Annotated in this window: 51 protein-coding genes, 1 tRNA gene and 1 pseudogene (2 of these 53 only partly in view); 16 read left to right on the forward strand and 37 right to left on the reverse strand. The window is 67.8% G+C overall.

The features are described from left to right. On the reverse strand, positions 1-299 hold the 5' portion of the coding sequence (locus E3T61_RS03275) for an alpha/beta hydrolase family protein (RefSeq protein WP_134639461.1). The gene continues 943 nt to the left of window position 1, outside the view; 299 of the gene's 1,242 nt are visible here — the first part of the coding sequence; the start codon lies at positions 297-299; its stop codon lies beyond the left edge, outside the window. 64 nt (positions 300-363) lie between these two features. Here E3T61_RS03275 and E3T61_RS22230 point away from each other — a divergent pair. From E3T61_RS22230 to E3T61_RS03295, 4 genes and pseudogenes are all read left to right on the forward strand, one after another. Next, a pseudogene (locus tag E3T61_RS22230) lies at positions 364-918 on the forward strand (DUF3000 domain-containing protein); the annotation flags it as partial. 490 nt (positions 919-1,408) lie between these two features. Further along, complete coding sequence (locus E3T61_RS03285) at positions 1,409-2,620, forward strand: HRDC domain-containing protein (protein ID WP_420898462.1); 1,212 nt, start codon at positions 1,409-1,411, stop codon at positions 2,618-2,620. 77 nt (positions 2,621-2,697) lie between these two features. Then, positions 2,698-3,903: a thiolase family protein gene (locus E3T61_RS03290; protein ID WP_134639463.1), complete on the forward strand. Its 1,206-nt coding sequence runs from the start codon at positions 2,698-2,700 to the stop codon at positions 3,901-3,903. Continuing rightward, positions 3,900-6,089, forward strand: a complete 2,190-nt coding sequence (locus tag E3T61_RS03295; protein ID WP_134639464.1) for a 3-hydroxyacyl-CoA dehydrogenase NAD-binding domain-containing protein — start codon at positions 3,900-3,902, stop codon at positions 6,087-6,089. Before E3T61_RS03290 ends, E3T61_RS03295 begins: the two co-directional genes overlap by 4 nt. A 142-nt stretch (positions 6,090-6,231) precedes the next feature. Here E3T61_RS03295 and dxs read toward each other — a convergent pair whose 3' ends face one another. From dxs to dut, 5 genes are all read right to left on the reverse strand, one after another. Beyond that, positions 6,232-8,202 (reverse strand): 1-deoxy-D-xylulose-5-phosphate synthase, encoded by a 1,971-nt coding sequence (dxs, locus tag E3T61_RS03300; protein ID WP_134639465.1) that lies wholly within the window; start codon positions 8,200-8,202, stop codon positions 6,232-6,234. Positions 8,203-8,322: 120 nt separating this feature from the next. After that, on the reverse strand, positions 8,323-11,142 hold the full coding sequence (gene acnA / locus E3T61_RS03305; RefSeq protein WP_134639466.1) for an aconitate hydratase AcnA: 2,820 nt from the start codon (positions 11,140-11,142) through the stop codon (positions 8,323-8,325). A gap of 241 nt (positions 11,143-11,383) precedes the next feature. Next, positions 11,384-12,202: a DUF3159 domain-containing protein gene (locus E3T61_RS03310; protein WP_134639467.1), complete on the reverse strand. Its 819-nt coding sequence runs from the start codon at positions 12,200-12,202 to the stop codon at positions 11,384-11,386. A gap of 68 nt (positions 12,203-12,270) precedes the next feature. Further along, positions 12,271-12,864 carry a DUF3710 domain-containing protein gene (locus E3T61_RS03315; protein ID WP_134639585.1) on the reverse strand — a complete coding sequence of 198 codons (594 nt, stop codon included), beginning with the start codon at positions 12,862-12,864 and terminating at the stop codon, positions 12,271-12,273. A gap of 137 nt (positions 12,865-13,001) precedes the next feature. After that, entirely contained in the window at positions 13,002-13,514 is a 513-nt protein-coding gene (gene dut / locus E3T61_RS03320; protein ID WP_134639468.1) for a dUTP diphosphatase, read from the reverse strand. Positions 13,515-13,552: 38 nt separating this feature from the next. Between dut and E3T61_RS03325 the strand changes: the two genes are divergently transcribed. Next, positions 13,553-14,008 carry a DUF3093 domain-containing protein gene (locus E3T61_RS03325; RefSeq protein ID WP_134639469.1) on the forward strand — a complete coding sequence of 152 codons (456 nt, stop codon included), beginning with the start codon at positions 13,553-13,555 and terminating at the stop codon, positions 14,006-14,008. Between the two features lie 6 nt (positions 14,009-14,014). Here E3T61_RS03325 and E3T61_RS03330 read toward each other — a convergent pair whose 3' ends face one another. After that, positions 14,015-14,308: a DUF4193 domain-containing protein gene (locus tag E3T61_RS03330; RefSeq protein WP_066599570.1), complete on the reverse strand. Its 294-nt coding sequence runs from the start codon at positions 14,306-14,308 to the stop codon at positions 14,015-14,017. Between the two features lie 196 nt (positions 14,309-14,504). Here E3T61_RS03330 and sepH point away from each other — a divergent pair, with 196 nt between their 5' ends. From sepH to E3T61_RS03350, 4 genes are all read left to right on the forward strand, one after another. Further along, positions 14,505-15,620 (forward strand): septation protein SepH, encoded by a 1,116-nt coding sequence (gene sepH, locus E3T61_RS03335; RefSeq protein WP_134639470.1) that lies wholly within the window; start codon positions 14,505-14,507, stop codon positions 15,618-15,620. 121 nt (positions 15,621-15,741) lie between these two features. Then, positions 15,742-16,875, forward strand: coding sequence for a winged helix DNA-binding domain-containing protein (locus E3T61_RS03340; protein WP_134639471.1), 1,134 nt, complete (start codon positions 15,742-15,744; stop codon positions 16,873-16,875). Positions 16,876-16,926: 51 nt separating this feature from the next. Beyond that, positions 16,927-17,970 (forward strand): FUSC family protein, encoded by a 1,044-nt coding sequence (locus E3T61_RS03345; RefSeq protein WP_338145497.1) that lies wholly within the window; start codon positions 16,927-16,929, stop codon positions 17,968-17,970. 9 nt (positions 17,971-17,979) lie between these two features. Beyond that, positions 17,980-18,684 (forward strand): TMEM175 family protein, encoded by a 705-nt coding sequence (locus tag E3T61_RS03350; RefSeq protein WP_134639473.1) that lies wholly within the window; start codon positions 17,980-17,982, stop codon positions 18,682-18,684. 68 nt (positions 18,685-18,752) lie between these two features. Here the strand turns inward: E3T61_RS03350 and E3T61_RS03355 are convergent, their stop codons facing one another. Next, the gene (locus E3T61_RS03355) at positions 18,753-19,313 is read right to left on the reverse strand and encodes a YceI family protein (protein WP_134639474.1); all 561 of its coding nucleotides are present in this window, start codon (positions 19,311-19,313) and stop codon (positions 18,753-18,755) included. A 173-nt stretch (positions 19,314-19,486) separates the two neighbouring features. Here E3T61_RS03355 and E3T61_RS03360 point away from each other — a divergent pair, with 173 nt between their 5' ends. Further along, positions 19,487-20,416: an oxygenase MpaB family protein gene (locus tag E3T61_RS03360; RefSeq protein WP_134639475.1), complete on the forward strand. Its 930-nt coding sequence runs from the start codon at positions 19,487-19,489 to the stop codon at positions 20,414-20,416. A 14-nt stretch (positions 20,417-20,430) separates the two neighbouring features. Here E3T61_RS03360 and E3T61_RS03365 read toward each other — a convergent pair whose 3' ends face one another. The 7 genes from E3T61_RS03365 to abc-f all read right to left on the reverse strand — a co-directional run bounded on the left by E3T61_RS03365 (position 20,431) and on the right by abc-f (position 30,950). Then, on the reverse strand, positions 20,431-21,003 hold the full coding sequence (locus E3T61_RS03365) for a hypothetical protein (protein WP_134639476.1): 573 nt from the start codon (positions 21,001-21,003) through the stop codon (positions 20,431-20,433). A 39-nt stretch (positions 21,004-21,042) separates the two neighbouring features. Beyond that, complete coding sequence (locus E3T61_RS03370) at positions 21,043-21,582, reverse strand: hypothetical protein (protein ID WP_134639477.1); 540 nt, start codon at positions 21,580-21,582, stop codon at positions 21,043-21,045. Positions 21,583-21,670: 88 nt separating this feature from the next. Beyond that, positions 21,671-23,437 carry a malto-oligosyltrehalose trehalohydrolase gene (treZ, locus tag E3T61_RS03375; protein WP_420898464.1) on the reverse strand — a complete coding sequence of 589 codons (1,767 nt, stop codon included), beginning with the start codon at positions 23,435-23,437 and terminating at the stop codon, positions 21,671-21,673. A gap of 20 nt (positions 23,438-23,457) precedes the next feature. Then, positions 23,458-25,791, reverse strand: a complete 2,334-nt coding sequence (gene treY / locus E3T61_RS03380) for a malto-oligosyltrehalose synthase (protein ID WP_134639478.1) — start codon at positions 25,789-25,791, stop codon at positions 23,458-23,460. A gap of 5 nt (positions 25,792-25,796) precedes the next feature. Next, positions 25,797-28,025 carry a glycogen debranching protein GlgX gene (gene glgX / locus E3T61_RS03385; RefSeq protein ID WP_134639479.1) on the reverse strand — a complete coding sequence of 743 codons (2,229 nt, stop codon included), beginning with the start codon at positions 28,023-28,025 and terminating at the stop codon, positions 25,797-25,799. A 107-nt stretch (positions 28,026-28,132) separates the two neighbouring features. Further along, positions 28,133-29,167 (reverse strand): LLM class flavin-dependent oxidoreductase, encoded by a 1,035-nt coding sequence (locus E3T61_RS03390; protein WP_134639480.1) that lies wholly within the window; start codon positions 29,165-29,167, stop codon positions 28,133-28,135. Between the two features lie 97 nt (positions 29,168-29,264). Further along, positions 29,265-30,950: a ribosomal protection-like ABC-F family protein gene (gene abc-f, locus E3T61_RS03395; RefSeq protein WP_134639481.1), complete on the reverse strand. Its 1,686-nt coding sequence runs from the start codon at positions 30,948-30,950 to the stop codon at positions 29,265-29,267. Between the two features lie 114 nt (positions 30,951-31,064). On the opposite strand from abc-f, the gene E3T61_RS03400 reads away from it, so the two are divergent. Continuing rightward, positions 31,065-32,267 (forward strand): trans-sulfuration enzyme family protein, encoded by a 1,203-nt coding sequence (locus tag E3T61_RS03400; RefSeq protein WP_134639482.1) that lies wholly within the window; start codon positions 31,065-31,067, stop codon positions 32,265-32,267. 115 nt (positions 32,268-32,382) lie between these two features. Further along, positions 32,383-32,757 carry a hypothetical protein gene (locus E3T61_RS03405; protein WP_134639483.1) on the forward strand — a complete coding sequence of 125 codons (375 nt, stop codon included), beginning with the start codon at positions 32,383-32,385 and terminating at the stop codon, positions 32,755-32,757. Positions 32,758-32,812: 55 nt separating this feature from the next. On the opposite strand, the gene E3T61_RS03410 is transcribed toward E3T61_RS03405, so the two are convergent. From E3T61_RS03410 to E3T61_RS03420, 3 genes are all read right to left on the reverse strand, one after another. Then, complete coding sequence (locus E3T61_RS03410; RefSeq protein ID WP_134639484.1) at positions 32,813-33,241, reverse strand: YchJ family protein; 429 nt, start codon at positions 33,239-33,241, stop codon at positions 32,813-32,815. 25 nt (positions 33,242-33,266) lie between these two features. Then, positions 33,267-33,782, reverse strand: a complete 516-nt coding sequence (locus E3T61_RS03415) for an SOUL family heme-binding protein (RefSeq protein ID WP_134639485.1) — start codon at positions 33,780-33,782, stop codon at positions 33,267-33,269. Positions 33,783-33,850: 68 nt separating this feature from the next. Continuing rightward, the gene (locus tag E3T61_RS03420) at positions 33,851-34,201 is read right to left on the reverse strand and encodes a zinc ribbon domain-containing protein YjdM (RefSeq protein ID WP_134639486.1); all 351 of its coding nucleotides are present in this window, start codon (positions 34,199-34,201) and stop codon (positions 33,851-33,853) included. 215 nt (positions 34,202-34,416) lie between these two features. Here E3T61_RS03420 and E3T61_RS03425 point away from each other — a divergent pair, with 215 nt between their 5' ends. Together E3T61_RS03425 and E3T61_RS03430 are read left to right on the forward strand one after the other, a co-directional pair. Then, positions 34,417-34,995, forward strand: a complete 579-nt coding sequence (locus E3T61_RS03425; RefSeq protein ID WP_134639487.1) for a hypothetical protein — start codon at positions 34,417-34,419, stop codon at positions 34,993-34,995. Then, positions 34,992-35,765, forward strand: coding sequence for a PspA/IM30 family protein (locus E3T61_RS03430; RefSeq protein WP_134639488.1), 774 nt, complete (start codon positions 34,992-34,994; stop codon positions 35,763-35,765). The genes E3T61_RS03425 and E3T61_RS03430 overlap by 4 nt, the downstream gene beginning before the upstream one ends. Positions 35,766-35,888: 123 nt before the next feature. On the opposite strand, the gene E3T61_RS03435 is transcribed toward E3T61_RS03430, so the two are convergent. The 11 genes from E3T61_RS03435 to rplU form a co-directional block, all read right to left on the reverse strand. Further along, a tRNA-Ala gene (locus E3T61_RS03435) sits at positions 35,889-35,964 on the reverse strand. Positions 35,965-36,037: 73 nt separating this feature from the next. After that, positions 36,038-36,481: a ribosome silencing factor gene (gene rsfS / locus E3T61_RS03440; RefSeq protein WP_134639489.1), complete on the reverse strand. Its 444-nt coding sequence runs from the start codon at positions 36,479-36,481 to the stop codon at positions 36,038-36,040. 58 nt (positions 36,482-36,539) lie between these two features. Further along, positions 36,540-37,571, reverse strand: a complete 1,032-nt coding sequence (locus tag E3T61_RS03445) for a hypothetical protein (protein ID WP_134639490.1) — start codon at positions 37,569-37,571, stop codon at positions 36,540-36,542. Then, positions 37,568-38,161, reverse strand: a complete 594-nt coding sequence (gene nadD / locus E3T61_RS03450; RefSeq protein ID WP_130178848.1) for a nicotinate-nucleotide adenylyltransferase — start codon at positions 38,159-38,161, stop codon at positions 37,568-37,570. The genes E3T61_RS03445 and nadD overlap by 4 nt, the downstream gene beginning before the upstream one ends. A 13-nt stretch (positions 38,162-38,174) precedes the next feature. Then, positions 38,175-38,381 (reverse strand): hypothetical protein, encoded by a 207-nt coding sequence (locus E3T61_RS03455; protein WP_134639492.1) that lies wholly within the window; start codon positions 38,379-38,381, stop codon positions 38,175-38,177. Positions 38,382-38,500: 119 nt separating this feature from the next. Next, positions 38,501-39,808: a glutamate-5-semialdehyde dehydrogenase gene (locus E3T61_RS03460; protein ID WP_134639493.1), complete on the reverse strand. Its 1,308-nt coding sequence runs from the start codon at positions 39,806-39,808 to the stop codon at positions 38,501-38,503. Positions 39,809-39,812: 4 nt separating this feature from the next. Then, positions 39,813-40,622 carry a glutamate 5-kinase gene (gene proB / locus E3T61_RS03465; RefSeq protein WP_134639494.1) on the reverse strand — a complete coding sequence of 270 codons (810 nt, stop codon included), beginning with the start codon at positions 40,620-40,622 and terminating at the stop codon, positions 39,813-39,815. A gap of 52 nt (positions 40,623-40,674) precedes the next feature. After that, the gene (gene proB / locus E3T61_RS03470; RefSeq protein WP_134639495.1) at positions 40,675-41,481 is read right to left on the reverse strand and encodes a glutamate 5-kinase; all 807 of its coding nucleotides are present in this window, start codon (positions 41,479-41,481) and stop codon (positions 40,675-40,677) included. Then, entirely contained in the window at positions 41,478-43,061 is a 1,584-nt protein-coding gene (gene obgE / locus E3T61_RS03475) for a GTPase ObgE (protein WP_130178843.1), read from the reverse strand. The genes proB (E3T61_RS03470) and obgE overlap by 4 nt, the downstream gene beginning before the upstream one ends. 84 nt (positions 43,062-43,145) lie before the next feature. Next, positions 43,146-43,403: a 50S ribosomal protein L27 gene (gene rpmA / locus E3T61_RS03480; protein ID WP_066595878.1), complete on the reverse strand. Its 258-nt coding sequence runs from the start codon at positions 43,401-43,403 to the stop codon at positions 43,146-43,148. A gap of 18 nt (positions 43,404-43,421) precedes the next feature. Beyond that, positions 43,422-43,730, reverse strand: coding sequence for a 50S ribosomal protein L21 (rplU, locus tag E3T61_RS03485; RefSeq protein ID WP_110127466.1), 309 nt, complete (start codon positions 43,728-43,730; stop codon positions 43,422-43,424). Between the two features lie 259 nt (positions 43,731-43,989). Here rplU and E3T61_RS03490 point away from each other — a divergent pair, with 259 nt between their 5' ends. Then, positions 43,990-44,277, forward strand: coding sequence for a DUF4031 domain-containing protein (locus E3T61_RS03490; protein ID WP_134639496.1), 288 nt, complete (start codon positions 43,990-43,992; stop codon positions 44,275-44,277). 10 nt (positions 44,278-44,287) lie between these two features. Here the strand turns inward: E3T61_RS03490 and E3T61_RS03495 are convergent, their stop codons facing one another. The 4 genes from E3T61_RS03495 to E3T61_RS03510 form a co-directional block, all read right to left on the reverse strand. Further along, entirely contained in the window at positions 44,288-45,763 is a 1,476-nt protein-coding gene (locus tag E3T61_RS03495; protein WP_134639497.1) for a YncE family protein, read from the reverse strand. Beyond that, positions 45,753-46,589 carry a TIGR03943 family putative permease subunit gene (locus E3T61_RS03500; protein WP_134639498.1) on the reverse strand — a complete coding sequence of 279 codons (837 nt, stop codon included), beginning with the start codon at positions 46,587-46,589 and terminating at the stop codon, positions 45,753-45,755. Before E3T61_RS03500 ends, E3T61_RS03495 begins: the two co-directional genes overlap by 11 nt. Next, positions 46,579-47,628, reverse strand: coding sequence for a permease (locus tag E3T61_RS03505; RefSeq protein WP_134639499.1), 1,050 nt, complete (start codon positions 47,626-47,628; stop codon positions 46,579-46,581). The genes E3T61_RS03500 and E3T61_RS03505 overlap by 11 nt, the downstream gene beginning before the upstream one ends. A 152-nt stretch (positions 47,629-47,780) precedes the next feature. Further along, entirely contained in the window at positions 47,781-50,408 is a 2,628-nt protein-coding gene (locus tag E3T61_RS03510; protein ID WP_134639587.1) for an Rne/Rng family ribonuclease, read from the reverse strand. 280 nt (positions 50,409-50,688) lie between these two features. Between E3T61_RS03510 and E3T61_RS03515 the strand changes: the two genes are divergently transcribed. After that, positions 50,689-51,288 (forward strand): vitamin K epoxide reductase family protein, encoded by a 600-nt coding sequence (locus E3T61_RS03515; RefSeq protein ID WP_134639500.1) that lies wholly within the window; start codon positions 50,689-50,691, stop codon positions 51,286-51,288. Between the two features lie 83 nt (positions 51,289-51,371). Here E3T61_RS03515 and ndk read toward each other — a convergent pair whose 3' ends face one another. The 4 genes in view from ndk to ileS are tightly spaced (at most 22 nt apart) and all read right to left on the reverse strand, a layout consistent with a single transcriptional unit that may run on beyond the window. Further along, positions 51,372-51,791, reverse strand: coding sequence for a nucleoside-diphosphate kinase (gene ndk / locus E3T61_RS03520; RefSeq protein WP_130178838.1), 420 nt, complete (start codon positions 51,789-51,791; stop codon positions 51,372-51,374). Positions 51,792-51,813: 22 nt separating this feature from the next. Beyond that, complete coding sequence (locus E3T61_RS03525; protein ID WP_166793128.1) at positions 51,814-52,155, reverse strand: DUF4233 domain-containing protein; 342 nt, start codon at positions 52,153-52,155, stop codon at positions 51,814-51,816. Beyond that, a complete protein-coding gene (locus E3T61_RS03530; protein WP_134639502.1) occupies positions 52,152-53,522 on the reverse strand; it encodes a bifunctional folylpolyglutamate synthase/dihydrofolate synthase in 1,371 nt (456 codons plus the stop codon). Before E3T61_RS03530 ends, E3T61_RS03525 begins: the two co-directional genes overlap by 4 nt. After that, positions 53,515-56,806 carry the 3' portion of an isoleucine--tRNA ligase gene (gene ileS, locus E3T61_RS03535; RefSeq protein WP_134639503.1) on the reverse strand. Its footprint extends 119 nt past the window's final position, so only the last 3,292 of its 3,411 coding nucleotides appear in the window; its start codon lies beyond the right edge, outside the window; it ends in the stop codon at positions 53,515-53,517. The genes E3T61_RS03530 and ileS overlap by 8 nt, the downstream gene beginning before the upstream one ends.

Genomic DNA, 56,806 nt, shown 5'->3' on the forward strand with positions numbered 1-56,806 from the left:
ATGGCGCCGAGACGGGCGTGCCCGGAGTCCGCTGAAAACCAGAAACTGTAGTCACCGGGCAGTACCGCGTCCATGGTGGCTTCGAGGGTGATTGTCCCGGCAGCGAGGTCGACGCCGTACACCCGGGTGTCGTCGGTGCGCTTGGTGGGCGGGGTCACGATGCGGCGCGCCATCACGCCGGCCAGCACCCCCACCGCGACTGTCGCGGCCGCCGCGACCGCGACCAGGCTGCCGGCAACGACCAGTCCGGCGGACGCCAGGCCGCGGCCCTTACCCGCTCGTGCATCGATCCCCGTCATGCCTACCTCCGCGCTGCTCGGCGTGCCTCGCACCAGCGCACGGAAAAAACTCTAGTCTGCAGACGTGCCCGATTCAGAGGATCAGCCCCAGCGCCCCGCGCAGTTTGCCGCGGCGCTCGACGCTATCCGTTCTTCCAGTCCGCGTCCCGAGCTGGTGGTCACCGAGATTTCGGCCCCTGGGAACCTCGCGCCGTACGCCGTGGCGCTGTCTGCGGACGTCACGCCCGTGCGGCACGGCAGTGATTCCGAATTCGGGACCGGGCGCTTCATTCTGCTCTATGACCCCGAGGAACCCGACAGCTGGGGCGGTCCGTTCCGCGTCGTCTGCTTCGCCCAGGCTCCGCTTGAAACCGACATCGGCATCGATCCGTTCCTCGCCGACGTGGCGTGGGCCTGGCTTGTCGATGCCCTGGATGCCCGCGGTGCGAACTACACGGCCGCCTCCGGGACCGCCACCAAGATCCTGTCCTCGGGTTTCGGAGAGCTCGCCCATCAGGGCGATGGAGCGCAGATCGAATTGCGCGCGTCGTGGAGCCCACTGGACAACGACCTCGCGGCGCACGTCGAAGGCTGGGCCGAGCTGTTGTGCATGTTGGCCGGTCTGCCACCCGCCGGCGAGCTGCCGGTCCCGCCGCGGCACGGCCACCCGTCTCAGGCCTCCCCCTCCCGACACGGGCAGGCACACGACACCGCTGACCACGAGACTCACGGAAACTCGAGTCCTGAACGCCGCGGACCTGGACACGACAGTTCAGAACCGGGGGCTTCGGCACACAGCGCGTCAGGAATCATGCTCGGAGCAGTCGAGCCGATCGGCCCGGCGGCAGCTTCCATGCGGCGAACCGGCCCCGGATTGCATACCCTGGGAGTGGCCGTCGGCATCGGGGAGCCCGGTGGCCGGGATACGGTCGGTGTCGATATCGCCGGCCTCGATTCGTCCGGCGCTGAACGCGCCGGTAGGGAGACCGCGGGAATGAGTGCCATGGCAGTGAATTCAGTCGGAGCCGATCTCGGCCACAGCGGGCCCCTCGGCATTCACCCCAACGTTCTGAGCACCCCGGCTCCCACCTCGCTGGGCGTCACAGATCTCTCGGCACACCGTGCAGCCCGTGGTTGATCCGCCCGTGCTCACCCACCAGGTCATCGATTCCCGCGCGGCCTACCTCGCCGCAGTGAACACTTTGGCCGCCGGAACCGGTCCGATCGGCATCGATGCCGAACGAGCGTCGGGTTTCACGTACTCCCAGCGCGCCTACCTGATCCAGATCTTCCGCAGGGATGCCGGCACTTTCCTCTTTGATCCACCGGCGCTCGGCGACTTCAGCGAGCTCAACGCAGCCCTGGACGGCGAGGAGTGGATCCTCCACGCTGCCAGCCAGGACCTGGCCTGTCTCCGGGAGGTGGGTCTGGACCCCGCCCGCATCTTCGACACCGAGCTTGCGGCACGCCTGCTCGGCCTGCCCAGGGTGGGACTCGGCACCGTGGTCGAGGAACTCCTCGGCATCCACCTCGCCAAGGAGCACTCCGCCGCCAATTGGTCGACCCGGCCGCTGCCTGAGAGCTGGCTGGTGTACGCGGCGCTGGACGTCGAACTGCTTCCGGACCTTCGCGACAGCATGGTCGAGCTCCTTGTCGAATCCGACAAGACCGGGATAGCGGAGCAGGAATTTGCCGCGGTCCTCGCCAAGGAAGCCAAACCCGCGCGCGCAGAGCCGTGGCGCCGCTTGTCCGGGCTGCACGTGGTGCGCGGCCAGCGAAACCTCGCGGTCGCCCGCGAGTTGTGGGTCGCCAGGGACGCCCTGGCCCAGGAGCTGGATGTCTCACCAGGCCGGCTGGTCCCCGACGCCTCCCTGGTGGCCGCGGCCCGTGTGATGCCCGCGAGCCGGAACGCCCTCGCCGAGCTGCGCGAATTCAATGGCCGCGCCAGCCGCACCGAACTCGACCGGTGGTGGAAAGCCATCCTCCGCGGCCAGGCCAGTGTTGACCTGCCCTCGGTGAAGGCGAACGGCGACGCGTTGCCACCACCACGGGCCTGGGCCGACCGCAACCCCGACGCCGACCTGCGCTACAAGGCCGCCAGGGCCGCTCTGACGGCCGCGTCGGAAGAACGCGCCGTGCCCCTGGAGAATCTGCTCACACCCGATCACCTGCGCCGGGTGGCGTGGCAACCCCCGGAACCTGCCGGTGCCGACGCCGTCGGTGACGCTCTCGCCGTGCTCGGCGCGCGCGCCTGGCAGATTGAGGCGACCGCACAACTAATAGCGGATGCCTTTGTGGAAGTCCACCAAAGCGCCTCCGTGCCCCCGGACGCGGATTCGTAGGAACAATCAAAGGATTCCCCCCGGTTAATTCGTCACCCTAGGATCGTGCGATACCTGTTTTGAGTGATGGAGGCAAAGTGGCCGAGAGAACTGAAGTCGTCTTCGTGGACGGGGTTCGCACCCCGTTCGGTCGTGCCGGCGAGAAGGGTATGTATTGGAATACCCGCGCCGACGACCTGGTCGTCAAGGCGATCACCGGACTCATGGAACGCAACCCGTCTGTGCCGGGTGAACGCATCGACGATGTCGCCATCGCGGCGACCACGCAGGCCGGTGACCAGGGGCTCACCCTGGGGCGCACCGCGGCGCTGCTGGCCGGACTGCCCGTCTCGGTGCCGGGGTTCGCGATCGACCGGATGTGCGCCGGTGCGATGACGTCGGTCACCACCATGGGCGCTGCGATCGGCTTCGGTGCCTACGACCTCGCCATCGCCGGCGGTGTCGAACACATGGGTCGCCATCCGATGGGCGCCGGGGTCGACCCGAACCCGCGGTTCCTCAGCGAGCGGCTGGTCAGCGAGGATGCCCTGAACATGGGTGCCACCGCCGAACGCATCCACGACCGGTTCCCGGAGTACACCAAGGACCGCTCTGATCGGTACGCCCTGCGTAGCCAGCAGAAGGTCGCGGCGGCGTACGAAGCCGGCAAGATCCAGCCGGACCTGGTGTCTGTCGCCACCCGGAGCGCCGCTGGTTGGGGCCTCGCCACCCGCGACGAGGCGCCGCGGCCCGAGACCACCCTGGACGGTCTGGCCGGGCTGAAGACGCCGTTCCGGCCGCACGGCCGTATCACGGCCGGCAACGCCTCAGGCCTCAACGACGGCGCGACCGCTTGCCTGCTGGCCAGCGGCGCCACCGCGAAGGAACTCGGCCTCAGCGTCAAGATGAAGCTCGTGAGCTTTGCTTTCGCCGGCGTCGAGCCGGAGGTGATGGGCCTTGGCCCGGTGCCGTCGACCGAAAAGGCGCTGCGCAAGGCCGGGTTGTCGATCACCGACATCGGCCTGTTCGAGCTCAATGAGGCCTTCGCGGTGCAGGTGATCTCCTTCCTCGACCACTTCGGGATCGACGACGAGGACCCCCGGGTCAACGAGTACGGCGGCGCCATCGCGATCGGCCATCCGCTCGCATCGTCGGGCGTGCGCCTGATGAACCAGCTCGCCAGCCAGTTCGCCGAGCACCCCGAGGTGCGTTACGGCCTCACCGCCATGTGCATCGGCCTCGGCCAGGGTGGCACCGTGATTTGGGAAAACCCGCACTTCAACAAGAAGGCAGCCAAGCGATGACCACGACCAGCACCCCCATCGACTACGCCACCCTCGACTTCTCGCCGCTCGTCGTGGTGTCAGGTGACGAAGTCGTCACCCACTCCTTCGTCCGGGACGTGCCGCTGTCGGGCGGACGCACCCTGGCGCTCCTGACTCTGGACAACGGGCGGGACCACACCCGGCCCAACACTCTGGGTCCCGTCACTCTCCTGGAGTTCAGCGGCGTCATGGACGAGCTCACCGCCCGCGCCGGGCGGGGGGAGATCCACGGAGTGGCCGTCACGGGCAAACCGTTCATCCTCGCCGCCGGCGCCGACCTGAGCAAGGTCAGTGAAATTCCGTCCCGCGAGGTGGGCAAGCTGCTCGCCCAGTTGGGCCACTTCGCCCTGGGCAAGCTCAGCACGCTGGGTGTGCCGTCGTTCGTGTTCATCAACGGGCTCGCCCTCGGCGGCGGTCTCGAGGTGGCGCTGAACGCCGACTACCGCACCGTTGACGAGACCGTTCCGGCGATCGCCCTGCCCGAGGTATTCCTCGGCCTGATCCCGGGCTGGGGCGGCTCGTACCTGCTGCCCAACTTGGTCGGCATCGAGAACGCCCTCAAGGTGATCGTTGAGAACCCGCTCAAGAACAACCGCACCCTCACCGGCAAGGACGCCCTCGAATTGGGGATCGCCGACCGGATGTTCCGCTCGGTGAGCTTCCTCGAGGACTCGATCCGCTGGGCCGATGGCGTCATCGCCGGCCGCGAGAGCGTGTCTCGCCCGAACGCCCCAGGGAAGATCGAACGCCTGGTCAAGTGGGACGCGGCCATCGGCATCGCCCGTAAGATGCTCGAGTCGCGCATCGGCACGGTTGCCGCATCGCCCTACGCCGCGCTCGACCTGATCAAGGCCGCCCGCGCCGGCACGAAGGCCGAAGCGTTCGCCCGGGAAGACGACGCCCTCGCCGACCTGATCTCCGGGGACCAGCTGCCCGCGAGCATCTACTCCTTCAACCTGGTGCAGAAGCGCGCCAAACGGCCCGCTGGAGCCCCGGACAAGGCTCTGGCGCGTCCCATCGGCAAGGTCGGCGTCATCGGCGCGGGTCTGATGGCCAGCCAGTTCGCCCTGCTGTTCGTGCGCCGGCTGAAGGTACCCGTCGTGATCACCGACCTCGACCAGGCCAGGGTCGACAAGGGCGTCGCCTACATCCACGGCGAGATCCGGACCCTGCAGGACAAGGGCCGCATCAGCTCCGACGAGGCCAACCGGCTGCGCGCCCTGGTGACCGGTACCACCGACAAGGCCGACTTCGCCGACGCAGACTGGGTCATCGAGGCGGTCTTCGAGGAACTCGGGGTGAAACAGGACGTCTTCGCCGAGATCGAGAAGCACATCTCCCCCACCGCGATCCTCGCGACGAACACCTCGTCGCTGTCGGTGGAACAGATCGGCGCCAAGCTGGCCCACCCTGAGCGACTGGTAGGCTTCCACTTCTTCAACCCGGTGGCCGTGATGCCGCTGATCGAGGTCGTGAACACCCCCGCCACCGACGAGGCCACCCTGTCGACCGCGATGGTGATCGCCGCCAAGCTGCGCAAGAACGCCGTCATCACCCGCGACACCCCGGGCTTCGTGGTGAACCGGGTGCTGGCCAAACTGCTCGGCGAAGCCATGCACGCCGTTGACACCGGCACCCCGTTCGAGGTCGTCGACGGTGCGCTGGCCTCGTTCGGCCTGCCGATGACACCGTTCGAGCTGCTCGAGCTGGTTGGCCTCAAGGTCGGCGCCCACGTGTTGGACACCCACCATGCGGCGTTCCCCGACCGGTTCTTCGAGAGCACCAACCTGCACCGCCTTGCCGAACACGGCAGAATCCTTGAGCGCAACTCCAGCGGAAAGATCACCGGCTTCGACAAGGGTGCGGTGAAGATCGTGGCGGGCGGGACGACACCGATCACGGCGGAGGAGATCCTGCGCCGAGTGGAGGACGGCCTGGCTGACGAGATCAAGCGGATGCTCGACGACGACGTGGTGCACGCACCGGAGGACATCGACCTGTGCATGCTGCTCGGTGCCGGCTGGCCGTTCCAGATGGGCGGGATCACGCCCTATCTCGACAGGGTCGGCGCCAGTGAGCGCGTCTTCGGCGGCACCTTCCACACCCCGATGGTGCGCGGCGTCGGGTCGGCGTCACCCACTGCCGGCGTACCCGTGCTCGGCTAGCTGGCTGCGCTGCCGCCGCCCTGGCGGCAGCGCAACTGTTGCCCGTACAGACAAGTGCGGCCGGTACACCGGCCGCACTTGTCCATTTCGGTCACAGATGCGTTCTCACACCCCGACCTCGACAGCCGGCTGAGCGGGAGGGTCAGTCGCGGGGGGCCCGCTGCAGCGGGATGCTGCCCGTACCGGGGCCTTCGGCGCGGGTGGAGTCCGCCGGCAGAGCACGGGCGTGCGGCAGTTTGCTGCCGAGGACCATCGCCACGACGTCTCGGGCGATGTGCTGCGGCGTCAGTCCCACCCGCTCGAGGATCTCGGCGCGGGTGCCGTGGTCGAGGAACTCATCCGGCAGACCGAGCTCGGTGACGGCCGTGTCGACGCCGGCCTCACGCAGGTCCTGGCGGATGCGCGTGCCGATGCCGCCGACGCGGATGCCGTCTTCGATGCTCACCACGATGCGGTGCTGGGCCGCAAGCTCGATGATGCTCTGCGGCACCGGCACCACCCAGCGCGGATCGACCACTGTCGCACCGATGCCCTGGGCGGCGAGCCGCTCCGCGACCTCGAGGCCCATTCCGGCCATCGGGCCGACCGTGACGATGAGCACATCCTGCTGGCTGCTGCGCACGAGCACATCGACACCGTCGGGCAGTCGTTCCAACGCGTCGTATTCCACGCCGGTGCTGCCCTTGGGGAAGCGCAGCACGGTGGGGGCATCGTCCACCAGAACCGCCTCGGCGAGCTCCTCGCGGAGGCGGGTCGAGTCGCGAGGTGCGGCGAGCCTGATGTGCGGTATGACCTGCAGGATCGCGAGATCCCACATGCCGTGGTGACTGGGGCCGTCCGGCCCCGTGACCCCGGCCCGGTCGAGCACGAAGGTGACTCCTGCACGGTGGAGGGCAACGTCCATCAGGACCTGGTCGAATGCGCGGTTGATGAAGGTGGCATAGAGGGCCACGACGGGGTGCAGGCCGCCGAAGGCGAGCCCGGCGGCGCTGGTGACCGCGTGCTGTTCGGCGATGCCGACGTCGTGCACCCGCTCGGGGAACCGTTCGGCCATCTTGTGCAGCCCGGTGGGGCGCAGCATTGCCGCGGTGATCGCCACCAGCTTGGGGTTCTCGGTGGCCAGGTTGAGCAGCTCGTCGGCGAACACCGAGGTCCACGACGGGGCTCCGGCGGACTCGGTGGGCTCCCCGGTCTCGGGGTCGATTACGCCGACAGCGTGGAACTGGTCTGCGACGTCCTGCACGGCAGGGTCGTAGCCTTTACCCTTCTGGGTGATGGTGTGCACGATGACCGGCGCGCCGTAGTCCTTGGCCTGACTGAGGGCTTCGAGCATGGCCTCCATGTCGTGTCCGTCGACAGGGCCGATGTACTTGATGTCGAGGTTGGAGTACAACGCGTCGTTGTTGGAGAACCGGCTGAGAAAGCCGTGCAGGCCGCCGCGCACGCCGCGGAAGATGGCGCGGGCCGGCGCTCCCATGTGGTCGAACGCCTGGCGGCTGGAGATGTACGCGGCCTTGTAGCTGGCGCGCAACCGAACCGTGTTGAGAAACCGGGCCATACCGCCGATGGTGGGCGCGTAGGAGCGGCCATTGTCGTTGATGACGATGATCAGGCGGCGATTGTTGTCGTCGCTGATGTTGTTGAGGGCTTCCCACGTCATTCCGCCGGTGAGCGAACCGTCACCGACGACGGCGATGACATGCCGGTCGCTCTGGCCGGTCATCTCAAACGCTCGGGAGATGCCGTCAGCCCAGGACAGCGAACTGGAAGCGTGCGAGCTCTCGACGATGTCGTGCTCAGACTCGCGTCGCTGCGGGTACCCCGCCAGCCCGCCGGTCTGGCGCAACCGGCTGAAGTCCTGACGACCGGTGAGCATCTTGTGCACGTAGGACTGGTGCCCGGTGTCGAACACGATCGCGTCGCGCGGTGAATCGAAGAGCCGGTGGATGGCGATGGTCATCTCGACGACGCCGAGGTTGGGGCCTAGGTGCCCGCCGGTCTTGGAGATCTCGGCGACCAGGAAGGCGCGAACCTCGGCGGCCAGCTCGACGAGCTGTTCCTTCGAGAGACCGTCGAGGTCCCGGGGACCGTGAATCGTCTCCAGAAGGGTCATTGGGCCAGCCTTTCACGATAGTGGAGCAACGAAATACGCGCCACGAGAACGCAGAACTGGCACGCAGTTCGGATTCCCCGAGTCTACGCGCCAGTCTGAGACGATTCTGCGAATTCCCGGTTAGACGACGAGGGAGCGCAGCACGTACTGCAGGATGCCGCCGTTGCGGTAGTAGTCCGCCTCACCCGGGGTGTCGATGCGCACCACGGCGTCGAACTCGACGGTGGCCTTGCCGGGCGCTGAATGCTCGGTCGGCGTCGCAACGACGTGCACGGTCTTGGGCGTGCGGCCCTCGTTGAGTTCCTCGATGCCCGTGATGGACACGGTCTCCGTGCCGTCCAGGCCGAGCGAGGCCCAGCTCTGGCCCGCGGGGAACTGCAGCGGCACAACGCCCATGCCGATGAGGTTGGAGCGGTGGATCCGCTCGAAGCTCTCGGTGATGACGGCCTTGACGCCCAGCAGGCTGGTCCCCTTGGCTGCCCAGTCGCGTGACGAGCCGGAACCGTACTCCTTGCCACCGAAGATCACCAGCGGTGTGCCGGCGGCCTGGTAGTTCTGGCTGGCGTCGTAGATGAACGACTGCGGCGCATCCGGCTTGGTGAAGTCGCGGGTGTAACCGCCCTCGACGCCGTCAAGCAGCTGGTTGCGCAATCGGATGTTGGCGAAGGTGCCGCGGATCATGATTTCGTGGTTGCCGCGGCGCGAGCCGTAGGAGTTGAAGTCACCACGGTCGACACCGTGCTCCATCAGGTAGGCACCGGCCGGGCTGTCGGCCTTGATGTTGCCGGCCGGGCTGATGTGGTCGGTGGTGACGGAGTCGCCGAGCTTGGCCAGCACCCGGGCGCCGACGATGTCGGAGACCGGCGTGGTCTCCAGGGTCATGCCGTCGAAGTACGGGGGCTTCCGCACGTAGGTGGACTTGGGGTCCCATTCGAAGACCTCGCTGTCCGGCGTCGGCAGTGAGCGCCAGCGCTCGTCGCCCTCGAAGACCTCGCCGTATTCCTTGGTGAACATGGCGGTGTCGATCGAGCTGTCGATGGTGGCCTGCACCTCGGCGGAGTCCGGCCAGATGTCCTTGAGGAACACGTCGTTCCCCTCGGTGTCCGTGCCGAGCGCGTCGGTGTCGAAGTCGAAGTTCATCGACCCGGCCAGAGCGTACGCGATGACCAACGGCGGGCTGGCCAGGTAGTTCATCTTGACGTCGGGGCTGATCCTGCCCTCGAAGTTGCGGTTGCCGGAGAGCACGGCGGTGACGGCGAGGTCGTTGTCGTTGATCGCAGCGGAGACTTCGTCGATCAGCGGGCCGGTGTTGCCGATGCAGACCGTGCAGCCGTAGCCGACGGTGTAGAAGCCGAGGGCCTCGAGGTCGGCGGTGAGGCCGGCCTTGGCGTAGTAGTCCGTCACGACCTTGGAGCCTGGCGCCAGGGTGGTCTTGACCCAGGGCTTGGACGTGAGGCCCTTCTTCACGGCGTTCCGCGCGAGAAGGCCGGCGGCGAGCATGACCGATGGGTTCGAGGTGTTGGTGCAGCTCGTGATGGCCGCAACGGCCACGGCGCCGTGGTCGAGGGTGTACTTGCCCCCGTCGGCCGTGGTGATCGGCACCGGGCTGGACACCGACACCGGAGCGTGGCTCACGTGCTGGTGCGAGATCTGGTGAGCGCTCTGTTCGTCCTCGGCGGTGAAACCGATCGGGTCGGATGCCGGGAAGGAGGCCTCAACGGCCGCGTCCACCCTGGACAGGTCGTGGGTGGCGTAGTTCTGCAGGTCGATTTCGAACTGGGACTTGGCGTTGGTGAGTTCGACGCGGTCCTGCGGACGCTTGGGGCCGGCGATCGACGGTACGACGGTGCCGAGGTCCAGTTCCAGGTACTCGCTGAAAACAGGTTCCTGGGCCGGGTCGTGCCAGAGACCCTGCAGCTTGGAGTAAGCCTCGACGAGGGCGACCTGGTCAACGCTCCGACCGGTGAGGCGCAGGTAACCGAGGGTGACGTCGTCGATGGGGAACATGGCGGCGGTGGAGCCGAACTCGGGGCTCATGTTGCCGATCGTGGCGCGGTTGGCCAGCGGAACCTGGGCGACGCCCTCGCCGTAGAATTCGACGAATTTGCCGACCACACCGTGCTTGCGCAGCATCTGCGTGATGGTGAGGACAACATCCGTCGCGGTGACGCCGGCGGGGATCGAGCCGTTGAGCTTGAAGCCGACGACCTTGGGGATGAGCATCGACACGGGCTGGCCGAGCATGGCCGCCTCGGCCTCGATGCCGCCGACGCCCCAGCCGAGCACGCCCAGGCCGTTGACCATGGTGGTGTGCGAGTCGGTGCCGACGCAGGTGTCGGGGTATGCGCGCAGGACACCGCCGACTTCCCGGGTGAAGGTGACGCGGGCCAGGTACTCGATGTTGACCTGGTGCACGATTCCGGTTCCCGGCGGGACGACCTTGAAGTCGTCGAACGCGGTCTGACCCCAGCGCAGGAACTGGTAGCGCTCACCGTTGCGCTCGTATTCGATCTCCACGTTGCGCTCGAGCGCATTCTCGCTGCCGAACAGGTCGGCGATCACCGAGTGGTCGATGACGAGCTCGGCCGGGGCGAGCGGGTTGATCTTGTTGGGGTCGCCGCCGAGGTCGGCGACGGCCTCACGCATGGTGGCGAGGTCGACGATGCACGGCACGCCGGTGAAGTCCTGCATGATCACGCGGGCGGGCGTGAACTGGATCTCGGTGTCCGGATCGGCCGTGGGCACCCAGGCGCCCAGGGCGCGGATGTGGTCCGCGGTGATGTTCGCGCCGTCTTCGGTGCGGAGGAGGTTCTCCAGCAGCACCTTGAGGCTGAACGGCAGCTTCTCGTATCCCTTGACGGCGTCAAGACGAAAGACCTCGTAGTCCGTCGAACCGACGCGCAGGGTGTCCCGAGCTCCAAAACTATTAACAGCAGACACGATGCCCTCTCCTTCGTGGAAACCGACGGGAAACCGTCCGCAATCCTCAATCCTGACCAACTGACGCCCGGTTCTGCCAGCAAGGGTAGCCTTACTGAACTCACCCCAGCACGAACCGGCGGCATACGCCGAAAACTATCTCGACGTCGAGATAACTATAGCACCGAAGCCGTTGACGGCTCGGTGTTCTGCAGCGGCCGGGGCTCGAGGTGAGAGCCTGCGCCAGAGGGGAGAGCTGGCGCTAGAGCTTCGGCTGGTCCGGCGTCTGGGCGGCGGTGGCCGCGTAGACCGAGCGCACCATCAGCCAGGACACCACGAGGAGCGGCGCATACAGCGGGATCCCCATCAGCAGCTTGGTGGCGCCGAGCCACTCGACGTTGCCGGCGTAGTACAGCGGCAGCTGCACCGCCAGTCGCAGGATGAACAGGCCCGCCCACATGAAGGTGAGGATGACCATCACGCGGCGCTTGGACGGGTCTGCCCGCCAGGCGAGCTGCTCCCCCATCAGGAATCCGACGGCCACGCCGATCAGCGGCCAGCCGATCAGCGCGGAAACCAACAGAACCGTGCCGTAGACACCATTGGTCCAGAAGCCCGGCAGATAGAAGTCCTCTGCGCGCCCGGTGAGAAGGGCAAGCACCGCGCTGATGCCGATGCCCACGAGTCCGCCGAGGGCCTGGGTGACAGTCTGCTTCTTGGCCAGTCTCAGCACGAAGAAGATCGCTCCGATGAGCACCGGGGCGATCAGCGAGGGGATCAATTCGAACGTGACCGTATAGGTGACCAGGAAGACCAATCCCGGCAGCACTGCCTCCACCAGGCCGCGGATGCCGCCCATGGCCGCCAGCAGCGCGTGGCCGCTGATCGGCTCCCCGTCGACGGCCGGGCTGAAGCCGGCGCGCCTGGCGGCCGCGGCCATGCTGTCGCCCAGGGCGCCGGAGACCGATGGTTCCGCCGGCTGGGGCGGCTGTCCGGGCTGTACAGGCTGGGCTGGCGTCGCGTCAGCGCTGTCGGGCGCTTTGCGGGATTCGGGCTCTGGCCCGGAAAGGGAGTCCGTCATCAGGTGACTTTCGGTGAGGTGTGCGGGTCGCCGGCGGGCTGGGCGCCGTGGGTTGTGAGGCCCGAGGGCTATGCGCCGGTGGGTTCGGGCTTGCCGGCCGGGGTGGCCGGCATCCGCAGCGGAATCAGGTCGCGCGGCGGCATCGGGGCGGACCCGCGCACCACGACGATGCTGCGGAACAGGTCTTCGATCTGCGCAGCGGCCTCGGGGTTGATGGCGCCCTCACCGGCGATGACACCGCGCAGGAACCAGCGCGGGCCGTCCACGCCGATGAACCGGGCCAGCCTGGAGGTCCCGGCAGGACCCTGGCCGGCGGCGACGGGGATCTCGGCGACGAGTTCCGGGCCGAACGGGCCCTCGCGCGGCGTGGTCGAGCCGCCCTGCTTGGCGATCTGGTCGGCGATCTGGCTGCGGATCTCGTGCCAGAGGCCGCTCGAACGCGGTGCGGCGAAGGCCTGCACCTGCAAGGTCGATCCGGCGTAGTCCAGGCCGATGGCCACGACCCGCTTGCTGCCCTCTTCGATCTCGAGCCGCAGGTGCAGCCCTTCACGGGGAAGGATCTTGACGCCGCCGAGGTCGACGTAGGGCCTGACCGGGTTGGCTTCAGACTCGTCGAGGGGGCCGTCGACGTCGCGGTCCTCCGGGGCGGACTTGGCGTGCAGGTCGGCAGCGGCCTGCTCGGCTTCGGCGCGTTCTGCTTCGGCACGCTCGGCGTCGGTGCGCTCTGCGTCTGGGCGGCCGGCCTCGGCCAGGTCGGTGCCGTCGGTTTTCGAGCGCGTGTCGGGATTCACGTTGTCACTCACAGGTTTTCTCCACTCTGGTGGGCATCCGCCGGGGCGGACGTAGGGATCTGGGGAATCGCGTCTGCCGCAGACTTGGGCGCGACGCCGGTCGAGCCGAATCCGCCCTCCCCACGCATGCTGCCGGGTAGGCGTTCTACCGGCACGAAGACTGCTCGCGCCACCGGTGCAACGATGAGCTGGGCGATGCGATCGCCGACGTTGATGGTGAAAGGCGTCTCACGGTCTGTGTTGAGCAGGCAGACCTTGACCTCGCCCCGGTAGCCGGCGTCGACGGTGCCCGGCGAGTTCACGACGGTGATGCCGTGTTTGACCGCCAGGCCGCTGCGCGGAACGACGAACGCCGCATAGCCATCCGGCAGTGCGATCGACACGCCGGTACCGACCAGGGCGCGTTCGCCGGGGGCCAGGACCAGGGCCTCGGAGGCATGCAGGTCCGCGCCGGCGTCACCCGGATGGGCGTATGTCGGGAGAACGGACGCGGTAATCAGAACTTCGACGCTTTCAGCCACGTGTCGAGGGTAGTGCAGTTATCTGGTCGAATAGACCCATGCCCGATTATCGCGAAAAACTCTGGCCATCCCCTTGGCTGTTCATCATCATTGCGCTTGTGATCCCGGCGAGCCTGCTGGTCTTCCTGCCGATCTCGGTTCTGGCCGGGGTCCTGACCGGGGCCGGCCTGTACCTCGGCAGCGCCCTGCTCCTGGTGCTCGCGTCTCCGACCGTCGTGGTGTCCGACGGGGTGCTCACCGCCGGCCGGGCCCGCATCGAAACGAGCCTGCTCGGTGAAGCCATTCCATTCGAAGGCGCTGACGCCACGCTCGAGCGCGGCCAGAAGCTGGATGCCCGCGCCTGGCTGCTGATCCGGGGCTGGATCGCACCCGTGGTGCGCATCCCGCTCACGGACCCGACGGATCCGTCGCCGTACTGGCTGGTGTCCAGTCGCCGGCCACAGAAAATGGCCGCCGCGATCAATGGATCGCGACGGCCAGCATCAAGTAACTAAGCGCGCTTAGGCGTCGCACTCCAGGCAGACCGGGCCGAGCTTGGTCTCGTGCGACATCTGCGAACGGTGCTTCACGAGGAAGCACTCCACGCAGGTGAACTCGTCGGCCTGCGGGGGCAGGACGACCACGTCGAGGTCGAGGTCGGACAGATCGGCGCCCGGAAGGTCGAAACCACCGGGGTTGTCGGAGTCGTCAACATCAACGACACCGCTCATCTTGTCGGGTACACGCTCCTTGAGGGCCTCAATCGACTCTGAGTCGTCTTCGGTCTTTCGCGGTGCGTCGTAATCGGTTGCCATGCCCATCCATTTCATTAACGCCGATAAACGAAATCGGCGGCCATAGTTTGCAACAATCCGTGCGGAATAGCAAACCAATCACCAACCTTTCAGGTTGGCAATGGGAGCAACTTCCGGCACGCCCGCAGTATTCCCCGAGATTGACCACTTTGCATGGCAGGGTTGGGCCATCAGTAATCGCGAGAGGGCTTTCGCCATGCAGGATTTGAAAGTTATCGGAGTCGAGAACGGCGCGCTGCTTGCAGCGTCAGAGGAGGGTGATCGTTTTCGGATCCCCATCGATGCGGTTCTCCAGTCCCGGCTTCGCCAAACCCAAACGGATTCGTCCGTCAGACCCAAGTTGTCACCCCGCGAGGTGCAGGCGCACATTCGTGCCGGCATGTCGGCCGAGGACGTCGCTGCGGTGACCGGGGCGTCACTGGACTTCGTGAAACGCTTCGAGGGGCCCGTGGTCGCCGAACGCGAGTACATAGTCTCGAGTGCGCTCAGCGTGCCCGTGCACACCGCGATCGACCCCGATCCGATCGACGAGCAGGCCAACTTCGGCAGCGTCATCCGCGAACGCCTGGCGTCGCTTGGCGCCTCGAACGAACGCTGGGCCAGCTGGAAGGAGCCCGGCGCGGGCTGGATCGTCAAGCTCGCCTTCACGGCGGACGACATCGACCACGATGCCCGGTGGAGCTTCGAGCCGAAGAAGAACGCCCTGTCCCCCATCGGCAGTGAGGCCATCGCGCTCTCCCAGCAGGGTGAGCTCAAGGGTGCCCTGATCCCCCGGCTTCGTGCCGTCGGTGCCGAAACCAGCCTGGCCGACGTGAGCCGCTTCGACAGCGGTGCGTTCACGTTCAAGGAATCCCTGGCCGACGACATCCTCAACGACACGGCTCCCCTGCACGATCCGGTGCCGTATGCGCGCTCGGTCGGAACGACCGAAGCGGTGTCGAAGGCGGCCATCAAGCGCGCCGCCGAACCTCAGCAGAGCCTGAGCGAGACCGCGGACCTGCTTGAATCGCTGCGCCGCCGCCGTGGCGAACGAGAAGCGGCGGCCGTGGAGGTCGAAACAGCCGGCTCCGCCGCGCCGGACACCCGCGGTGCAGAGCGCGCACCGGCGGAACCCGGCATCCGCCTTGTCGAAGAGACCAGTCCGACCGCCGAGACGGCGTCTGGGGCACCTGAGGAGACCCGCAACGTGTGGGCCAGCCAGGCGGCTACCGGGCAGCCCCGCGCCGGTCAGACCGGTCGCCGCGGCCGAGCATCGATGCCCAGCTGGGACGAGATCGTCTTCGGTGCCCGCACGGACGACGATCTGGCCTGATCCGCAGCGTCCCACCGATCCCCACCATTCCGCCGCTCTGGGCTGACTCGCCCGGGCGCACGGGGTCGACCCGTTCGGACGGTGCTGCCCTAGGCTACGGTGCTGCCCTAGGCTGCGGTTCATGATGCATGCCTCCCGCACCGACATCACCCGCCGTCGCCTGGTCAGCCAGGCGCTGACCGGGGCCATCAGCGATCCCGCCCTGGTCGTCGACCGGATGCTGGCGTTGCAGGCCCAGGATCTGCGCTGGGCGAAGTGGGCCGTTGCGGTGCGGGCACCGGGAAGCACCTCAGCCGGCATTGACGCCCTGATCGATTCGGGAGCCGTGGTGCGCTCCTGGCCGATGCGGGGGACGCTGCATCTGGTGCCGAGCCAGGACCTGGCCTGGTTGCTCGAGCTCAGCACGCCCAGGCTCTGGGCCGGCGCGGCCACCAGGCGCCGCGAACTGGGCCTGGACGAGGCCATCATCGAACACGCCCGCACCGTGGCCGTGGACGCGCTGAGCGGCGGGCGGGAGCTGAGCCGAGCCGATTTCCAGGCGTTGCTGCAGCGGCACGGCATCAACGTCGACGGCCAACGGTGCTATCACCTGATCTGGCATCTGGCCCAGTCGGGAACCCTGTGCTGGGGCCGGCAACTCGACTCCCAGCAGATGCTGGTGCTCCTGGCGGACTGGGTGCCCGTGTCCAGGCGGCTGCAGCGGGACGAAGCACTGGGCGAATACCTGCTGCGGTACCTGACCGGGCACGGACCGGCGCCCCTGACCGATTTCGCCTGGTGGTCCCAGGTCACCATGGCCGACGCCAAGATCGCGCTCGGCGTGGCGAGGGAGCACCTGGACGTGCTCGATGTGGACGGTGTAGCCCACCTGCTGCCCAGCAGCGCGGATGTCGGCCCGCTCGGCCGCGCCGCCGCCGGCCGCGGCCCGACCGCCGTTCTTGCCCTGCCCGGCTTCGACGAATACCTGCTCGGCTACCGGGACCGCAGCTTCGCGATCGAACCCGAGAATTTCACCAGGGTGGTCCCGGGCAAGAACGGCATCTTCCTCCCGATCCTGGTCCGAGGTGGCCGCATCGCCGGCACCTGGCGCCGCGATTGGCAGGCCAAGGCGATCACCGTGCGACCCGACCCGTTCGCGGCGCCGTCGCCGGCCTTCGCCAGCAGCGCCGACCGTGCGCTGCACGAATACGCACGCTTCCTCGGCCGCCCCGTGCACGTTCTCCCGGCCCCGCCGGCCGTGCCCGCGGCGACCTAGCCTGCCCGGCCGGGGCCTGTGATCCGGCCGGTCCCTCGCGCCTTGTACCCTATGACAGTGCGTATAACGACCAGCCTGCGAGTGTCCAGACGGATCCCGCTGCTGCAGACCCTCAAGACCTCTGTCGCCGTGGTCCTGGCTTGGGTCATCTCGTTGTGGCTCCTGCCTGGCGAGCTGCCCATCTTTGCGGCGATGGCCGCCATCTTCGTCGTGCAACCCAGCATCAACCAGTCCCTGGGGCGGGCCCTCGAGCGCAGCCTCGGCGTGGTCGGCGGGGTCCTGGTCGCCCTGGGCATCGGGCTGTGGTTCGGCCAGGACAGCTGGATCGTTCTCGGGGCTATCGTGCTCTGCATCCTGCTGGCCTGGGCTTTGAAGCTGTCCCCTGGTTCGGCCAATCAGATCCCGATCAGCGCGATGCTCGTTCTCGTCCTGGGCGCAGCGACACCGACCTACGCCAGGGACCGGATCATCGAGACCATCCTGGGCGCCGCGATCGCTGTCATCGTCAACGCGTTGATCGTTCCGCCGGTGCTGCTCACGCCTGCGCACGACGCAGTGACCCGGCTCACCCTCGAGGTGGCCGCGACCTTCGACAGGGTGGCCACCGCGCTGCTGAGCCCGCAAAAATACGCCGACCTGGAGACCCTGATGATCCAGGCCCGACTGCTGCGGCCCATGCTTGCCAAGGCCGAACGGGCCATCAGCCAGGCCGAAGAAAGCCTCACCCTCAATCCCCGCCAGTCCAGGCATCGGGAGGTCCTCGACGCCGACACCGAGCTCTACGCCCGCCTTGTCCCCCTGGTCACCAGGGCGCTGGGTATGACGAGGGCGCTCCGGGATCACTACGACGATTCCCTGCACCTGGAGCCCACCGTGCAGGCCTTCGCCATCGAGCTGGAACGGGCAGCGCACGACCTGCGTTTGCTCACCGTGCCGGCGGAGGGCAAGCCGGCCGATACGACGACTCCGGCTCCCGAACCACTCGCCCTGACGGCGCCGCTCATGATCACGACTCCCCACCCCCAGCACTGGATCCTGATCGGCGCCCTGATGGAGGACCTGCGCCGCGTGCGCGAGGAGATCACCGGCGAGTAGGCTGCCCGCATGTCGAGCAGCCCCGAGCCGTCCAGCAGCGCTCCGGAGCCCCAAGACGGCGCCGCCGGCGCAGGGTCCCCGCGGCGCACCGTGTTGTCCACCCGGAGGTTGGAGTCGTACACGGATGGCGTCTTCGCCATCGCCGCCACCCTCCTGGTGCTGAACGTATCCGTGAACAACCTAGGTGCGGTCACCTCGAACTCCGACTTCGTGCGTCAGCTCACCGACCAGGCCCCGAGCATCCTGAACGTGGTGATCAGCTTTCTGCTGCTCAGCCTGCTCTGGCTCATCCACGTGCGTCAGTTCGAGTACATTCCCCGGGTGGACACCACCATCGTCTGGCTGAATAATTTCCGCTTACTCGGGGTGGTCCTGGTTCCGTTCACGACGAGCCTCAACGACGAATTCAACCGCTTCCTCCTGGGCCGCACACTGCTGCCGGTGAACTTCTTCGTGATCCTGCTTCTCAGCACCTGGCAGTGGTTCCACGCCAGCTCGCCTCGGCGGCACCTCGTTCAGGGTGCATCCGCCGCCGCCGTGCACAATGCGCGGGTCGGGAGCGTGAGTGCGCTCGCGCAGTCCTTCGGGGTGGTGCTGCTGGCGACGATGGTCGGGTCGGCTGCGTTCTTGCTGTTCGCGCTCGACCCGCTCATCAGCGTGCTGTTGCGGCGCACCGGGGTGCTCAGGCCGGCGCCGGACGCCGTGGCCGGATGATCCGCACCGCGCAACACAAACGGGGACCCCCTGGTGGGGATCCCCGTTTCACAGCTGCTGCTGAGTGCTTAGGCCTGGAGCGCGCCCTGCAGTTCGAGGGTGATGGTGACCTTCTCGCCGAGCAGCACGCCGCCGGTCTCGAGGGCCGCGTTGTAGGTCAGGCCGAAGTCTTCGCGGTTGATCTGGGTGGACGCGGTGGCGCCGAACTTGTAGTTGCCGTAAGGGTCGCCGCCGAAACCACCGAACTCGAAGTCGAAGGTGACGGGCTTGGTGACGCCCTTGATGGTGAGGTTGCCGTCGACGAGGTAGTCGCCCTTTTCGATGCGCACGCCGGTCGACACGAAGTCGATGGTCGGGTAGGTCTCGGCGTCAAAGAAGTCGCCGGTGCGCAGGTGGCCGTCGCGGTTGGCCTCGTTGGTGTTGATGGACGCGACCACGGCGGAGGCCGTGACGCTGGTCTCGAGGGGGTTCTCGGTGGTGACGAAGGTAGCGTCGAACTTCTCGAAGGTGCCCTTGACCTTGCTGATCATGATGTGACGGATGCTGAAGCCGACCACGCTGTGGGTGGGGTCGATGGTCCAGGTTCCAGCTTTGTAGCCGGGGATGGTGGTGGTGTCGATGTCGCTCATGGTGCTCCTCAAGTCCGTGGGGCCGGTGGATTCGCCGCCCTCAGGTATATGCAATTGCATAAGACCCTAGGTTATTCCATCACCCGCAAGAAAAAATGTGAACGGTTCGGGAACTCTCGGCGACGAACCCGAAAGGAGGCAACTAGGCTCAGCCTGTCGAGAGGAGCCCCACGATGACAACAGAGTCCACGCCTGGCACACCCCTGGGCATCCGCGATCTCGCCCCGGAGAGCGTCCTGATACTCGGCGGTGGCCGCGCGATCCTGCTCCAGCTCGCGAACCCCGCCGTCGGGCACGGCGTCGCCAGGCACAGCGACTTCGCCGCCAGGCCGTTGGACCGGCTGACCGGCACGCTCTCCTACGTCTACGCCGTCACCTGCGGCACGCCCATCGACCGCGCTGCAGCCGTGCGCCGGGTGTCGCTCGCCCACCGTCCGGTGCATAGCGAACGGACCGCCGGCGCCCGAACTGCGGGCGCACGAACCGCCGGCGCACAGCCTGCCGCCGAACCGGCCGGCGCACAGCCTGCCGCCGAACCGGCCGGGCGCCCACCGTCGTACAACGCCTTCGATCCAGAGCTGCAGCTCTGGGTGGCCGCAACCCTCTACGAGTCGGCGACACGGATGCACGACCTGGTGTTTGGGCCTCTCACCGATGCCGACGCGGAGTCGGTGTATCGCGACTACGGTGTGCTGGGCACCGCACTGCAGGTGCCGGCCGGGCTTTGGCCTGCGGACCGAGCGGCTTTCGCCGCGTACTGGGACCGGGCGGTGGCGGATCTCTCGACGGATGAGACGACGCGATCGGTCGCCAGGCAACTGCTGCACCCGACGACCGGCCCGGTCTGGCTGCGCCTGGCCATGCCCCTTGCCCGGCTCGTCACGACCGGGCTCCTGGAGCCGGGCGAGCGGGCGCTCTTCAACCTGCCCTGGTCAGCCGGCCGTGAACGCGCGTTTGGCGCTGTGATCAGCGTCCTCCGGGGGGTCTATCCGCGTCTGCCGACGCGACTCCGGCACGCACCGATGCGACGGTCACTGAGCGCCGGCCGGGCACTCGCCGCCCGGCAACACGAGGCGGCCGACGCCGGCGGCTTCAGGCGGTAGTGCGCCGGGTCGCCTTAGAAGAAGTCGTCCGGGGTTCCGGCCGCACGGGTGACCGCGACGGTGGACACCCCCGCACCGTCGAGTTTGGCCATCGCGACCCGGAGCCCGGACTCCATCTGAGAGGCCCAGACCTCGGTCTCCCGCGCGCCGGCTTCGACGGCCTCGAGCTTGCCCAGGGCCTTCTCCTTGTCGGCACGCTCGGTCTTGACCTGCTGGATGCTCAGGGTGACGGCGTAGTACGCCGCCACCATGGACGCGATCGGCGTGGCGATGACGGCCAGGGCGATGATGCTCTCGTTCGAGACGTTGACGAAGATCATGATGATGAACGCGAGCGCGAGCACGGCGATGCCCGCCAGCACCACCAGTGCGGCACGCTGGGGCGGGCCGGTCTTCAGGTCGGAGAGCAGGGTGCGGTTGCGGGGTTTGACCGGGGCGGGTGTCGCGGATTCACCGGTCGGCACCTGCGCGGTGTCTGCCGGCCGGTCGCTGCGGGGTTCCGGACCCGGCATCTGCAGGCGCTCGGTGGTGTTCGAGGTGTCCAGGGGGAAGGTGCGGTCGAACGGGTCATAGCTCTGATCGGTCATGGTCACTCCGTTTGTGGGATCGGTAGCTCGACTGATGTCTCAAGGCTCGTCTGTCGACGGTCTGGTGGGCGACGGTTGGGTGAGCGACGGTTCTGTCGTCGAGGTTAGCGCGTCCCCGGGCAGGAATACGCGTTTGTAACTGCGACCGTCCGCCAGCTCGACGGTGCGGCTGACCAGCTTACCCCGGCTCACCTGCAGGTACACGGCCTGCACGCTCACGCCGAGTATGCCGGCAGCTTCGGCCACCGAGTGTCCGGGCAGGTCGGTCGGGACGCTGCTCGGCCGGCTGCTGCGTTTTCGACCGGCATCCAGGCGGGCCGCGATTTCGGCGTCTGTTCCCTGCCAGCGCCACTTCGCCGCCGTGGGCTTGAGGCCGGCCGCCTGGGCGATCTCCGGCCAGCCGGTGCCGCCCGCCAGGGCGTCGCGCACGCTCGCGAGAGCGGCCGGGTCGGTGTCAAGCAGCTGCAGGACGGCGCGGATGGCACGCATCCTTTCGAGGGCCGGCGCTTGGCTGTCGGCATCCAGCGCCGTCAGCCGGGCCAGCGCAGCAGCCGTCTCCGGCGACAGGTAGTGGCCCATGGATCCTCCGTGGTGCTCGGATGGTCGGTGCTCGGATGGTTGGTGCAGGAACGGTCGGTAAAGGAACGGTTGGTGCAGCCTGGCAGTGTTAGCCGAGGACCGCGACAGAGTGCGGCGGCAGCAGCACCCGTCCATCATCCAGCGTGGGCACCGCATCGGCGTTGTTGGCGAAGGCGAGCAGGACGCTCTCCCCCGTGACCGGAATCCAGCGGCCGCTCGTTGAGAGGTTGATCACGATCTCGGTGGTCCCGCGAGTCAGCAGCAGCCAGCCGTCCGCTTCGTCGAAGGCCACCGCGAGGCGATTGAAGCGGGGATCTGTCAGGTCCTCGAGCCTGCGACGCAGGCCGGCCAAATCCTGGTACAGGGCCAGCAGCCGGCCGGCGTCCGGTCGGTGCAGCTCGGTCCAGTCCAGTTTGGACCTCTCGAAGGTCGCCGGGTCCTGGGGGTCCGGCACGACAGCCGGGTCCCAGCCCATCCGGGCGAACTCCCCGATGCGGCCCTCGGCGGTGGCCAGGCCGAGTTCAGGCTCCGGGTGGGAGGTGAAGAACTGCCACGGCGTGCGAGCCCCCCATTCTTCGCCCATGAACAGCATCGGCGTGAACGGGCCGAGCAGGGTCAAGGCCGCGGCGATGCCCAGCTGGCCGGTGTCGAGCTGCGCGCTGAGCCTGTCACCGATGGCCCGGTTGCCGATCTGGTCGTGATTCTGCGAGGCGACGACGAGGCGCCAGGCCGGCATGCGGTCGACATCGATGGGGCGCCCATGGTGCCGGCCGCGGAAACTGGACAGGGTGCCGTCGTGGAAGAACCCGCGGGTGAGCACCTTCGCCAGGGCGCCGAGCGGCGCGAAGTCGGCGTAGTAGCCCACGGTCTCGCCGGTGAGGGCGACGTGCACGGCGTGGTGGAAGTCGTCGCTCCACTGGGCATCCAGGCCATAGCCGTTCGCCTCGCGGGGGGTGATGAGGCGCGGATCGTTGAGGTCGGACTCGGCGATGAGGGTGAGGGGGCGGCCGACGGCCGCGCTGAGCGCCGCGACCTCGCCGGCGAGCTGCTCGAGCAGGTGCACGGCCGAGTGGTCCTTGAGGGCGTGCACGGCATCCAGACGCAGACCGTCCACGTGGTAGTCACGCAACCACATCAGCGCGCTGTCGATGATGTACCCGCGCACCTCGTCGGAGTCCTGCCCGTCCAGGTTCACCGAGGCACCCCAGGTGTTACCCTCGGCGTCGCTGAGGTACGGGCCGAAGTTCGGCAGGTAGTTGCCGCTGGGGCCCAGATGGTTGTGCACAACGTCCTGGATCACGCCGATGCCATTCGTGTGGCAGGCGTCGACGAAGCGCTGGTAGGCGGCCGGACCGCCGTAGCCCTCGTGCACGGCGTACCAGAGCACGCCGTCGTAGCCCCAGTTGTGTGTGCCGTTGAAGCCGTTCACCGGCAGCACCTCGACGAAGTCGACACCGAGCGCCACGAGGTGGTCGAGCCGGCCGGCCGCGGCGTCCAGGGTGCCCTCCGGGGTGAACGTTCCGATGTGCAGTTCGTAGATCGTGGCGCCGGCGAGCTGGCGGCCGGTCCAGGCGCGGTCCTGCCATGCGTGCGCCTCAGCGTCGAAGGTGCGGGACAGCTCGTGCACGCCGTTCGGCTGGCGGCGGGACCTCGGGTCGGGGAACGGGCCGGAGCCGTCCACCGTGAAGCCGTAGTCGACCCCGGCAGGGTCGCCGGGGAGACTGCCGTGCCACCAGCCCGAATCGCCGCGCGTCATGGGGGCCGTGCCGGTTGGGGTGACCAGCTGGACGACGGCTGCGGTCGGTGCCCAGACCTCGACGGGAATGGCCTCGACGGGTACGGCCGGAGCGGTCACGGCGCTGGTGCTGTCTTCGGTCACTGAGCGGTCTCCTCGGGAGCGGTGGTTGCGGGGACGAGCAGCGCGACCGGGTACCGCGCCAGCAGCTCGGTCAGGCGCACCTCGCCGCCGGAGTGGCGAGTGCCGGTGAGTATGTCCTGCCAGGGGTGCCCGGCGAGCATGATCGTGGTGTCGCCCCAGCCGGTGCGGGCCAGTGCGTCTGGCAACCGGGTGGCAACGGCCACGGCACCGCCGCGGTCGTAGGCCACCACGTGTGCGGCGGCCGGCCCGAAGGCCTCGACGGGCGCGTGGCGGGTGAACAGCTCTGGCCTATCACGTCGGAGCCGGAGCGCCCGGGTGGTGACGAGGAGCTTCGCGGCGCCGGTCTCGTCGATCGGCGGGAGCCAGCCGTCGGTCACTCGGTCCAGGTAGTCCCGCCGCACGGCGTAGTCCACCGGGCGCCGGTTGTCGGGATCGACGAGGGACATCTCCCAGAGTTCGCTGCCCTGGTACACGTCAGGCACGCCGGGCGCGGTGATCTGGATGAGCTTGAGGGCAAGGGAGTTGCTCCAGCCGGCTCGTTGCACCCGGTCGACGAAGGCCGCAACGGTGCTCTGGAGCAGCCCGGGCTCGGCCAGGCGCCGAACCAGATCCCGCATCGCGTTCTCGAAGCTTTCGTTCGGCGCGGTCCAGGTGGTGGAGAGGTTCGCCTCCCTGGACGCCTTCTCGGCGTAGCCGATCAGACGGTCGGTCGACGCCGGCCAGGACCCGACGATCGCCTGCCAGAGCAGGTTCTCGAACGGAGCGTCGCCGAGCGGGGCCAGGGCGCGGAGCTCGGCCAGCACGGCGGCCCACTCGTCAGGGATCTCGGCCAGGACCGAGATTCGGGCACGCACGTCTTCACCGCGCTTGGTGTCGTGGGTGGACAGGGTGGTCTGCGACGCCGGGGAGACGGCCAGGCGGGTCTGCTGGCGGCGATGGAACTCGTCGACCGGAACCGCGAACTCGCTCGGGTCCGCGCCGACCTCGTTGAGGGAGGTGAGCCGGCTGTAGCGGTAATACGCGGTGTCTTCGACGCCCTTGGCCATGACCATCCCCGAGGTCTGCTGGAAGCGGACGGCGGCCGGATGGGTGGGGTCGGTGAGGTACGGCAGCAGGGCGGTGATGGTGCCGTCCAGGTCGGGACGGCGCTGCCGGGCCAGCCGCACCGCGGTGTCGAGTTCATGCCGGCCGACCGGGAGGTAGGAGCGGTAGACCGGGAACCAGGCGATGAGTTCCGACAGGGCGTCAACAGCGTCGGGCACATCGGGGAGCAGACGGTCGAGCCGGCGCACCTCGCTCTGCAGGATGCCGTCGGCGATGGCACGCTTACCGCTGTACACCAGCTCGGTCCAGGACACCGGAGTCGCGGTGGCCGCACCGGCGCGCTCGGCCTGCAGGGCGGCCTCCAGCGCGTCGAGGGAACCCTGGCCGGCGGGGTCGACGAGGACCCTGTCGAAGTCGGCGAGGGCGTCATAACCGGTGGTGCCGTCGGTCGACCAGCTGCTGGGCAGCTGCTCGCGGCCCTCCAGGATCTTCTCGACCAGCAGGTAGCCGTCCGGCATGGCAGCGTGCAGCCTGTCCAGATAGCCGCCGGGGTCGGCGAGCCCGTCGGGGTGGTCGACCCGCAGGCCCTGCACCTGGCCGGAACGCACCCAGCGCAGGATCTCGCGGTGGGATTCGTCGAAGACCCAGGGCACCTCGACCCGAACTCCCGCGAGGGTGTTCACGGCGAAGAAGCGCCGGTAGTTCAGGTCGGTGTCAGCGCGGCGCCAGTTGACCAACTCGTAGTGCTGCCGGTCGTGCACGACGGCGGCGCTCGCGCCGTCGTCCGCGGTGCCTGGCGCGATCGGGAACCGGTTGTCGTAGTAATGCAGTTCGTCGCCCACCACGCTGAGCCGGTCGGCTTCGGTGTCACCGTCGCCGAGCACCGGCAGCAGAAGCCGCCCATTGCCAGCCGGCCAATCCACGTCGAACGCCTCCGCGTAGCGGGAGCCTTGCCCCGCCCGCAGCAGGTCCCACCACCAGGCGTTGCTGTGCGGCGTGTTCACGCCCACGTGGTTGGGCACGATATCAACCAGGATGCCGCGGCCGGCCAGGACAGCACGCTCCGACAGCCTGGCCAGCGCCTCTGGTCCGCCGCGGGCGGGGTCGACCGTGCCGTGGTCGATCACGTCGTAGCCGTGATCTGACCCCTCCTCCGCCCTGAGCAGAGGCGAGAGGTAGAGCCAGTCGGCGCCGAGCCGGGTGATGTAGTCGATCACCTCGGCCGCCGCATCCAGATCGAAGGCCGACGTGATCTGCAGGCGATAGGTGGAGACGGGGAGGCTCATGTCGGTTACGCGTGTCCTTCGGTCGCGGCGTACGGGTCGGGGAGCACCGGCAGCGTGAGCGTCGCCGTCGGCGGAGACGGGTGGCTGGCCAGCGATGCGGCCACGGAGTGATCCGGCAGCGCTTCGGGTTCGTGGTACTCACGGAGCACGACGAGTGAGCGTCCCTTCACGCTGTGGATGGCACCGGCCGGGCGGGGCAGCGAGTCGGCGCCCTCTCCCCCGGTGTCGATCACGATCTCCCAGGCCGGCGAGTACTCGTCGCTGGGCAGCGTGAACTCGACGTCCTCACCATCGGCGTTGAAGAGCAAGATGAAGTTGACGTCGGTGACCTCCCGGCCACGGGAGTCGCGCTCGCGGATGCCCTGGCCGTTGAGGAACATGCCTACGGTGCGGGCGCGGCTTTCGTCCCAGTCCTCCGCCCGCATCTCCTCACCGTCGGTGTTCAACCAGACGATGTCGGCCAACGGGTCGCCCTCACCGCGGTTGCCGGGGTGGCCGTCGAAGAACCGGCTGCGGCGGAATGTGGGGTGTTCCTTGCGGAGGCGCACGACGGCCGCCGTGAATTCAATCAGGGGCTGATCGGCTTCGTCCCAGTGGATCCAGCTGAGCTCGGAGTCCTGCGCGTACGTGTTGTTGTTGCCCTGCTGGGTGCGACCGAGTTCATCGCCGTGCAGGATCATCGGCACGCCCTGGGAGAGCAGCATGGTGGCGATGAAGTTGCGTTGCTGGCGGCCGCGGAGGGTGCGGATGGCGTCGTCGTCTGTGGGGCCTTCGACGCCGGCGTTCCAGGAACGGTTGTGGCTTTCACCGTCGTTGTTGTCTTCACCGTTGGCGTCGTTGTGCTTCTCGTTGTAGGACACCAGGTCGTTGAGGGTGAAGCCGTCGTGCGCGGTGACGAAGTTGATCGAGGCCACCGGGCGACGGCCGGAGTGCTCGTAAAGGTCTGCAGAGCCGGAGATACGCGAAGCGAACTCGCCGAGGGTGGACGGTTCGCCGCGCCAGAAGTCGCGCACGGTGTCGCGGTACTTGCCGTTCCACTCCGTCCACTGCGGCGGGAAGTTGCCGACCTGGTAACCGCCGGGGCCGACGTCCCAGGGCTCGGCGATCAGCTTGACCTGGGAGACGATCGGGTCCTGCTGCACGAGCTCGAAGAAGGTCGACAGCTTGTCGACGTCGTACAGGTCGCGGGCCAGCGCGCTGGCGAGGTCGAACCGGAAGCCGTCAACGTGCATTTCGATGGCCCAGTAGCGCAGCGAGTCCATGATCAGTTGCAGCGCGTGCGGGTGCCGCACGTTGAGCGTGTTGCCGGTGCCTGTGTAATCCATGTAGTAGCGGCCGTCGTCGTCCATCAGCCGGTAGTAGGCGGCGTTGTCGATGCCCTTGAACGAGATGGTCGGGCCCAGGTGGTTGCCCTCGGCGGTGTGGTTGTAAACCACGTCGAGGATGACCTCGATGCCGGCGGCATGCAGGTTCTTGACCATGCCCTTGAATTCCTGCACCTGCTGGCCGAGATCACCGCTGGAGGAGTAGGCGTTGTGCGGGGCGAAGAAGCCGATGGTGTTGTAGCCCCAGTAGTTGCTCAGGCCCTGGTCCTGCAGGGTGGAGTCATTGACGAACTGGTGCACCGGCATCAGCTCGATCGCGGTGACGCCGAGCTTCTGCAGGTGCTCGATGACCGACGGATGCGCCACGGCCGCGTAGGTGCCGCGCTGGGACTCCGGCACCTCGCTCTGCAGCTGGGTGAGCCCCTTGACGTGGGCCTCGTAGATCACCGATTCGCTGTAGGGAGTGCGTGGCGATCGGTCGCCGGTCCAGTCGAAGAACGGGTTGACGACCACGCCGAGCATCATGTGCGGGGCGGAGTCCTCGTCGTTACGGGAATCCGGGTCGCCGAAGTTGTAGGAGAACAAGGCCTGGTCCCAGTCCATGACACCGCAGGTGGCCTTGGCGTACGGGTCGAGCAACAGCTTGTTCGGGTTGGCGCGCTTGCCCTCGCTGGGGTTGTACTCGCCGTGTACCCGGTAGCCGTAGCGCTGGCCCGGCTGCACCTCCGGCAGGTAGCAGTGCCAGACGAAAGCGCTGGACTCGCGCACCTCGACGGGGGTCTCTGCGCCGTTCTCGTCGAACAGGCAGAGCTCTACCCGCTCGGCGGCCTCACTGAAGAGAGCGAAGTTGGTGCCGCTGCCGTCATAGGTTGCGCCGAGCGGGTAGGCAGATCCGGGCCAGGTTTCCACGGTGTACTCCTCGAGGAAGGTGAGAGCGAAAGGGTTAACGGTGAGTGCTGTGCCTGCGCCGAACCCACGTGTTCACGCTACCCCGTTCGGGGCCCCCCAAATTCCCGTCAGGCCATCAGTTCGTGCACCAGGGGGGCCACCTCGGTGCCGTACAGCTCGATACTGTTCATCAGCTTCTCGTGCGAGAGGGTGCCCAGGCTGTATTTGAGGTCGAAGCGGGACAGCGAGAGCCCTGTGGCCATCTTGGCGATCTTGGTGGCGACGGTCTGCGGGGAGCCGACGAAGAGGGCGCCCTCGGGGCCGGCATCCTGTTCGAACCGAGCCTTGGTGGCCGGACCCCACCCGCGTTCCCGGCCGATGCGGTCCTGCATGGCGCGGTAATGCGGCCACATCTCCTCGCGGGCCTGCTCATCGGTGGCGGCGATGTAGCCGGGCGAGTGCTCACCGATCGGCAGGCGGTCGCGGCCGAACTGGTCGAGTGCGCGGTGATAGAGGTCGGTGAACTGGGCGAAGGCCAACGGTTCACCACCGATGATGGCGAGCATCAGGGGCAGGCCGTAGTGGGCGGCGCGCACCACGGACTGCGGGCTGCCGCCCACCCCGATCCAGGTGCGGATAGTGCCGGATTCGGTGGGCGGGAACACCGGCTGGTCGGTCAGCGCGCCGCGGGTCTTCCCCGACCAGGTCACCGGTTCTTCCTTGAGGAGTTCGGTGAAGAGTTCGAGCTTCTCCTCGAACAGCTGCTCGTAGTCGCTGAGCTCGAGGCCGAACAGCGGGAAGGACTCCGTGAATGAACCGCGGCCGAGGATGACCTCTGCACGGCCCTTGGAGACGGCGTCGAGGGTGGCGAAGCGCTGGAACACCCGTACCGGGTCGTCGGAGCTCAGCACGGTGACGGCGGAGCCGAGCTTGATGGTGGAGGTCTGTCCTGCGATGGCCGCCAGGACCACCTCGGGAGCGGAGACGGCGAAGTCTTCCCGGTGGTGTTCGCCGATGCCGAAGAAGCTCAGGCCGACCTGGTCGGCGAGAACCGCTTCCGCGACGACGTTGCGCAGCACCTGGGCGTGGCTGAGCAGGCTCCCATCCGCGGCGTAGGTGACGTCGCCGAACGTGTCGAGACCCAGTTCCAGTGTCGGTGCCATGTGTGGTGCCCTTTCCCGTCAGTTTGCATGCATACGCATATTACTGTTCAACCGCGGGCACCCCTGTCCTATTCCGTCCGCGACCATGACAGTACCGTCAGTGCCGGCCGGCAATGCCCGTCGTCGTCTCGGTGACCCGGCCGGCGTCGACCGTCCAGTGCCGGTCGAGTCGAACGGTGGACAGCATCCGCCGGTCGTGCGTGACCAGCAGCAAGGTGCCGGTGTAGGACTCGAGCGCTTGTTCGAGCTGTTCGATTGCGGCGAGGTCGAGGTGGTTGGTGGGTTCGTCGAGCACCAGCAGGTTGACCCCGGTGGCCTGCAGCAGGGCGAGGCCCGCGCGGGTTCGTTCGCCCGGCGACAATGCGTCGGCGGGCCGGTTGACGTGCTCCGCCGTGAGGGAGAACTTGGCCAGGAGGGTGCGGATCTCGCCCGCGGCCAGGTCGGGCAGGCGTTGTTCGAAGATGGCGACCAGGGTCTGCTCGCCGGTCACGCTGGCCCTGGCCTGGTCGATCTCGCCGATCGCGACGCTGGCGCCCAGGCTCGCCGATCCCTCATCGGGAGAGCGACGGCCGAGCAGAGCGCGCAGCAGGGTGGTCTTGCCGGCCCCGTTCGGGCCGGTGATGCCGATCCGCTCCCCCGCGTTGACCTGCAGGGACACCGGGCCGAAGACGAAGTCGCCCTGTCGGATGAGAGCGTCGTTCAGGGTTGAGACCACGGTGCTCGAGCGCGGCGCGGCGCCGATGGTGAACTCGAGCTTCCATTCCTTGCGCGGTTCGTCGACCTCGTCGAGACGGCTGATGCGGCTTTCCATCTGCCGCACCTTCTGTGCCTGCTTCTCGCTGGACTCCGTGGCGGCCTTGCGACGGAGCTTGTCGTTGTCCGGGGACTTCTTCATGGCGTTCCGCACCCCCTGGCTGGACCACTCCCTCTGGGTACGGGCGCGGCCGACCAAGTCGGCCTTCTTGTCGGCGAACTCGTCGTAGGCGGCGCGCTTCTGCCGCCTGGCCGTGGCGCGCTCCTCGAGGTAGGACTCGTAGCCGCCGCCGAAGACCCGGTTGGCGCCCTGGGCGAGGTCGAGTTCGAGGATCCGGGTGACCGAGCGGGCCAGGAACTCCCGGTCGTGGCTGACCAGCACGGCTCCGCCGCGGAGGCCCGACACAAAGGCTTCCAGGCGTTCGAGGCCGTCGAGGTCGAGGTCATTGGTGGGTTCGTCGAGCAGCACGATGTCGAACCTCGACAGCAGCAGCGCGGCGAGGCCGACCCTGGCGACCTGGCCGCCGGAGAGCGAGGTCATCAGCGCATCCGCGGCCACATCGGCGTCGAGGGTGAGACCGAGGTCGTTCAACACGCCGGGGAGCCTGTCGTCGAGGTCGGCCGCGCCGCTGGCCAGCCAGCGGTCCAGGGCGACGGAGTAGGCATCGGCAGGGTCCGCTCCGCCGGCCACGGCGGGCTCGGCCAGTGCGGCGGCGGCCGCATCCATCTCCCTGGTGGCCTGTGCGCAACCGGTACGTCGACCGATGTAGGCCGAGACGCTCTCGCCGGGCATCCGCTCGTGCTCCTGGGGCAACCAGCCCACGAAAGCATCCGCCGGAGCGAGGGCGACGGTGCCACCCTGCGGCTCGTCGAGGCCGGCGAGAAGGCGGAGCAGGGTGGACTTGCCCGCACCGTTCACACCGACGATCCCCACGACGTCGCCCGGCGCCACCGTGAGGTCGAGGGAATCGAACAGGGTGCGGTGGGCGTAGCCGCCGGCGAGGTCCTTGGCGACGAGTGTTGCGGTCATGGTCCTAGTTTCCCATTCGTTTCCTGCACCGGATGCTCTCTGCTGCGTTCACCCGCTGCCGTCGCGAAGCGTCACACCGGCATCGGCGCCCGGGCCGCTCGATACGCTGGGCCCATGACGGTTCGTCCAGACAAACAGGTGCCGGAATCCCTCGCCGAGTTCAGCCAGGCCGTGCACGCCGGCAATCACATCGATCCGGGGACCAATGCAGTGCGCACCCCGATCGTGATGGCGAACTCCTACGCCCTGCCGGAGGATCCGTCGTCGATCAGCTGGTCGGGCACCGATGTGCCGCTCTACACGCGCAACAGCGGAGTCAATCAGCTGGGTTTGCAGCAGAAGCTGGCCCTGCTCGAGCGCGGCGAGGACGCCGTGTCACTGGCCAGCGGCGTGGCGGCGCTGCACGCGGTGTTCTTCACCTTCCTGGCCACCGGCGACCACGTCGTGGTGTCCGATGTCGCCTACGAGGCCACCTTCAAGCTCTTCCGTGAGCTCCTGCCCGACAAGTACGGCATCCTGGCAACCTTCGTCGACACGAGCGACCCGGCAGCGGTGGCGGCGGCGATCCGCCCGGAGACCCGGTTGGTGCATGTCGAGGCCATCGCCAATCCCACCACCCGGGTAGCCGACATCGCCGCGATCGCCGCCATCACCCGCGCGGCCGGGGTGCTCCTGTCGGTGGATTCCACGTTCACCCCGCCCCCGGTGCTCCGTCCGCTCGAGCTCGGGGCGGACCTCGTGGTGCACTCGCTCACCAAGTACATCAACGGCCACGGCGATGCGATGGGCGGCGCCGTCATCGGCTCCCGCGAGCTGATCCAGCGCATCACATCGGAGGCCATGGTCGACGTGGGCGGAGTGATCAGTCCATTCAACGCCTGGCTGATCATGCGCGGCTCGGTCACCCTGCCACTGCGGATGCGGCAGCACACCGAGTCGGCCCAGCGGGTCGCCGAGTTCCTCGCCGGCGATCCGCGGGTGGCCTATGTCGCCTACCCGGGCCTCCCCGGCCACCCGCAACACGATCTGGCCCGCCGGCAGTTCCCGAACGGCTTCGGCGGCATGCTCGCCTTCGCCGTGGCCGGTGACGCGGCCGTGCAGAACCGGTTCGTCGCCGCGCTGCGGGTCATCACCTCGGCAGTGTCGCTCGGCCACGACGAGAGCCTGATCGTGCACGTCTCGGGCGATGGCCCCCGCGCCGCGTACTACCCCGCCGAGTTCCAGCGCCTCGGCCACCTGCGCCTCTCGGTTGGCCTGGAGGACGCCGGGGACCTGATCGGGGACCTCTCCGCAGCGTTGGACGAGACTTTCCGCTGAACGCGCAGGGATGGGCGCTATGTATCCGCCACAATGGACACACCAGCGTCGACACCTCGACACCTCCTCCTAGCGTGCGGGCAGCACCACCTTGCCTGCGGAACGGAACGGAACCATGAGCGAATCAGACCTGCTGGGCCACTGGGCCAGCGCACGATGGCACATCATCGTTTCCCAGGTCGCGCCGACCCTGCTCCTCACGGCGCTGATCGGATTCGCCGCCCTCGGCTTGGCCGACACCCCGCTGAGCGTCCGCATCGCTGCCGCCGGTGTGCTGCTGGCGTCGGGCATCCTTGGAGCGCTGGCGCAGATCGCCGCAGCCAACGAGGCCACCGCGGTCATCGGCGACCTGCAACGTCTCGACGCACCGTCGGCACTGAGCCGGCGGGTCATAGCCTCAGCCCCGTGGATCAATGTGGTGCGGCTGGTCACCCCGGCGATCTTCGTGATCGTCTACATCGCCCTGCTGACCGCTCTGTTCCTGCCGTAAGCCCCTGCGAGGCCCGGATCCCCGACGGCCGCGACGGCCGCGCAGCGGACTCGGCTCAGCCTGCCGCATCCAGGTACAGCCAGGCGCCGGACACCTTCAGGAACCGGCTGATCTCGTGCTGCCGGGTGCGTCGCCCGTTGTGTCGGGAGTATGCGGTGAACTCGACAACACCCTCGGTGTCGAACATCCTGCCCCGCACCGTCCGGTCGATGTCCAACCGCGTCCACCGCACCGCCGGGTCGAGCTCGAGGGCGGCCGGCCGGGTGAGCGGATGCCACGTCCGCAGCAGATAGGCACCATCACCGACGGCGAAGGCCGCATAACGCGACCGCATGAGCTCCTCGGCCGTGGCAGCCGCGGCGTCGCCGCAGTGCAGGCGCCCACAGCAGGCGTCATAGGTGTTGCCGCTGAGGCAGGGACAGCGGACGGAGCCTTCGGCTGCGGGGGCGCCCGCTACTTCTCCGGCGGAATCTGGATTGGACATCCAGCCATTATCGACGTTCGCGGGCTCAGGCGGAGATCACCCGAACCAGGGCCTCGTTGGTAGCGAGGTATCCGGTCCGTGAGGTGGGCCCGAAGCGCGCGAAGTACACCGGTCCGTCCGGCAGCAGGTCGGCCGCCGGCAACCAGCCAAGCAGCGCTCGGCCACGGTCGGTGAATCTCCCCGTGCTCCAGCCTCCCCCGAAACGCAGGACCGCGGCCTCGTGGGCCGGGACGAAACGCACCCGCAGATGCTCATCGAGGGGGCCAGGGGCCAGGTCCGGATCCTGGTGCCCCTGCAGCACGAGGCTGACCAGGTGCCGGGACTCCCCCGCCAGTTCCTGCAGCACCGGGGTGGTCACGGGCAGCGAGGTACCCGACCGGTTGCGGCCGCCGAGGTAGTCAAGCAGCTGACGGACCCCCCGGCCGGCCGCTCGGACGAAGTCGCCTTCGACCGGTACCTGAACGACGACACGGTCCGGATATCGACGGACATCGAAGCTGGGAAACGCCCGAACCACCGTGTAGGGCTGCTGCGCGGTCATACCGGGCAGTGTAATCCTCTCCCCCTACTCGGGGGTGGCGGGCCGCCTCCTGGACGGACGGGATCCGGTCAGGCCTTCTTGACGACGCTGGACTTCAGTTGCGTGGTGACGCCTTCGATGCGCGCCTCGATGTCGTGGTCGCCCACACCCTGGCGTAGGCGGATGTCGCGGATCTTGGTGCCGACCTTGAGCACATTGGTTCCGCCCTTGACCTTCAGCCCCTTGATGATGGTGACGGAGTCGCCGTCGGCCAGCACACTGCCGTGGGCGTCGGTGATGACGGTGGCGGCGGCCGGCTCACCGGAGTCGGCGGCCTCTGCGGACCATTCGTGTGCGCAGAGCGGGCACACCAGCAACGACCCCATCTCGTAGGTCATGTCGCTGGAGCATTCCGGGCACGGGGGCAGGGTCTCATTCACACCCCCATCGTACGCACCAGGGACACCGGCGGATCGCACCCGCACCCACTGCGGACCCCGTGGCGCGAATCGGAGGAAATATTGAGGAAAATTCCGGTCAACGAGCGTACCGTGTGCGCCATGATCCAGAATTCCTCGATCGTGACCGCACGCGGCGCCGGCATCGGACGCGCCCGCCCAGCGTGCACCACTCGGGCACCGGGAGAGTGGCCGCTGTGAGCGTGCTCGCCGAGGTGCTGCTCGCCCTGGCCGCCCTGATGCTCCTGTCCACGGTGGTGGTCGTCGTGACCATTCGGGTGGTTTACACCCGCGTCCGCCGTAGCCGCGTGGTGGGCGCGTCCCTGCTGCGCGTTCGCGCGACGTTGACAGTCGGCAGGCAGCATGAGGTCCTCAGGCTACGGGTACTCCTCTCCGACACTCTCGCCAGCGGCCGCGAAGCCCTGGACCTGGCAGACCGCACCGGCCGTCCGCGTGGCGACCTGCACCGGCTCTTCGAACGCATTCGGGGGGAAGCCGCTGCCATCGACGCCCAGTTGACCCTGTTGTCCAGCGAGCGAGACGCCAGGGCGCTCGCGGACGCCCTCCCCGCTGCCGGGGTCCGCGTCGAGCAGATCCGCGCCCTGGTGCGCCGGCTGCGTGCTGCCGTGTCCACGGGCCTCGTCGGAGCCACTGATGACGCGTTGACCGGGCTGACCGCTGACGTGGACCGTGAGGTCGCCGCCCTGGACGCCGGCGTGCGTGAGCTGCACGCCCTGAACGCCGATAGTCCCCTCCCCGGACGGAGCGCACCATGACCTTCTCCTCCCGCTTGCGCGTCATCTTCCGCAGCAAGACCTCCAAGGCCCTCGACCGGATCGAGGATCCCCGGGAAGCCCTCGACGACAGCTATGAACAGCAGCTGAAAATTCTGCACCAGGTGCGCCAGGGACTCGCGGAGGTCGCGACGGCGAAGAAGCGCATAGAGCTGCAAGGGCAGGAGATGGGGACACGTCACCGCCGGCTCGGCGACCAGGCCGCACAGGCCCTGGCGCAGGGGCGGGAAGACCTCGCCAGGACCGCGCTGGAACGCCGCGCTCTGCTGGAGGACCAGGTCGCCTCGGTGCGTGACCAGTACACGGTCCTCGAGCGGCAGCAGCTGCGTCTGCAGGACAACGAGCGGCGCCTGGCCGATCGGATTGCCGCCTTCCGCACCGAGAAGGAAACCATCAAGGCGAGCTACTCGGCGTCGGCGGCCCAGGTGCGGGCGAATGAGGCCGTGGCGGGCATCGGCACGGAGATGACCGATGTCGGAGTCAACCTCGACCGGGCCAAGGACCGGGTGGCGCAGATGCAAGCGCGAGCGGCGGCGACCGATGAACTCCTGGCCACCGGGGGCCTGAACGATCTCACGGCCACCCCCGACGCCGATCTGGAACGAGCGCTCTCCGCCGACTCGGTCAAGGCCACCGTCGATCGGCAGCTCGCGGCCATGAAGGGTGCCGGCGCCGGGGACTCTCCCCGCCAGGGACCGCCAGACGAGCCGGCCTCCTGGTTGGCCATCGGGCGCGGCCCGACGTCATCCTGAACGGGCCGGAAAATTCTTCGCAAAACTTTTTTTTGAAAAGCTTTTCGATCGCCTCATCTGGCCCGAAGCCCGACTAAGAAAAAACCCCCGATGACTATTGTCATCGGGGGTTTTCCTTGTAGTTGGTGGATCCGAGGGGATTCGAACCCCTGACCCCCTGCATGCCATGCAGGTGCGCTACCAGCTGCGCCACGGACCCAGACTTTGTTTCGAATTCCTCCGAAACAACTTCATTAGGTTACTACATGTTTTGAGTGCTCGCGAACCAAACGCTACTCCGCGGCATCAATTTCCACGATCGATTCGTCATCGGCAACGCTGGGAGCGACGTCGGTGGAGTCGTCGATGGCTCGCGCGCTGGCCAGGTCGATCGGGATGACCGGGCAGTCCTTCCACAGGCGCTCGAGCGAGTAGTAGACGCGCTCTTCCTCGTGGAACACGTGCACGACCAGGTCGCCGAAGTCAACAAGGATCCAGCGGCCTTCTGCGCGGCCCTCACGGCGAAGGGGCTTGTGGCCGGCTTCGATCAGCTTGTCCTCGATTTCGCCGGCGATCGCGACCACGTTGCGCTCGGAGCGCCCCGTGACGATGAGGAAGATGTCGGCCAACGGCAACGGGTTGGAGACGTCAATGGCAACGAGGTCCTCCCCCGCTTTCGAGTCGGCGGCGGCGGCAGCCACCTTGAGGAGCTCAAGAGCGTGGGCAGAAGCGGTCATCGAGTGAATCCCTGAGTTAGTGAAGATGAATGGTGTGGTGAAGATGACATCGAAGACGTCAGTAGATGTTGAAGGCGTAACCGACGACGAAGAGCGACAGGACACCGATGGCGAGCACGGCGGCAGTGATGGCCAGAACCGTCGGCAGGGACGCACCGCGCTTACGAGGCGGCGTCATCACACCCCTGGTGGAGGTGTGGGTGCTCACGGCACGACTGGCGCTGACCGGTGCCACGTCGTTGTGGTGGCCGCCCTCGTCCAGCTGATCGAGCATCCGGTCCATCTCCGACGAATCGAAGAGGTTGGGGTGCTGGCCGGTGGCGCCGAGGCTGCGGGGCAGGTCGATGGATCCGGTGATCATGATCTCACCGGTGCTCGTGATGGGACCGCCGGGCCCCTGACGCGGGATGGAGGGCAGGATCAGTGCGTTGGTGGTTGTGGGGATACCGCCCGCGCCGACGCCGCGGCCCACGAGATCGTCGAAGGTCGCGTCATCGCGCCGTCCGATGGTCTCGATGTGACTGTCGTCTTCGCGGTCGACCGACCAGTGGCCGATCGGCGGGTGCAGGGACGTGCTGTCGGCCGCGGCGTCGGGGCGCTGCGGGTCGGTGCCGGCGGAACGCGGTGCGGACACCGGTGCCGGAGCGACCTGGTCCTGGGCGGAGGTGTCGTCGTCCACGCTCGCGGAGGAGGCCGCCTGCAGGGCGCGTAGTTCACGACGGGTGAGGGTGCGGCCGGAGTCGGCGTCGACCGGAGCCTCAGGGGTCGGTGCGTCTGAGCTCGGTGCTGCGGGAGTCAGCGCGTCGGGGATCGGGAGCGGGGCCGGAGCAGCACTGGGCCGAACGGACGCCGGTCGTTCGACGGGAGGTGACGTGTGACGGGAGTGGTGCGGCTCTTCCGTCGCCTGCGCAGGCGTGGCTGCGGCAGGTGTGGGTGCAGCGGGTGTGGGTGTAGCGGGCGCAGCTGCGGCGGAGACGCCTGTCGACGGCTCCGGGGCGTCAGCCGACTCGCCGACAGCAGGCTCGTGCTCCCGAGCCAACTCGCGCAACTGCCGTCGCGTCAGTGGCTGCGGGCTATTACCCAACGTCATGCCACACTCCGATACAGATGGTGCTTTGAGATGTACTGGACAACCCCGTCGGGGACCAAGTACCAGACCGGGAAGCCCCGGTTCACGCGTGCCCGGCAGTCAGTGGACGAAATCGCCAGAGCCGGAACCTCCAGCAAGCTTACGTCCTGGTTAGGCAATCCTGAAATGCTCAGGTCGTGTCCCGGGCGACTCACAGCCACGAAGTGGGCCAGTTTCCACAGTTCCGCGACATCTTTCCAGCCGAGGATCTGGGTGATGGCGTCGGCGCCGGTGATGAAGAACAACTCGGCGTCCGGCCGTTCGGCGTGCAGATCGCGGAGGGTGTCGATGGTGAAGGTCGGGCCCGTGCGGTCGATGTCGACCCGGCTGACCGTGAAACGGGGGTTGGAGGCTGTGGCAATGACCGTCATCAGGTAGCGGTGCTCGGCCAGGGTCACATCCGGCTTCTGCCACGGTTGCCCGGTGGGTACGAAGATGACCTCATCGAGGTCGAAGCTCTGCGCAACCTCGCTCGCTGCGACAAGGTGCCCGTGGTGGATGGGGTCGAAGGTGCCGCCCATCACTCCGATGCGCGGGCGGTTCCGGGTCACGGTGCGCCGATTGTCAGTGGCCACCGTGGCTGGCTGCGCCACCGTGGGCGGCAGCGTAGGCGTTCGCCTTGGCACTGTGGCGGTTCGCGACGTCGCGGAAGCTCCACACGACGAATCCGAGGGCTGTGAAGATGATGAGGGCCACGAGGCCGTAGACCCAGGTCGGGACGGGCAGCTGGGTGTGCTCGACCTCGGCAAGTACAGCGGTCACGAACAACATGGAATCTCCGTTCAGGAATGCTTCTCTGCCGGTTGGGGCGTGCCGACGAGGGCGGGCGGTGGCGGTACCGCGACCAGTCTAGCGGGACCATCCGCCCGGGCCCGCGAACGGCACCGACCCTAGTGGCGGATCTGGCCGGTACCGCGCACGATCCACTTGGTGCTGGTGAGCTCTGGCAGCCCCATCGGACCACGCGCGTGCAGTTTCTGGGTGGAAATGCCGACCTCGGCGCCGAAGCCGAATTCGCCACCGTCCGTGAAGCGGGTGGACGCGTTCACCATCACGGCGGCGGAGTCGACCTCGCCCAGGAATCGCTCCGCGTTGACGACGTCGTTGGTGATGATCGACTCGGTGTGCCCGGTCGAGTACCGCCGGATGTGAGCGATGGCGGCGTCGAGGTCGGGCACCACGGCGACCGACAGGTCGAGGCTCATGTATTCGGTTGCCCAGTCCTCGTCGGTCGCGGGAATCGCCGCCGGGTACAACGCGCGTACCGCGGCGTCGCCGTGGATCGTGACTCCAGCTCCGGCCAGCTTCGCGAGCACTGCGGGCAGCACCCGGTCGGCGGCGTCCTCGTGCACGAGGACGGTCTCCACGGCGTTGCAGACGCTGGGCCGTTGCACCTTGGCGTTGTGCACGATGTCAGCCGACCACTGCTCGTTGGCGGAAGCGTCCAGGAAGATGTGGACGACACCGGCCCCGGTTTCGATAACGGGCACCGTCGACTCGGTCACGACGGCCTGGATCAGCCCGGCGCTGCCGCGTGGGATGAGCACGTCGACCTGCCCGCGGGCCTGCATGAGCGCGGTCGCGCCGGCCCGGCCGAACGGGTCGATGGTCTGCACGGACTCCCCCGGCAGCCCGGCGGCGACCAAAGCATCCTGGATCAGTGCGACGAGAATCCGGTTGGAGTTCTCGGCGGCGGAGCCGCCACGCAGCACTGCGGCGTTCCCGCTCTTGAGCGCCAGTGCGGCGATGTCCACCGTCACGTTCGGGCGGGCCTCGTAGATGACGCCGACAACTCCGAACGGCACGCGCACCTGGCTGATCTTGACGCCGTTGGGCAGGCTGCTGCCCCGCACCACCTGGCCGACGGGGTCGGTCAGCGCTTCGATCTCGTCGACGGCGTCGGCAAGTGAGCGGATGCGCGCCTCGTCAAGGCTCAGCCGGTCCAGCAGCCCGGCGCTGAGGCCGTTCTCGGCACCGGCGGCCAGGTCGAGGGCGTTTGCGGCGAGGATTTGCGGCACATTCTCGCGCAAGGCTACGGCGATGCCCCGCAGCGCGCGGTTCTTCACCTCCGTGGGCGCGGACGCCAGGGCGAGGGAGGCCGCTCGGCCAGAGGTGAGCAGAGCAGCGAAGGAGTCGTTCAGTCCTGCGGAGGTCAATCCTGCGGCGGGCGGTACGGCGGCGGGAGTGGTCTGCGACATGCGCTCAGCTTACGGCAGGCCCCTGCACGCGTGCCGGGTCGGCGGGTTCGAACCAGGTTCCGATCCGGTCGCCACGAAGGGCCTCGGCGACCAACGCGGTCGACGTCACCAGGACCGCGGTTCCGGCCTCGGCTGCGATCCGTGCTGCGGACACCTTGGTACCCGCGCCGCCGGTACCGACCCCGGACTGCGAGGAGCCGAATTCCACGCCGGGAAGGCTGTCGCCCAGGGCCACGTGCTCGATGCGTTCGGCGCCGGGAAGGTGCGGGGGCCGGGTGAAGAGCGCGTCCACGTCGCTGAGCAGAACGAGCAGGTCGGCCCTCACGAGGGTCGCCACGAGGGCCGCGAGCCTGTCGTTGTCGCCGAACCGGATCTCGTGAGTGGCGACGGTGTCGTTCTCGTTCACGATCGGCAGGATCCTCAGGCCCAGGAGACGGTCCATGGCCCGTTGGGCATTGCTGCGGTGTGACGGGTTCTCGAGGTCTCCCGCGGTGAGCAGAACCTGGCCGGCGACGATGTCGTACCGGTCCAGGCTCTCCTGGTAGCGAAACACGAGCAAGTTCTGGCCCACGGAGGCCGCGGCCTGCTGGGTGGCCAGATCGGTGGGACGTTCGTCGAGCTGCAGGTATGGCATCCCGGTGGCGATTGCTCCTGAGGACACCAGGACCACCTCGGTGCCCCTACCGTGCGCGGCCGCGAGGGCGTCGACGAGACGCGGGATCTGGCCGGCATTGGCGCCGCTGATCGAGGAGGAACCCACCTTGACCACGATGCGGGAGGCGCCGTACACCCCATCCCTGGTCAGGACGCTCATTCGTGCACGCCCCTGAGCAGACCGCGCCGGAGGTCGACGATTGCGGGGCGGATCACAGCAGTGCTCGCCCGGGAGCCTGCGGTGCAGGTTCGAACCAGGTACCGACGTGTTCGCCGAGGAGGGCCGGGCCGGCCAATCCGGCGGCGGTGACAAGCACGGCTGTTCCGGCGGACGCCGCCAGGCGGGCCGCCTTCACCTTGGTGTTCGCGCCGCCGGTCCCGACGCCGGGCCCGTTGCTTCCGCCGAACTCCATGCCGACGAGCTCCTGGTCGAAACCGATGTCGTCGATCCGCTCGGCACCCGGCAGGTGCGGCGGCTTGGTGTACAGGGCATCCACGTCACTGAGCAGCACCAGCAGGTCGGCCCGGATGAGCACGGACAGCATTGCCGCCAGCCGGTCGTTGTCCCCGAACCTCAGGCCGTAGGTGGCCACGGTGTCGTTTTCGTTCACGATCGGCAGGATGCGCAGGTCGAGGAGCCGGTTCACCGCGCGGCGGGTGTTGCTGCGGTGCGGTTCGTTGAGGAGATCGCCCTCGGTGAGCAGCACCTGACCGGCGGAGATCCCGTGCTGATCGAGAGTCTTCTGGTAGGTCGCGGCGAGCACATTCTGCCCGACGGATGCCGCGGCCTGCTGGGTGGCCAGGTCCGCCGGCCGGTCTTCGAGGCCGAGGTGACGCATCCCACTGGGAACCGCACCGGAAGAGACGAGCACGACTTCGGCGCCGCGGTCATGCAGCTTCGCGAGCGTTTCGATCAGCGGGCCGATCTGATCGGCGTTGGCACCGGTGATCGACGACGACCCGACCTTCACGACGACCCGCCGTGCCGAGGAGATCCGGGCGCGCTCGTGCGAACTCATGCGGAGTCGCCCTCCTTGGTGCGCCGGCGCTCGGCGTTGTTCTCGGTGACCACACCCTCGCCGGCGTTGTATTCCTCTTCACCGGTCGACCACATGCCGGCCTCCCGCTCCCGGATGAGTTCCGCACGCGCGGCGGACTTGGCGTCCATGCGCTTGAGGTACTCCTCGCGGCGCTCGTTGCTGGTGCGGCGCTTCGAGTCGTCCATGCGGCTGTCGGTACCTCGGGGGGCCGTGATCAGTTCGGCGGTGGAGGTGAGGGTGGGCTCCCAGTCGAAGATCATGCCGTCGCCGGGGCCGATGACGACCGTCGAGCCGGCCACTGCCCCGGCCTTGAACAGTTCGTCCTCTGTGCCCAGCTTGGCCAGTCGGTCGGCGAGGAAGCCGACGGCCTCGTCGTTCTTGAAGTCGGTCTGCTGCACCCAGCGCTCGGGCTTGGCGCCGAGGATGCGGAAGATGTTGCCGAACGAGCCGCCTTCGACGCGAACGATGAAGCCGCTGTCGTCGACGGGCTTGGGGCGGATGACGATACGCGGCTTGAGTGCTGCCGCTTCGGCGCTGGTGATCCGGCCGGCCTCGACGGTTTCGGCCAGGGCGAAGTTGAGCTGGCGAAGTCCTTCATGGCTGACTGTGGAGATCTCGAAGACCCTGTAGCCGCGCTCCTCGAGTTCTGCCTTCACGAAGGCGGCGAGTTCGCGACCCTCGGGGACGTCGATCTTGTTCAGCGCGATCAGCTGTGGGCGCTCGAGCAGCGGCGTCTGGCCCTCCGGCACCGGGTACGCGGCGAGTTCGCCGAGGATGATGTCGAGGTCGCTGATCGGGTCGCGGCCGGGGTCGAGGGTGGCGCAGTCGAGCACGTGCAGCAGTGCTGTGCAGCGTTCGACGTGGCGCAGGAATTCCAGGCCGAGCCCCTTGCCCTCGCTGGCGCCCTCGATGAGGCCGGGCACGTCGGCGACCGTGTAGCGCACCTCACCGGCATCCACGACGCCGAGGTTGGGCTGCAGGGTGGTGAAGGGGTAGTCGGCGATCTTGGGCCTGGCCGCGGAGATGGCGGCGATCAGGCTGGACTTGCCGGCCGAGGGGTAGCCGACCAGTGCGACATCGGCCACGGTCTTGAGTTCGAGGTAGACATCGCCCTCGAAGCCGTAGGTGCCGAGCAGCGCGAATCCGGGGGCCTTGCGCTTGGTGGAGGCCAGCGCGGCGTTGCCGAGTCCACCCTGGCCGCCGGGGGCTACGACGATCCGGTAGCCGGGCTCCGTCATGTCGGCGAGTTCGTTGCCCTCTGCGTCCTTGACGACGGTGCCCAGCGGCACGGACAGTTCGATGACGTCGCTGCCGTAGCCGTTGCGGTGGTCGCCCATGCCGGGTCCGCCGTTGGCAGAGCTGCGGTGGGGTGAGCGGTGGAACGCGAGCAGGGTGGTCACCTGCGGGTCGGCGACGAGCACGATGTCGCCGCCGTTTCCGCCGTTTCCGCCATCGGGGCCGGCGAGAGGCTTGAACTTCTCGCGTTTGACCGAGACACAACCGTTTCCTCCGTTGCCCGCTCGCAGGTGCAGCGTGACTTGGTCAACGAACGTGGCCATGGGAATGCCCCTTTCAGGTGGCGATAAAAACAAACATGAGGACGAGCCGAAGCCCGCCCTCATGCTGAAAAGCTGTGTGGATGCCTAAGCGGCAGCCACCACGATGTTGACGACCTTGCGGCCACCCTTGGCACCGAACTCGACCGAGCCGGCTTCGAGGGCGAAGAGGGTGTCATCGCCACCACGACCGACGTTCACGCCGGGGTGGAAGTGGGTGCCACGCTGACGGACGATGATCTCGCCTGCGCCGACAACCTGACCACCGAAGCGCTTCACGCCGAGGCGCTGCGCGTTGGAGTCACGACCGTTGCGAGTGGAACTCGCACCTTTTTTGTGTGCCATTAGTTATTCTCCTCGGGCCTAGGCGATGCCGGTGACCTGAACGCGAGTGAGCTCCTGACGGTGCCCCTGACGCTTCTTGTAACCGGTCTTGTTCTTGAACTTCTGGATGACGATCTTCGGGCCGCGGAGGTCGTTGAGGACCTCGGCAGTGACCTTGACCTTGGCCAGTGACGATGAGTCGGAGGTGATCTTGTCGCCGTCGACGAGAAGCACGGCGGCCAGCTCGACGTTGCCGTCCTTGTCAGCCTTGATTCGGTCCATCGTTACGATGGTCCCGACCTCTACCTTCTCCTGCCGCCCACCGGCGCGCACAACTGCGTAAACCACTTTACGTACCTATCTCTGGGGAACCCCGGGGGCTCCGATTCCTATGATGGAAAGTTACCGAGTGCAAATGGGCCAAGTCGGACCATCTCACTTCAGAAAACCTTGGGCGTTACGTGGACACAGTCCTACGCACACCAACACTCGACTTTAGCTGATCGGATAGCCCCGGTCAAACCATCTCACGAGGGTGTGTCGCGCCCCGGTTGGAGGGCACCGCCAGAGACAAGCTTAGGGGCGGGATACTCCATACACTTTCAGGATGGGCATACTGATCGACCAGCCGGCGTGGCCGGCGCACGGCACGCTCTGGTCGCACCTGGTGAGCGACTCGTCGCTGACGGAGTTGCATGCCTTCGCGGCCGCCCAGGGCATCCCCCGCCGCGGGTTCGATCTCGACCACTATGACGTGCCCCAGGCGCGGTACGACAGCCTGGTGGCCGCGGGGGCCGAACCCGTCGACTTCCGTGGGCTGGTCACCCGGCTGCGGGCCAGCGGACTACGGGTCAAGGGCCGGGACCGGCGCGACAAGGCCGCGCACCGTCACTGACCTCCCGGAGTCACCAGGTGGCGTCGATGCCCACGATGCTCCGGCTGATGACACCGGTGGTCAACTCCACGAACACCGTTGTTGCCGTGGTGGCCTGAGGGTCGACCGGGTAGCCGTCGCTCTGCTGGGTCTTACTGTTCGGCACGGTTTGGATGGCGAGGTACTGGTCGTTCGGTGACACCGTGAATCCCACGATCGTCTCGTTGGGCAGAACCGGTACGTAGACCACTCGGCTCGTCGGCGTGGCCGCGTCCCCGGTCACCAGGATGAGCGACTGCGTGACACGGCCGGTGGCCTGGTCGAATTCGGCCGCCCGCTGCACGTACCCCTCTCCCCCGGTGAGGAAGTGCAGTTCGGCGGTGTACGGCGTGGTGCCGGCCACACCCTGAGGCACGATGGCCGCCTCGGTGCCGGTGGACAGGTCGAGGATGTACTGGCTGCCTTGGTCGGAGACCGCGATACGCAGTCCGTCGGGGGCGAAGGCGTTCAGGTTGGGGAATTGGCCGATCGGGATGGGCACGGCTTCGCTTCCGGACCTGGGGTCGATCAGGAGCAGGGTGGTGTCGAAGAGCTGGGCCACGATCTCGGCGCGATTGGCCATGAAGCCCCAGGCGATGGCCTGGACGGGTTTGCCGTCGAGCCCGGCCACGGTGTCGACGGTGCCCCGGGTCAGGTCCAGCAGGAACAGCGTGTTGTCGTAGGCGTTGCCGGCCGCACCGGGGCTGCTGCTGAAGCGGAAGCCGACGGTGGACGACGACGGTGACGCTTGCAGGTCGTGCACCGTCCCGGTGCCCGGCAGCGTGAGCGCGGCGGCTCGGCCGTCGGGGTCGACCAGGCTGAGCACATTGGTGAGGTCGTCCGTGAGGGAGGCCACCACGAGTTCGTCGCCGACGGGGACGAAGGACTGGATGTACGGGGCGGTGAACACGACGCTCGTCTCGGCCGATCCGACTGTGGTGCGCACGATCCGGTCCGGCGCCTTGGTCGCCTCCCCCGGCAGGGCCGGGGATCGGCTGAGCAGGTAGAGGGGCGCTTCGTCGGTGCGGAACGTCACGGCCAGGTTGCTGGACCTGTCGGCGAACGGTCCCCTGACCGCGCTCACGTCGACGGTGTATTCGGTGTCGTAGGCGAGTGGCTGGGCGAACACGATCACGATGGTGTCGTTCCGGGTTTGCACGTCGACGACGCTGGCGGGGCTCACGGTGACCTGGTCGGCGCTCACCTCGGCGAGCTGCTGGTTCGTGTTCAGCACGAGCCGCTGGTTGGCGGCGGTGACCACGGCGGTCGTGTCGACGTCCGACCCGGTCAACCGGGGACCGTTGAGCACGTTGACGGCCACCAGCGCCAGGCACAGCACGGTCAGGCCCGTGAGCAGCGCAGCGAGGGTGCGCCGGAACCGTCGTCCGGCGGCATCCACCGAGGGCCGTGCCGAGGGCTCGGCTGACGGCTCGTATGACGGTTCGGCTGACGGAAGATCAGTAGACATATGGGTCACTCGGCTGGTCGACGGGCTCGATGGTGGTCGGCAGCACCGCGAGCGTGTCGGCGGAACGGACGCTCGGGTTGCTCACGAAGGTGCCGGTCACCTGCACCCAGTCGTCGGTGTCGTAGTCCGCCTGCCAGCCCGGCTGGTAGACGGCGACCCCGATGGGCTGGGCGTCGACGGCGCAGCAGGTGACCACGAACCGGGCCACGTAGAACACGTTCTCGGGGTCCGCGGCGTCCGGCAGCACGAACCCGGTGATCTTGGCCGTTTTGTCGGCGTACAGGGCGGGGTCTTCCGATTGGGCGAGCAGCGACACCCACTCCTTGACGCTCAGGCGCTCATAGTCGCCGTTGCCCACCAGGGCGGCGGCGTCGGAGGCTGCGGCCTCGCTGTCCAGTCCGCCGGAGTTGACCTCGCGCTGGGTGGCGGTGGCGCTGGTCAGCGTTGCCGGCGGCAGGGCGAGCACCGTGACCGCCGCGACAGCCAGGAGCAGGGCACTGCCCCCCAGCACCAGCGTCCTGCGGCCTGCGGAAGGCGAACCCTCGGATTCCGGCTCCCTTGCTGCCGGGGTGCGGAATATGAAGCTGGCCACCACGAACGCGAGGCCGAGCACGGCCATCACCGTGGTGAAGATGAAGTAGCGCGGGTGGATGTACAACCCGAGCTGCCCGGTGACACCGAGCCAGATGGTGGCCACCACGATCACCAGGCTCAGCCCGATGCCGCGCCAGCGCTCGGCCAGATAGCCGGCCAGCTTGTCTCTGCGAGACAGGTGTTGACGGTCTTGACGCGGCACCGCTGTGCGCGACGTGCCCTTACGCCACATAGTTCACCAGCAAACCGGCGGCAGCGCTCATCAGGGCCACCAGGGCGGTGATCTGCACGAGGGCGCGAGTGGTGAAGGTGGTGCGCATCAGGGCGAGCATCTTGACGTCGATCATGGCTCCGAAGGTGAGGAAGGAGGCGATACCGCCTGGCATGAAGGTGCTGCCGAAGGACAGCACGAAGAAGGCGTCCACGTTGGAACAGACCGCCACGATGAAGGCCAGGGCCATCATGGCCAGCACCGACCAGACCGGGTTGCTGCCGAGCGCGAGAAGCACCGACCGTGGCACGAAGACCTGGGTGAGCGCCGCGATCAGCGACCCGATGAACAGGGCGGGCATGATCACGGCGGTCTCCCGGGTGAACAGGTCCACGGACCGTTCGATGCGGCCCGGCCGGCGGCCTGGGGCGTGGCCGTGGCCCTCATGCCCGAGGTGCTCGTCCCCCGGCGCATCGGGTACCGCGCAGGACGCCGAGAAGGTGCGGGTCAGGAGGCTGTCGGGGTTGGGGTGCCGGCTGTAGAGCCAGCCGATCACGTTGGCGATCACGAACCCGGCCACGATGCGGGTGATCAGGATCCCATCGCTGAACCCGAACGCCTGGTGGGTGGTGATGATCGTGACCGGGTTCAGGATGGGCGCGGCCAGCAGGAAGGTGATCGACTCCGGTACGGTGAAGCCGCCCACCATGAATCCCCGGGCCAGCGGGACGTTGCCGCACTCGCAGACCGGGAAGAACATGCCCAGGAGCGAGATCGACGCCCGGCGAAGCACGGGTTGGCGGGGCAGGAACCGGGTGATGAAGCCGTGCGGGAGCCACACCTGCACCACTGTTGAGAGCAGGATGCCGAGGAACACGAACGGCGCTGATTCGATGATCACGCTCAGCGCGAGGGTGATGGTGTCCTGCGCCCGGTCCGGCAATCCCCAGCCGGCGAAGGCCGGACTGAGCGCCCGGACGGTGAAGGCCAGGGCCACCAGTACGACACCGAGGATGAGGCCGGTGGGCACCCGTCGCGACGTCCCCCGGTCGCTGTGCATCCGTCGATCTTACCTGTGCCGGGTCGGGCTCCAGGTCAGCGGGCTGGTCAGGCAGCCGGTGCCGCCGGTCGGACGGTCAGGTCGGGCAGGACGACAACAGCGGTGCCGCCCGAAGGCGGCACCGCTGTGGATCCGGGAACGGTCGGCGACCGTTACGGGGTGTCTTGCGTGGGAACCACGATCGGCTGCACGGTGGCGGTCGGACCGCCGGCCGTGGTGACCCGGCGGCTGCGCGAGCGGCCCTGACCGGGCTGCTTGGGCTCCGGCAGGGCGTCCAGCACAGAGTCGAGAAGCTGGTCGGTGACCTGCTTGCTCACCGGACGGCGGCTGCGGGGCGACTTCTGCACGGGGATGTCGAGGATGGCGACGTCCTCCGACGAGTCGGCCGACACGGCCTCCGGAGCCGTAACGGTCGCCTGAACCGCCGCGGCGGGCTCGGGCTCTACGGCTGCGGGAGCCTGGACGGCCTGCGCTTCCGGTGCGTTCTCGGGGGACTGGCCGTTCGACTGGCCGTTGCGGCCGCCCGACCGGTTGCCGGAGCGTGAGCCGCGAGACGTCGAACGGCCCGCAGACGCGGTGTCGACGCTGTCGGCGCCGGGCGCGACGTCGGCCGGGGCACCTGAGGCGACGTCGGCGGGGACGCCGGTGGCGACGTCGGCTGCCGGCGCAGCCGTCTCCGGCGCGATCACGGGGATGGAGCCGGTCAGCGAGCGGCTGATGGTACGCGCGGCGATCAGGGCGAGGGCATGCTTGGCGTCCTCGGTGATCCCGTGCGTGCCGTGGCCGGCCTTGGCGGCATCCGTGAGCGCGGACGCTGCATGAGCCTGGCCCGAGTTCTGGTTGCCGTTGCCGCGCTGGCCTGAGCCCTGGGCGTCGTGCCCGGCCCCGCCGTTGCCGTTGGACTTGCTGCGCGGGCGACGCTCCTGAGCGGGCTGCGCGGTCTGGCGGTGCTTGACGACGGGGTCGTGGTGGATGACGATTCCACGTCCGGCGCAGGCTTCGCAGTTCTCGCTGAACGACTCGAGCAGGCCGAGGCCGAGCTTCTTGCGGGTCATCTGCACGAGACCGAGCGAGGTGACCTCGGCGACCTGGTGCTTGGTGCGGTCGCGGCTGAGGCATTCGACGAGGCGGCGGAGCACCAGGTCCCGGTTGGACTCGAGCACCATGTCGATGAAGTCGACCACGATGATGCCGCCGATGTCGCGCAGGCGCAGCTGGCGCACAATCTCGTCGGCCGCTTCGAGGTTGTTCTTGGTGACGGTCTCTTCAAGGTTTCCACCCGAACCGACGAACTTGCCGGTGTTGACGTCGACAACGGTCATCGCCTCGGTGCGGTCGATCACGAGCGAACCGCCCGATGGCAGCCAGACCTTGCGGTCGAGCGCCTTCTCGATCTGCTCGGAGATGCGGTACTCGTCGAACGCGTCGCGCTCGCCCTCGTAGCGCTGGACGCGCTCGACGAGGTCGGGTGCGACCTGGCGCAGGTAGGACTCGATGACTTCTTGGGCGTCGTCACCGGAGATGACCATCTTGTGGAAGTCCTCGTTGAAGACATCACGCACGATCTTGATCAGCAGGTCCGGCTCGCTGTGCAGCAGAGCGGGCCCAGACACGGTTTCGACCTGCTTGGCGATGGATGCCCACTGTGCGGTCAGGCGGTTGACGTCGAGGGTGAGCTGTTCGTCGGTCGCGCCCTCGGCGGCGGTGCGCACGATGACGCCCACGTTGTCGGGCAGGACCTCCTTGAGGATCTTCTTCAGGCGGGCCCGCTCGGTGTCCGGCAGCTTGCGGCTGATGCCGTTCATGGAGCCGTTCGGCACATAGACGAGGTAGCGGCCGGGCAGGGAGACCTGGCTGGTGAGCCGGGCGCCCTTGTGGCCGATCGGGTCCTTGGTGACCTGCACGAGAACCTTGTCGCCAGGCTTGAGGGCCAGCTCGATGCGTCGGGTCTGGGCGTTCCCCGGGGAGTTCACCGCGGCGGCATCCCAGTCGACCTCACCGGAGTAGAGCACGGCGTTCCGGCCGCGGCCGATGTCGACGAAGGCGGCTTCCATGCTGGGCAGCACGTTCTGCACCCGGCCGAGGTAGACGTTGCCGATCAGCGACGCATCCTGGTTCTTGGCCACGTAGTGCTCGACCAGCACGCCGTCTTCGAGAACACCGATCTGGATCTTGTTGTGCTTGGCGCGCACGATCATGGCGCGGTCGACCGACTCGCGGCGGGCCAGGAACTCGGCCTCCGTGATGACGGGACGTCGACGGCCGGCGTCGCGGCCGTCGCGCCGGCGCTGCTTCTTCGCCTCCAGGCGTGTGGAACCCTTGATCCGCTGCGGTTCAGTGATGAGCTCGGGCTCGCGGGGGGTGCGGACGCGGACAACGGTGTTGGCCGGGTCGTCGCTGCGGCCCTCTTCACCGGTGCGGCGGCGGGCACGACGGCGCACGGTCGAGGCTTCTTCGGAGTCGTCGTCCTCGTCGTCGAGCACGCGTCCACCGGATCGCACCGGTACCGGCAGGATCGCCGGAGCCTGGAAGATCAGGGACGTCGTCGGGCGACGGACCTCCTCGACGTTCTCGTCGAACGGGGTGGGCAGCGCCGGGAAGGCCACGGGCTGGTCGAGTGCATCGGCGCTCAGTGCGTCCACGTCCACGGCGGGCTGCGCCGCGGCAGCTTCGACGGCCGGAGCGGTCTGCTCTACAGGTGCCGCCGGTGCTGTCTTCCTGGTTGTCTTGCGAGTGCCGAACAGGCCCTTGCGCTTCTTGTTTTCGTTGTCTTCCACCATCACTGGTGCGCTCCTTGACCGCTGTGGGTGACCGCGCCACTCACTCGGTTACTCTCTCGTGCGACGCTTCCGCTTGCGCGAAAACCCCGCGAATCCTATTGCGTTGACGCAACCGGCCCGTGGCTCTGGTTGCTAATACCTTTGGTCTAGGACCAATGAATCTGGGCGAATGTAAGCCCATTAAGCCTTTTGGCATCGGTTTGAGCGCGGCTCAAACGACTGTTCCGATTATCGCACGCATTCCCAGGGTCGCGTACGCGACACATGGCATAATCCGAATGTGCCATTCACCACGTCAAAAAAGCCTCCGGTCGGTCTTGCGGTTTTCCTGATCATCGCGGGGGCGATCGGCTTCGCGGCGGCGTTCGCACTCACGTTGGACAAGTTCACGATGCTTGAAGACCCCGCGGCGCAACTGTCCTGCAACTTCAGTGTGCTGGTGGGCTGCAGCACCAACCTCGGCTCCTGGCAGGGCGAGCTGTTCGGCTTCCCGAACCCGCTGATCGGGGTGGCCGCGTGGAGCGTCGTGATCACCATCGGCGCCGCGATCCTCTCCGGCGCCCGCTTCGCGCGGTGGTTCTGGCTGGGCCTGAACATCGGCGTGACCGGCGCGATGGCCTTTGTGATCTGGCTGATGGGGCAGAGCTTCTTCGTCCTCGACGTGCTGTGCCCGTGGTGCATGGTCACCTGGACGGTGACGATCCCGGTGTTCCTGGCCGTGACGCTGTACAACCTCAAGACCGGCATCATCCCGGGTTCGGCGCGTGTGCGACGTCTGGCGGCTGGCGCCTACTCGTGGATCTTCGTGATCACCATCGCCTGCTACCTGGTGGCCGCCACGATCGCGCAGCTCCAAATGGACTTCCTGCACCGCCTCTAGCCCGGTCACTACCTTCCGCGAACTGTGAGAAAAGCCCCGAAAACTCGACGTTTTCGGGGCTTTTCTCTCAGTTCGCGGGGTGGTTAGGCGAACCAGAGCGCCAGTTCGCGGGCGGCCGACTCGGGCGAGTCCGAGCCGTGCACCAGGTTCTGCTGCACCTTCAGGCCCCAGTCGCGGCCGAGGTCGCCGCGGATGGTTCCGGGGGCGGCCGTGGTGGGGTCGGTGGTGCCGGCCAGGGCGCGGAAGCCCTCGATCACACGGTCACCGGCGATACGCAAGGCGAGGATGGACCCGCTCTCCATGAACTCGACGAGCGGTTCGAAGAACGGCTTGCCGGCGTGCTCGGCGTAGTGCTCGGCGAGGAGCGTGCGCTCGGCCTGCACGAGCTTGATGTCGACGAGGGAGTACCCCTTCGCCTCGATCCGGCGCAGAATCTCGCCGGAGAGGTTGCGGGCAACGCCGTCGGGCTTGACCAATACGAGTGTTTCCTGAACGTTAGTCATGAGTTCTCCTTGTGCTATCTGTCTACTTGTTCTGTCTGTCGATGCGTGAGCCGGTGATCATGCAGTAGGTCCACATGCCGGCGAAAAGTGCCCCGACGAAGAACATCGCCGGGTTGAGGAATCCGGTGGCGACCATGACGACCTGCACGGCCCAGCCGACCCCGTAGGCCCAGTTGTACCGTAGCAACCCGAGGGTGCCGACCATGATCAGGCAGAGCAGCGCTCCACCGCCCAGGGTGACCCAGGCCGGCAGGTCGCTGAGCCCGAAGATCACCAGAGTGGCCAGGAACACCACGATCAGCTCGAATCCGAGCACGATCGACGCGAGCGAACGCCGTACGGACGACGCCCGCTGTGCACTCACGGGGTCATCCAGTCCCCCGCGTCGGCCAACGCCACGGCGTCACCGACGAGGGTGATCGATCCCGCGACCAGCACGGCGCGCTTGGGGGCATCCTGAGCCCAGCCGCGGGCCGCGTCGAGGGCCTGCGCGAGGTCGCCGAAGCGGAAGGTGTCGGCGTCGCCGACGTGCTCGGCGACCAGGTCGGCCAGGTCGTCGACCGGGATCGCACGCTCGGAGTGCGACTGCGTCACGTGGAAGCGGGCGACGGCGGGGCGAAGGGCATCGATGATGCCCGCGGCGTCCTTGTCCTCGAGGATGCCGACCACGACGACGATCTCGTCGAAGTCGAAATAGCTCTCCAAAGCCGCCGACAGCGCGAGCGCACCGTGCGGGTTGTGCGCAGCATCCACGAGCACGGTCGGCTCGATGCCGACCAACTGCAGGCGGCCGGGCGAGGTCGCCGTGGCCAGGCCCTCGACCAGGATGTCTTCGACGAGGGCCTGGCTGCCCGCGCCGAGGAACGACTCGACGGCGGCGATGGCCACGGCCGCGTTCTGGGCCTGGTGGGTGCCATAGAGCGGGAGGAAGAGCTCCGAGTAGGTGCCGGCGATGCCGCGCACCGAGATGAGCTGACCGCCGACGGCCACGTGGCTGGCCAGAAGGGCGAAGTCGCCTCCCTCGCCGACCAGGGTCGACTCGGTGAGCTCGGCCGCCCGGCTCAATTCGGCCAATGCCTCCGGCAGCTGGGCGGCGGTCACGACGGCCGCCGCGGGCTTGATGATGCCGGACTTGGTGCGCGCGATCTCGGCGATGGTGCTGCCGAGCCGCCTGGTGTGGTCGAGCGCGATGGGCGTGAACACGGCTACCTGACCGTCGGCGACGTTGGTGGAGTCCCATTCGCCGCCCATGCCGACCTCGAGCACGACCACGTCGACCGGCGCATCCGCGAAACAGGCGAACGCGAGAACGGTGAGGGCCTCGAAGAAGGTGAGCGGTTCGTCGCCGGCTGTCGCGAGTTCGGCGTCGACCATCTGCAGGTACGGCTGGATATCGGCCCAGTTCGCGGCCAGGGCCTCGTCGGTGATGGACTGCCCGTCGATCACGATGCGTTCGTTCAGCCGCACGAGGTGCGGGCTGACCAGCAGCCCGGTGCGCAGCCCGTAGGCGCGCAGGATGCTCTCGATGATGCGGCTGGTGCTGGTCTTGCCGTTGGTTCCGGTGACGTGGATGATCGGGTACGAGTTCTGCGGGTCGCCGAGCAACTCGACCGCGCGGCGGGTGGCCTGCAGCCTCGGTTGGGGTGCGCTCTCGCCCACCCGCTCCAGCAGCGCGGCGAGCACGGCGTCGCCGGCGTCACGGAATTCGTCGGGGTAGTAGTCGTCAGACATTGATGGTTCCTTTTTCGCGGGCGACGGCAACGATGACCGGTCCGTGGTTCGCGTAGTGGTCGGCCTCGAAGCGCACGTAGTGCTCGACGACCGAGCCGGTCAGGCCCTGCAGCCATTCTGCGGGGGTGCCGGCGGCGTCGGCCGAAGCGGTGTGGGTGAGGAAACGGGTGGCGAGGGTCTCACCGGCGACGTCGACCCCGCTCGCGAGGGCGAATGTGGCGGCGTCGGCCTCGTCGAAGAAGACCAGGTCGAGGCGGATCCGGTCGCTGACCTCGAAGCCGGCGGACTTGCGGGTGTCCTGCACGGCCCGGATCAGGTCGCGGGCCAAGCCCTCGGCCTCCAGCTCAGGCGTGGTGGTGGTCTCCAGCAACACGAAGCCGCCGCCGGTGAGCAGGGCGAGGGCGGCGTTGTGCAGCACCGACTCGGCGTCGGCCGAGGTGGAGGCCGCCTGCAACTCCAGGTCGTACTCCCCCGCTTCCAGGGCGATACCGCCGGCGGTGACCACACCGTCGGTCTCGGACCAGTCTCCGGTGCGGGCGGCCTTGATGACCTGCTGCACCTGCTTGCCGAGCCTGGGGCCTGCGGCCCTGGCGTTGACGGTGAGCTTGGAGGTGATGCCGTAGCTCTCGGCGCTGTCGGCCTCCTGCTCGACGAGGGTGACCGCCTTGACGTTCAGCTCGTCGCGCAGGATGCCCTCGAACCCGGCCAGGGCGCTCGTGTCGGTGGTGACCACGGTGAGGTTCGCCAGCGGAAGGCGGACCCGCAGGCCGGCCTTCTTGCGGAGCGACAGCACGGTGGAGCTGATCAGGCGAACCTGGTCCATGGCCGTGACCAGTCCGGGGTCGGCGGGGAAGACCGTGGCGTCGGGCCAGTCGGTGAGGTGCACGCTGCGGCCACCGGTCAGTCCCTGCCAGATGCGTTCGCTGATCAGGGGCAGCAGCGGGGCGGCGACCCGTGTCACGGTTTCCAGCACGGTGTACAGGGTGTCGAAGGCTTCCGACCCGGTGCCGTCGGCGGCGACGCCGCCCCAGAACCTGTCGCGGGAGCGGCGCACGTACCAGTTGGTGAGCACGTCGGCGAAGTCGCGCAGGCGCGAGGCGGCCAGCGTGCTGTCGAGCTTCTCGAGGTCGCCGGTGACGTCCTCGATGAGGTCGCGGGTCTTGGCCAGCAGGTAGCGGTCGAGCACATCGGTGGAGTCGGTGCGCCAGGTGGCGGTGTAGCCGGAGGCGTTGGCGTAGAGCGAGAAGAAGTACCAGGTGCTCCACAATGGCAGCAGCATCTGGCGGGTGCCCTCGCGGATGCCCTCCTCGGTGACGATGAGGTTGCCGCCGCGGAGAACGGGCGAGCTCATCAGGAACCAGCGCATGGCGTCCGAGCCGTCGCGGTCGAAGACCTCGTTGACGTTGGGGTAGTTGCGCAGCGACTTGCTCATCTTCTGGCCGTCGTTGCCGAGCACGATGCCGTGGCTGACGACGTTCTTGAAGGCCGGCCGGTCGAACAGGGCCGTGGAGAGCACGTGCAGCAGGTAGAACCAGCCGCGGGTCTGTCCGATATATTCCACGATGAAGTCGGCCGGGTTGTGGCTGTCGAACCATTCGCGGTTCTCGAACGGGTAGTGCACCTGGGCGAACGGCATCGAGCCGGAGTCGAACCAGACGTCGAGGACATCCTCGATGCGCCGCATGGTGGACTGCCCGGTGGGGTCATCGGGGTTCGGCCGGGTGAGTTCGTCGATGTAGGGGCGGTGCAGGTCGGTGGGGCGTACGCCGAAGTCGGCCTCGAGCTCGTCGAGCGAACCGTAGACGTCGATGCGCGGGTAGGCCGGGTTGTCGCTCTTCCAGACCGGGATGGGCGAGCCCCAGTAACGGTTGCGGCTGATCGACCAGTCGCGGGCGTTGCCGATCCACTTGCCGAACTGGCCGTCCTTGACGTTCTCCGGCACCCAGTTCACCTCCTGGTTGAGGTCCACCATACGATCGCGGAAGTCGGTGACGCGCACGAACCAGCTCGACACGGCCTTGTAGATCAGCGGGTTGCGGCAGCGCCAGCAGTGCGGGTAGGAGTGCTCGTAGCTGGCCTGGCGGAGCAGCCGGCCCTGCGACTTGATCAGCTGGGTGAGCGGCTTGTTGGCGTCGCTCCAGAGCTGCCCGGCGACCTCGGTGACCTCGGGCAGGAACTTGCCGCCGTCGTCGAGGGACAGGATCACCGGGATGCCGTAGGCCTGGCAGACCGTCTGGTCTTCCTCGCCGTAGGCGGGCGCCTGGTGCACGATACCGGTGCCGTCGCTGGTGGTGACGTAGTCGGCGACGACGAAACGCCAGGCGTTCTGGGTGCCCCACTCGCTCTCGTCGGCGTAGTAGTCGAAGAGGCGGTCGTAGGAGACGCCCTCGAGCTCGCGTCCCGTGATGGTGCGGCTGATGGCCGCCGTCGCGTCGGCGGCGCTCTCGTAGCCGAGGTCCTTGGCGTAGCTGCCGACGAGGTCGATGGCCAGCAGGTATTCGCCGCCAAGAACCTCGGTGGCGGACACGGCGCCGGCCTGTTCACGCAGCACCTCGGCATCCGGAGTGCCGTTGGGGCCGGCGGGGACGACGGCGTAGACGATGTCAGGGCCCACGGCCAGCGCGAGGTTGGTCGGCAGGGTCCACGGGGTCGTCGTCCAGGCCAGGGCGCGCACCGCGGTGAGGCCGAGGGTCTCGGCCTTGGCGCCCACGAGCGGGAAGGTGACCGTGACGGTCTGGTCCTGGCGCATCTTGTAGACGTCGTCGTCCATGCGCAGCTCGTGGTTGGACAGCGGGGTCTGGTCGCGCCAGCAGTACGGCAGCACCCGGTAGCCCTCGTAGGCCAGTCCCTTGGTGTGCAGTTCCTTGAAAGCCCAGATCACCGATTCCATGAAGGTGATGTCGAGGGTCTTGTAGTCGTTCTCGAAGTCGACCCAACGGGCCTGGCGGGTGACGTAGGTCTCCCAGTCCTTGGTGTATTCGAGCACCGATTCGCGGGCGACGGCGTTGAACGCGGCCAGGCCCATCTGTTCGATCTGGCTCTTGTCGGTGATGCCGAGCTTCCGCTCCGCCTCCAGCTCGGCCGGCAGGCCATGGGTGTCCCAGCCGAACCGGCGGTGCACCTGCTTGCCGCGCATGGTCTGGAAACGCGGGAACAGGTCCTTGGCGTAGCCGGTCAACAGGTGGCCGTAGTGCGGCAGGCCGTTGGCGAACGGCGGGCCATCGTAGAACACCCACTCGGGGGCGCCCTCGCGGTTGTCGATGGAGGCCTGGAACGTGCCGTCC

This window comes from Cryobacterium lactosi (genome assembly GCF_004403945.1).
Lineage (GTDB): Bacteria > Actinomycetota > Actinomycetes > Actinomycetales > Microbacteriaceae > Cryobacterium > Cryobacterium lactosi.

Bases quoted from the DNA above. Each gene is read 5' to 3' on its own strand.
- E3T61_RS03370 (WP_134639477.1), bottom strand. From the start codon at position 21,582: ATGGGCCACTACCTGTCGCCGGAGACGGCTGCTGCGCTGGCCCGGCTG.
- ndk (WP_130178838.1), bottom strand. From the start codon at position 51,791: ATGACTAACGTTCAGGAAACACTCGTATTGGTCAAGCCCGACGGCGTT.
- dxs (WP_134639465.1), bottom strand. From the start codon at position 8,202: ATGACCCTTCTGGAGACGATTCACGGTCCCCGGGACCTCGACGGTCTC.
- sepH (WP_134639470.1), top strand. From the start codon at position 14,505: ATGCAGGATTTGAAAGTTATCGGAGTCGAGAACGGCGCGCTGCTTGCA.
- rpmA (WP_066595878.1), bottom strand. From the start codon at position 43,403: ATGGCACACAAAAAAGGTGCGAGTTCCACTCGCAACGGTCGTGACTCC.
- E3T61_RS03460 (WP_134639493.1), bottom strand. From the start codon at position 39,808: ATGTCGCAGACCACTCCCGCCGCCGTACCGCCCGCCGCAGGATTGACC.
- E3T61_RS03405 (WP_134639483.1), top strand. From the start codon at position 32,383: ATGAGCGAATCAGACCTGCTGGGCCACTGGGCCAGCGCACGATGGCAC.
- E3T61_RS03350 (WP_134639473.1), top strand. From the start codon at position 17,980: ATGTCGAGCAGCCCCGAGCCGTCCAGCAGCGCTCCGGAGCCCCAAGAC.
- E3T61_RS03445 (WP_134639490.1), bottom strand. From the start codon at position 37,571: ATGACGTTGGGTAATAGCCCGCAGCCACTGACGCGACGGCAGTTGCGC.
- E3T61_RS03455 (WP_134639492.1), bottom strand. From the start codon at position 38,381: ATGTTGTTCGTGACCGCTGTACTTGCCGAGGTCGAGCACACCCAGCTG.
- E3T61_RS03295 (WP_134639464.1), top strand. From the start codon at position 3,900: ATGACCACGACCAGCACCCCCATCGACTACGCCACCCTCGACTTCTCG.
- E3T61_RS03500 (WP_134639498.1), bottom strand. From the start codon at position 46,589: ATGTGGCGTAAGGGCACGTCGCGCACAGCGGTGCCGCGTCAAGACCGT.
- abc-f (WP_134639481.1), bottom strand. From the start codon at position 30,950: ATGACCGCAACACTCGTCGCCAAGGACCTCGCCGGCGGCTACGCCCAC.
- E3T61_RS03345 (WP_338145497.1), top strand. From the start codon at position 16,927: ATGACAGTGCGTATAACGACCAGCCTGCGAGTGTCCAGACGGATCCCG.
- E3T61_RS03365 (WP_134639476.1), bottom strand. From the start codon at position 21,003: ATGACCGATCAGAGCTATGACCCGTTCGACCGCACCTTCCCCCTGGAC.
- E3T61_RS03495 (WP_134639497.1), bottom strand. From the start codon at position 45,763: ATGTCTACTGATCTTCCGTCAGCCGAACCGTCATACGAGCCGTCAGCC.
- E3T61_RS03510 (WP_134639587.1), bottom strand. From the start codon at position 50,408: ATGGTGGAAGACAACGAAAACAAGAAGCGCAAGGGCCTGTTCGGCACT.
- E3T61_RS03390 (WP_134639480.1), bottom strand. From the start codon at position 29,167: ATGGCACCGACACTGGAACTGGGTCTCGACACGTTCGGCGACGTCACC.
- proB (WP_134639495.1), bottom strand. From the start codon at position 41,481: ATGAGTTCGCACGAGCGCGCCCGGATCTCCTCGGCACGGCGGGTCGTC.
- treY (WP_134639478.1), bottom strand. From the start codon at position 25,791: ATGAGCCTCCCCGTCTCCACCTATCGCCTGCAGATCACGTCGGCCTTC.
- E3T61_RS03310 (WP_134639467.1), bottom strand. From the start codon at position 12,202: ATGACGGACTCCCTTTCCGGGCCAGAGCCCGAATCCCGCAAAGCGCCC.
- obgE (WP_130178843.1), bottom strand. From the start codon at position 43,061: ATGGCCACGTTCGTTGACCAAGTCACGCTGCACCTGCGAGCGGGCAAC.
- proB (WP_134639494.1), bottom strand. From the start codon at position 40,622: ATGAGCGTCCTGACCAGGGATGGGGTGTACGGCGCCTCCCGCATCGTG.
- E3T61_RS03415 (WP_134639485.1), bottom strand. From the start codon at position 33,782: ATGACCGCGCAGCAGCCCTACACGGTGGTTCGGGCGTTTCCCAGCTTC.
- E3T61_RS03430 (WP_134639488.1), top strand. From the start codon at position 34,992: ATGACCTTCTCCTCCCGCTTGCGCGTCATCTTCCGCAGCAAGACCTCC.
- E3T61_RS03410 (WP_134639484.1), bottom strand. From the start codon at position 33,241: ATGTCCAATCCAGATTCCGCCGGAGAAGTAGCGGGCGCCCCCGCAGCC.
- E3T61_RS03360 (WP_134639475.1), top strand. From the start codon at position 19,487: ATGACAACAGAGTCCACGCCTGGCACACCCCTGGGCATCCGCGATCTC.
- E3T61_RS03325 (WP_134639469.1), top strand. From the start codon at position 13,553: ATGCCCGATTATCGCGAAAAACTCTGGCCATCCCCTTGGCTGTTCATC.
- E3T61_RS03505 (WP_134639499.1), bottom strand. From the start codon at position 47,628: ATGCACAGCGACCGGGGGACGTCGCGACGGGTGCCCACCGGCCTCATC.
- E3T61_RS03330 (WP_066599570.1), bottom strand. From the start codon at position 14,308: ATGGCAACCGATTACGACGCACCGCGAAAGACCGAAGACGACTCAGAG.
- E3T61_RS03340 (WP_134639471.1), top strand. From the start codon at position 15,742: ATGATGCATGCCTCCCGCACCGACATCACCCGCCGTCGCCTGGTCAGC.
- rsfS (WP_134639489.1), bottom strand. From the start codon at position 36,481: ATGACCGCTTCTGCCCACGCTCTTGAGCTCCTCAAGGTGGCTGCCGCC.
- E3T61_RS03355 (WP_134639474.1), bottom strand. From the start codon at position 19,313: ATGAGCGACATCGACACCACCACCATCCCCGGCTACAAAGCTGGAACC.
- E3T61_RS03400 (WP_134639482.1), top strand. From the start codon at position 31,065: ATGACGGTTCGTCCAGACAAACAGGTGCCGGAATCCCTCGCCGAGTTC.
- E3T61_RS03530 (WP_134639502.1), bottom strand. From the start codon at position 53,522: ATGTCTGACGACTACTACCCCGACGAATTCCGTGACGCCGGCGACGCC.
- E3T61_RS03490 (WP_134639496.1), top strand. From the start codon at position 43,990: ATGGGCATACTGATCGACCAGCCGGCGTGGCCGGCGCACGGCACGCTC.